The sequence below is a fragment of the Myroides guanonis genome (assembly GCF_900114085.1).
GTDB classification, from domain to species: domain Bacteria; phylum Bacteroidota; class Bacteroidia; order Flavobacteriales; family Flavobacteriaceae; genus Flavobacterium; species Flavobacterium guanonis.
On record NZ_FORU01000014.1, the window covers coordinates 1 to 57,671 of the forward strand.

44 protein-coding genes and 2 tRNA genes are annotated in these 57,671 nt (G+C 34.0%); 22 read left to right on the forward strand and 24 right to left on the reverse strand.

The window, feature by feature from the left end; genetic code table 11:
- Positions 1-1,021: 1,021 nt before the first annotated feature.
- Positions 1,022-2,671 carry a DUF6029 family protein gene (locus BM024_RS11070; protein ID WP_090680196.1) on the reverse strand — a complete coding sequence of 550 codons (1,650 nt, stop codon included), beginning with the start codon at positions 2,669-2,671 and terminating at the stop codon, positions 1,022-1,024.
- A 1-nt stretch (position 2,672) separates the two neighbouring features.
- Positions 2,673-3,161 carry a TlpA family protein disulfide reductase gene (locus BM024_RS11075; RefSeq protein ID WP_090680197.1) on the reverse strand — a complete coding sequence of 163 codons (489 nt, stop codon included), beginning with the start codon at positions 3,159-3,161 and terminating at the stop codon, positions 2,673-2,675.
- A 115-nt stretch (positions 3,162-3,276) separates the two neighbouring features.
- Between BM024_RS11075 and BM024_RS11080 the strand changes: the two genes are divergently transcribed.
- Complete coding sequence (locus BM024_RS11080) at positions 3,277-4,392, forward strand: Omp28-related outer membrane protein (protein WP_090680198.1); 1,116 nt, start codon at positions 3,277-3,279, stop codon at positions 4,390-4,392.
- Positions 4,393-5,046: 654 nt separating this feature from the next.
- Here BM024_RS11080 and BM024_RS11085 read toward each other — a convergent pair.
- Positions 5,047-5,120: transfer RNA gene (locus tag BM024_RS11085), tRNA-Asn, on the reverse strand.
- Positions 5,121-5,202: 82 nt separating this feature from the next.
- The gene (rseP, locus tag BM024_RS11090; protein ID WP_090680200.1) at positions 5,203-6,552 is read right to left on the reverse strand and encodes an RIP metalloprotease RseP; all 1,350 of its coding nucleotides are present in this window, start codon (positions 6,550-6,552) and stop codon (positions 5,203-5,205) included.
- A gap of 308 nt (positions 6,553-6,860) precedes the next feature.
- On the opposite strand from rseP, the gene serS reads away from it, so the two are divergent.
- The 6 genes from serS (at position 6,861) to BM024_RS11120 (ending at position 11,964) form a co-directional block, all read left to right on the forward strand.
- On the forward strand, positions 6,861-8,132 hold the full coding sequence (gene serS, locus BM024_RS11095) for a serine--tRNA ligase (RefSeq protein WP_090680202.1): 1,272 nt from the start codon (positions 6,861-6,863) through the stop codon (positions 8,130-8,132).
- 126 nt (positions 8,133-8,258) lie between these two features.
- The gene (locus BM024_RS11100) at positions 8,259-8,573 is read left to right on the forward strand and encodes a DUF4286 family protein (protein WP_090680203.1); all 315 of its coding nucleotides are present in this window, start codon (positions 8,259-8,261) and stop codon (positions 8,571-8,573) included.
- A gap of 7 nt (positions 8,574-8,580) precedes the next feature.
- On the forward strand, positions 8,581-9,360 hold the full coding sequence (gene rsmA, locus BM024_RS11105) for a 16S rRNA (adenine(1518)-N(6)/adenine(1519)-N(6))-dimethyltransferase RsmA (protein WP_090680205.1): 780 nt from the start codon (positions 8,581-8,583) through the stop codon (positions 9,358-9,360).
- Positions 9,350-10,702, forward strand: a complete 1,353-nt coding sequence (gene mgtE, locus BM024_RS11110) for a magnesium transporter (RefSeq protein WP_090680207.1) — start codon at positions 9,350-9,352, stop codon at positions 10,700-10,702. Before rsmA ends, mgtE begins: the two co-directional genes overlap by 11 nt.
- Before the next feature lie 11 nt (positions 10,703-10,713).
- A complete protein-coding gene (locus BM024_RS11115; protein ID WP_090680208.1) occupies positions 10,714-11,655 on the forward strand; it encodes a 2-hydroxyacid dehydrogenase in 942 nt (313 codons plus the stop codon).
- Between the two features lie 45 nt (positions 11,656-11,700).
- Complete coding sequence (locus tag BM024_RS11120) at positions 11,701-11,964, forward strand: TM2 domain-containing protein (RefSeq protein WP_090680210.1); 264 nt, start codon at positions 11,701-11,703, stop codon at positions 11,962-11,964.
- Positions 11,965-12,023: 59 nt separating this feature from the next.
- Here BM024_RS11120 and BM024_RS11125 read toward each other — a convergent pair whose 3' ends face one another.
- The gene (locus tag BM024_RS11125; RefSeq protein WP_090680212.1) at positions 12,024-13,820 is read right to left on the reverse strand and encodes a GNAT family N-acyltransferase; all 1,797 of its coding nucleotides are present in this window, start codon (positions 13,818-13,820) and stop codon (positions 12,024-12,026) included.
- Between the two features lie 193 nt (positions 13,821-14,013).
- Here BM024_RS11125 and BM024_RS11130 point away from each other — a divergent pair, with 193 nt between their 5' ends.
- The 3 genes from BM024_RS11130 to BM024_RS11140 all read left to right on the forward strand — a co-directional run bounded on the left by BM024_RS11130 (position 14,014) and on the right by BM024_RS11140 (position 17,083).
- Complete coding sequence (locus BM024_RS11130) at positions 14,014-14,778, forward strand: exodeoxyribonuclease III (RefSeq protein ID WP_090680214.1); 765 nt, start codon at positions 14,014-14,016, stop codon at positions 14,776-14,778.
- 13 nt (positions 14,779-14,791) lie between these two features.
- Positions 14,792-15,694, forward strand: coding sequence for an OmpA/MotB family protein (locus tag BM024_RS11135; protein ID WP_090680216.1), 903 nt, complete (start codon positions 14,792-14,794; stop codon positions 15,692-15,694).
- Between the two features lie 93 nt (positions 15,695-15,787).
- Complete coding sequence (locus tag BM024_RS11140; RefSeq protein ID WP_090680218.1) at positions 15,788-17,083, forward strand: mechanosensitive ion channel family protein; 1,296 nt, start codon at positions 15,788-15,790, stop codon at positions 17,081-17,083.
- Here the strand turns inward: BM024_RS11140 and BM024_RS11145 are convergent.
- The 6 genes from BM024_RS11145 to panC all read right to left on the reverse strand — a co-directional run bounded on the left by BM024_RS11145 (position 17,077) and on the right by panC (position 23,838).
- Positions 17,077-17,589: a DUF421 domain-containing protein gene (locus BM024_RS11145; protein WP_090680220.1), complete on the reverse strand. Its 513-nt coding sequence runs from the start codon at positions 17,587-17,589 to the stop codon at positions 17,077-17,079. The two genes, BM024_RS11140 and BM024_RS11145, sit on opposite strands and share 7 nt — an antisense overlap.
- A gap of 81 nt (positions 17,590-17,670) precedes the next feature.
- Entirely contained in the window at positions 17,671-19,329 is a 1,659-nt protein-coding gene (locus BM024_RS11150) for a DUF4139 domain-containing protein (protein ID WP_090680221.1), read from the reverse strand.
- A gap of 49 nt (positions 19,330-19,378) precedes the next feature.
- Positions 19,379-20,743, reverse strand: a complete 1,365-nt coding sequence (gene radA / locus BM024_RS11155; protein WP_090680223.1) for a DNA repair protein RadA — start codon at positions 20,741-20,743, stop codon at positions 19,379-19,381.
- A gap of 918 nt (positions 20,744-21,661) precedes the next feature.
- Complete coding sequence (locus tag BM024_RS11160; protein WP_090680224.1) at positions 21,662-22,627, reverse strand: lysylphosphatidylglycerol synthase transmembrane domain-containing protein; 966 nt, start codon at positions 22,625-22,627, stop codon at positions 21,662-21,664.
- Between the two features lie 5 nt (positions 22,628-22,632).
- Entirely contained in the window at positions 22,633-22,983 is a 351-nt protein-coding gene (gene panD / locus BM024_RS11165) for an aspartate 1-decarboxylase (protein ID WP_090680226.1), read from the reverse strand.
- 6 nt (positions 22,984-22,989) lie between these two features.
- A complete protein-coding gene (panC, locus tag BM024_RS11170; protein WP_090680228.1) occupies positions 22,990-23,838 on the reverse strand; it encodes a pantoate--beta-alanine ligase in 849 nt (282 codons plus the stop codon).
- 109 nt (positions 23,839-23,947) lie between these two features.
- On the opposite strand from panC, the gene BM024_RS11175 reads away from it, so the two are divergent.
- From BM024_RS11175 to BM024_RS11195, 5 genes are all read left to right on the forward strand, one after another.
- On the forward strand, positions 23,948-24,751 hold the full coding sequence (locus tag BM024_RS11175) for a glycogen/starch synthase (RefSeq protein ID WP_090680230.1): 804 nt from the start codon (positions 23,948-23,950) through the stop codon (positions 24,749-24,751).
- Between the two features lie 21 nt (positions 24,752-24,772).
- Positions 24,773-26,425 (forward strand): BamH family beta-barrel-assembly machinery protein, encoded by a 1,653-nt coding sequence (locus tag BM024_RS11180; protein WP_090680231.1) that lies wholly within the window; start codon positions 24,773-24,775, stop codon positions 26,423-26,425.
- A 6-nt stretch (positions 26,426-26,431) separates the two neighbouring features.
- Positions 26,432-28,273: a glutamine--fructose-6-phosphate transaminase (isomerizing) gene (glmS, locus tag BM024_RS11185; RefSeq protein ID WP_090680233.1), complete on the forward strand. Its 1,842-nt coding sequence runs from the start codon at positions 26,432-26,434 to the stop codon at positions 28,271-28,273.
- A 152-nt stretch (positions 28,274-28,425) separates the two neighbouring features.
- Positions 28,426-29,937: a F0F1 ATP synthase subunit beta gene (atpD, locus tag BM024_RS11190; protein ID WP_090680235.1), complete on the forward strand. Its 1,512-nt coding sequence runs from the start codon at positions 28,426-28,428 to the stop codon at positions 29,935-29,937.
- Positions 29,938-29,956: 19 nt separating this feature from the next.
- On the forward strand, positions 29,957-30,238 hold the full coding sequence (locus BM024_RS11195) for a F0F1 ATP synthase subunit delta/epsilon (RefSeq protein WP_090680237.1): 282 nt from the start codon (positions 29,957-29,959) through the stop codon (positions 30,236-30,238).
- A gap of 87 nt (positions 30,239-30,325) precedes the next feature.
- Here the strand turns inward: BM024_RS11195 and rpiB are convergent, their stop codons facing one another.
- The gene (gene rpiB, locus BM024_RS11200) at positions 30,326-30,754 is read right to left on the reverse strand and encodes a ribose 5-phosphate isomerase B (protein WP_090680239.1); all 429 of its coding nucleotides are present in this window, start codon (positions 30,752-30,754) and stop codon (positions 30,326-30,328) included.
- 324 nt (positions 30,755-31,078) lie between these two features.
- Between rpiB and rnr the strand changes: the two genes are divergently transcribed.
- From rnr to BM024_RS11215, 3 genes are all read left to right on the forward strand, one after another.
- The gene (gene rnr, locus BM024_RS11205; RefSeq protein WP_090680242.1) at positions 31,079-33,250 is read left to right on the forward strand and encodes a ribonuclease R; all 2,172 of its coding nucleotides are present in this window, start codon (positions 31,079-31,081) and stop codon (positions 33,248-33,250) included.
- Positions 33,251-33,254: 4 nt separating this feature from the next.
- Entirely contained in the window at positions 33,255-33,923 is a 669-nt protein-coding gene (locus tag BM024_RS11210; protein ID WP_090680245.1) for a head GIN domain-containing protein, read from the forward strand.
- Between the two features lie 95 nt (positions 33,924-34,018).
- Positions 34,019-34,747, forward strand: coding sequence for a LysE family translocator (locus BM024_RS11215; protein ID WP_090680248.1), 729 nt, complete (start codon positions 34,019-34,021; stop codon positions 34,745-34,747).
- Between the two features lie 241 nt (positions 34,748-34,988).
- Here the strand turns inward: BM024_RS11215 and BM024_RS11220 are convergent.
- The 3 genes from BM024_RS11220 to BM024_RS11230 form a co-directional block, all read right to left on the reverse strand.
- Positions 34,989-35,062, reverse strand: a tRNA-Asn gene (locus tag BM024_RS11220).
- Positions 35,063-35,133: 71 nt separating this feature from the next.
- The gene (locus BM024_RS11225; protein ID WP_090680251.1) at positions 35,134-35,772 is read right to left on the reverse strand and encodes a trimeric intracellular cation channel family protein; all 639 of its coding nucleotides are present in this window, start codon (positions 35,770-35,772) and stop codon (positions 35,134-35,136) included.
- Positions 35,773-35,814: 42 nt separating this feature from the next.
- Positions 35,815-37,107 (reverse strand): NAD-dependent succinate-semialdehyde dehydrogenase, encoded by a 1,293-nt coding sequence (locus tag BM024_RS11230; protein WP_090680253.1) that lies wholly within the window; start codon positions 37,105-37,107, stop codon positions 35,815-35,817.
- 116 nt (positions 37,108-37,223) lie between these two features.
- On the opposite strand from BM024_RS11230, the gene BM024_RS13755 reads away from it, so the two are divergent.
- Positions 37,224-37,397: a hypothetical protein gene (locus tag BM024_RS13755; protein WP_177190205.1), complete on the forward strand. Its 174-nt coding sequence runs from the start codon at positions 37,224-37,226 to the stop codon at positions 37,395-37,397.
- 142 nt (positions 37,398-37,539) lie between these two features.
- Here BM024_RS13755 and BM024_RS11235 read toward each other — a convergent pair whose 3' ends face one another.
- Positions 37,540-38,493: an NAD-dependent epimerase/dehydratase family protein gene (locus tag BM024_RS11235; RefSeq protein ID WP_090680257.1), complete on the reverse strand. Its 954-nt coding sequence runs from the start codon at positions 38,491-38,493 to the stop codon at positions 37,540-37,542.
- Positions 38,494-38,661: 168 nt separating this feature from the next.
- On the opposite strand from BM024_RS11235, the gene BM024_RS11240 reads away from it, so the two are divergent.
- Together BM024_RS11240 and mfd are read left to right on the forward strand one after the other, a co-directional pair.
- Positions 38,662-39,375 carry a hypothetical protein gene (locus BM024_RS11240; protein ID WP_143077766.1) on the forward strand — a complete coding sequence of 238 codons (714 nt, stop codon included), beginning with the start codon at positions 38,662-38,664 and terminating at the stop codon, positions 39,373-39,375.
- 8 nt (positions 39,376-39,383) lie between these two features.
- The gene (gene mfd / locus BM024_RS11245) at positions 39,384-42,728 is read left to right on the forward strand and encodes a transcription-repair coupling factor (protein WP_090680262.1); all 3,345 of its coding nucleotides are present in this window, start codon (positions 39,384-39,386) and stop codon (positions 42,726-42,728) included.
- A 79-nt stretch (positions 42,729-42,807) separates the two neighbouring features.
- Here the strand turns inward: mfd and BM024_RS11250 are convergent, their stop codons facing one another.
- Both BM024_RS11250 and pafA read right to left on the reverse strand, forming a co-directional pair.
- Positions 42,808-45,729 carry a M16 family metallopeptidase gene (locus BM024_RS11250; RefSeq protein ID WP_090680269.1) on the reverse strand — a complete coding sequence of 974 codons (2,922 nt, stop codon included), beginning with the start codon at positions 45,727-45,729 and terminating at the stop codon, positions 42,808-42,810.
- A gap of 165 nt (positions 45,730-45,894) precedes the next feature.
- A complete protein-coding gene (gene pafA, locus BM024_RS11255; protein ID WP_090680411.1) occupies positions 45,895-47,544 on the reverse strand; it encodes an alkaline phosphatase PafA in 1,650 nt (549 codons plus the stop codon).
- A 199-nt stretch (positions 47,545-47,743) separates the two neighbouring features.
- Here pafA and BM024_RS11260 point away from each other — a divergent pair, with 199 nt between their 5' ends.
- Positions 47,744-48,436, forward strand: a complete 693-nt coding sequence (locus BM024_RS11260; RefSeq protein ID WP_090680272.1) for an HAD family hydrolase — start codon at positions 47,744-47,746, stop codon at positions 48,434-48,436.
- 8 nt (positions 48,437-48,444) lie between these two features.
- Here BM024_RS11260 and BM024_RS11265 read toward each other — a convergent pair whose 3' ends face one another.
- The 6 genes from BM024_RS11265 to BM024_RS11290 form a co-directional block, all read right to left on the reverse strand.
- Positions 48,445-49,728 (reverse strand): TolC family protein, encoded by a 1,284-nt coding sequence (locus BM024_RS11265; RefSeq protein ID WP_090680275.1) that lies wholly within the window; start codon positions 49,726-49,728, stop codon positions 48,445-48,447.
- Between the two features lie 59 nt (positions 49,729-49,787).
- Complete coding sequence (locus BM024_RS11270; protein WP_090680278.1) at positions 49,788-52,877, reverse strand: efflux RND transporter permease subunit; 3,090 nt, start codon at positions 52,875-52,877, stop codon at positions 49,788-49,790.
- An 11-nt stretch (positions 52,878-52,888) separates the two neighbouring features.
- Complete coding sequence (locus tag BM024_RS11275) at positions 52,889-53,998, reverse strand: efflux RND transporter periplasmic adaptor subunit (protein ID WP_090680281.1); 1,110 nt, start codon at positions 53,996-53,998, stop codon at positions 52,889-52,891.
- A gap of 244 nt (positions 53,999-54,242) precedes the next feature.
- Positions 54,243-55,613 carry a sensor histidine kinase gene (locus BM024_RS11280; protein ID WP_090680286.1) on the reverse strand — a complete coding sequence of 457 codons (1,371 nt, stop codon included), beginning with the start codon at positions 55,611-55,613 and terminating at the stop codon, positions 54,243-54,245.
- Positions 55,603-56,292, reverse strand: coding sequence for a response regulator transcription factor (locus BM024_RS11285; protein WP_090680288.1), 690 nt, complete (start codon positions 56,290-56,292; stop codon positions 55,603-55,605). Before BM024_RS11285 ends, BM024_RS11280 begins: the two co-directional genes overlap by 11 nt.
- Positions 56,293-56,363: 71 nt before the next feature.
- Complete coding sequence (locus BM024_RS11290) at positions 56,364-57,611, reverse strand: TCR/Tet family MFS transporter (protein WP_090680291.1); 1,248 nt, start codon at positions 57,609-57,611, stop codon at positions 56,364-56,366.
- Between the last annotated feature and the right edge of the window lie 60 nt (positions 57,612-57,671).

Consider the following 57,671-nt stretch of genomic DNA (forward strand, 5'->3'; position numbering starts at 1 on the left):
CATGTGTTAGGCCTGCCGCTAGCGTTCATCCTGAGCCAGGATCAAACTCTTCATCGTATATTTTTAATGTTATAAGATTTTGCGGACTTAATTCAAGTCTTACGACTTACCTTACTCTCTCTTTATTTTTGCTGTCAATCCAATATGTCTATGAACGTGTCTTTCGTTTCTAATGTCGCTTGTTTCTCAAAGCGGTTGCAAAAGTACAACTCTTTTTTAATCTGACAAGCTTTTTTGAAAAAATATTTTCTTTCTTTTTTCTTGTCATTTTTATAAGAACGTTGCCCTTTTAGCGGATGGCAAAGATAACACCTTTTGTTTTTCACTTCCTAATTATTCAGGAGGTTTATTTTAAAAGTTTTTCTCTGCTTGTATTAGAACGTGTGCAGTACTTTTTGTCTTGCGACTTCTTCCGTATTGCGAGTGCAAAAGTAGCTTCTTTTTCCACACTCGCAAACTTTATCTCGCTTTATTTCTAATCTTTTTCAACAGTATTTCGTAACTCGCACGTTAACTTATCGTTACCGACTCATTTATTTTTTGTTTCTTTTTTTGTGTTCGGCGTTTTAACGGGGTTTCTCTTGGCTTTTCTTGTGCAAGGGCGCATAGGGATTGGTTTTCACGCTTTGTTTTTTTAGAAAATTTTAGCTGTAAACCGGTAAATCGGGTGTTTTCATAGCTAAATAGGGTTTTGTGTTGGATGAAAAATATTGTTTTAGCTTCAAAAGAACCTTTGGGGTGCTTCTTCGGTAGTAAATTTAAGAAAATCGCTCCTTATATAAGGTAGAGATTTTATGTAAACTTGACAACCTACAGAACAAGCCTGACTATTAAACAAAGGGTTGTCGCGGTTTTAAACATGAATACAAATACACCTAAAGAAAACCCTTTCAACAAAGCGCTTCTTCCGATCATGGATTACAAGATTAAAACTCATCAACAAATTCAGCAATTCAAGACCATAACAAAAAAAGAGGACTATGAAAGTCCTCTTTTATAAAACAAGGTATCGTATTACAATTTAAAACGAAGTAGTAATTCCAATTGTTAACCCAGCTGCCTCAGACACCATTCTACAAACACCTCCCACACAAAGTAATCCACCACGTTGACGTCCATAACTAGCAGAAACACGAGTAGTGCCTTTTGTAAAACTTGCTCCGACATTGTAATAGTGAATACGTTCCTCTTCAATATCATTACCATAATTATACATATCACTCACATAAAATGACCAATTAGCATTAGCCGCAAATTCGACAGTACCTCCAGCCCAATTCTTTTTATCAGCATCAGCCCATAAGTGTTGCAATTCTAATCTCACTGATTTATTATCTAAAAATTGATACGTCGATTCAGCCGAAACAATATTAGTCTTTACAACCTCGAATTCTCCATTTAGGAATGGACTATTATAATACTGATTTAAGAACATAAAAATTGAAGACCAATCTTTGCTCCACTTTTTGCGAACTTCCATTCCAAAATCGTGATAGTACTTTTCTCCAAAGTCTAAAAAATCAGATGTAACACCTGTCTTATTTTTCTTTACTTCAGATTTAATACCAGCCCAATATGAACCATTTAAAACCAAATTAGTTCCATGCTTACCTCCTAGGGCACTACCCTTCTCAAATTCGTAGAAAAAATCAAACTGCCCACCAATTTCTCCCAATTTTCTCTGCATATTCATATCAAAATTTGGTTGCGCTTGATAAACATAAATATTCTGCAAAGAATAATCATACTGCTTAGTTAGAGCTGGAATATAATTAATTACACCCCTCATATAAATATCCCCATTAAGATCACGCTGAGAATAAAAAGCCATATTTTCCATACGACGTAAATTCAAATTCAAAGCCACCCCCTTTTGAGAATACCCTCCATTTATCAACAAAGCATTTCCTGCTTGTTTTACTTTTGGATATAATCTACCCAATTCCACTAAAGCGTCTTCTTGCTTATAAACATATTCGACATCTCCATAAAAACCTCCTCCACTTGCATTCAACCGAAAAGACATCGCATTAGTTAATTCATCAAGACCTTTATTATAATCATTCTTTTCTTCTAATCTACCCAAATAACTAACTCCAGCTCCAAAATCAATTTCTTCAAACTTAAACATTGAACCTAAATCAAAATTTAAATCTCCTCCAAACAAATATGAATCAGACAAATCAAATCCCATTCCTATTCGTTGTTTTCCACCTAATGCCGTAATTTTAATATTTTCCGTAATATCATACTTAGCATTCAAACCGAAAACAGCGTTATTTATACCAATTTGTCTATCCTCCCAAGATCTAAAAAGCAATCCACTACCAAACTGATCGTAGAAATGTCCTGCTGTAATATCCAATCCATTTTCATAATCATTATACCTCGCGTAAATAGTTCCAATATCTACACCCTCAAAATCGGGTGAGTAATTCAATAATGCCTTAGGTTCATAAGCTTCTATTTGAGTTCCGAATGACCATTTTTTATAATCATAATCAACCTTCAAATATGAGTTAGTTCTTAATCTATCCTCAGCCTCTTGAGGATCGATCTTGACTTTCTTATCATCTACATACCACTGAGAATTATTTTCAAATCCAACTCTGATTTGTGAGTAACCTGAATACGCAGTTAATAAAATACCTGCTAATAAAATTCTTTTCATACTATTTCCCTGTCAATGCTTTCACCTTTCTAAACAACTCTTTCTCAACTCCAGGAGTGTAACTAGTGTGTTTATAAACAATCTCTCCTTTATAAACAATCACTGTAAATGGCACATTTACCACGTTCATTGCTCTTTTTAATTCATGATTATCATCTAATAAAACTTTATATTCCCATCCTTTCCCATTCACTAAAGGTTTAACCCTTTTTACAGATTTTGCATCATCAATCGAAACCGCAATCAACTCAACTCCTGTTTCTTCCTGCCAATCACTGTACACTTCCTTTATTGCATTCAATTCTTTTAAACAAGGTCCACACCATGTAGCCCAAAAACTGATAATAATAGGTTTATCAGATTTATTATAATCAGCAATGTTCACTATTTTTCCATCCAAATCTTTTAATTGTACACTTGGCAAATCCTTCTTTTGAGCCATACCTACTGAAACAATCAATAACACAAATAGCGTAAGTAAATTTTTCATTCTATATTTTTTTTTAGTTCGTTTGGTGACAAATATATTCAAAAAAACTCAAATTAACTTTTTGTTATACTTAATTTATCTATACATTTACATTGTTAACTTAATTTTAAATACAATGAAAACTAAATCTTTTAGAAATTTTTTTGCCCCAATGTTGTGCTTGTTTTTAACTCTAGCATCTTGTAGTAGTGATGATGGAGGTGGAGACGTAAATGACGACACACTAGTATTAACCACCGAGAGCAACACTGTACTTCTATATGATGAAGTTCACTTTGTAGTTAATGCTAACGGTGAAGCAGTAAATGATGCAACTATTTACATTAACAATGAACCAATATCAGGTTCTGCTTACAGCTTCCAAACTGAAGGAGAATTCACAATTAGTGCAAAAAAAGAAGGTCTTTTTGACAGTAATATTATTACACTAACAGTTATTGAAAATGAAGAAGTGATTAAAAACGCTACAAAATTCAAGCACAAAACATTGGTTGAGGATATGACAGGTGTATGGTGTCAATATTGTCCTTTAGTAGCTTACGATATCGAATTATTCGAAACTTCTGATCCAGAAAAATTTCAAGCTATAGCAATTCACAATAACTATGACCCTAACAACACAGACCCTAACTATGGAGGATATGATCCATTCGATTTCAATCCTACTGCTAGAAGAAAATTCGAAAAGGAATTAGGCCTAAAAGGTTATCCATTTGCTATTACTAACCGAGTAGAAGATTTCAGAAAAAACCCTAACTCAGTTGTAGAAAGATACAAATCTCATTCAACTATTGGTGTTAAAATTAATTCTACCCTAACAAATTCAACAGGAACAATTAATGCGACAATTAAATTTACAGAAGACTATTCTGACAAATTAAACTATGCAGTTTTTGTTTTAGAAGATGGTTTAGAATTTAGACAATCTAACTCAACTCAATATTACAAAACGGCACCGTATATTTGGAAAAATAACTGGACTGAAAACTTCATTCATAACAACACATTAATCGGAATGTCATCTGGAAACTTTAGAGGAACAGAAATTCCAGCAGCACAAACTGCAAAAGGAAGTGAGTTTGAAATAAAAGACATGGTAATCAACTACACTGCTAAAGAAGTAGAAAATTTAAAAGTAGTTATTATCGTTACTAACTCAACAACTGGAGAAGTTCTAAACACAGTTGTTGCTAAAGGAAATAAAAACCAAAATTATCAGATTGTATTGTAAATCAATCCAATTCTAAACCTAAAAAGGCTATCTATAAAACTAGATAGCCTTTTTTTATAAATATACATATTGGATTTTTTTAGAACAAAAAACTCTTTTTTTCAAATACCCTCATAGGCATCTTGAAAACATTTAGAATTATAAAAAGCATCTAGTAGTTAACTCGGATGTTTCTCAAACACAACACCTGTTCGTTAACACAGAACACACATTGTGTTTAACCTGAAATAGATAAAACAAAAAAATCACCTACATTTCTATAAGTGCTTTTCGCTCCCCTCCTGATAGCTACCGGGTCAAGGCCCTCTGATTAACTATATTTTTCAAGCAATCTATCTGTTATTTAAGGATATCGCCTAAGATTCTTAAGATGTTTTCGGCTCTTCATCAATTTAATATGCCTTTCTGTTTTTCATGCTTGAAATATTGTAGAACATGAAAGACTCCAAAAACACTCCCCAATCATCTGCTATACCAGTATAAGCATTTTCAGAATGTTTAGAATTTATGCCAAGCGATACCAGTAGAAAGCCCAGATGTTTCTCCAATATAAAACTTGTACGCAGACAAAGAATACAGAACATATACGTAAAGCATAATCTCAATATTTGATAAAATAAAAAAAGCACCTACATTTCTGTAAGTGCTTTTTTGCTCCCCCTCTTGGGCTCGAACCAAGGACCCTCTGATTAACAGTCAGATGCTCTAACCAACTGAGCTAAGGAGGAAGGTGTGTTACCTTTATTGCGATGCAAATATAGCCCAATTTTCTATGTCTGCAAACATTTTTACAAAAAAATGCAAGCTTTTTTATTTACCCAGTATAGCTTTGTAAATATCATTTCCATTTGCGAATAACAACAATCCTATAAGTATAAAGAAACCAACCATTTGGGCATTCTCCATAAACTTATCACTCGGTTTTCTACCAGAAATCATTTCATATAATAAAAACATTACATGCCCTCCATCAAGTGCAGGAATAGGCAATAAATTCATTACCCCTAACATAATTGATAGAATCGCTGTGATACTCCAAAACAATTCCCAGCTCCAGAACTGTGGAAAAATATCAAAGATTGCTTTAAAACCTCCTACACCCTTATAAGCACCTGTTTCAGGTGAAACCATTAATTTTAATTGTTTCCAATACCCAACAACCTTATCCTTTCCTTTCTCCAAGCCTACTGGAATAGACTCTAAGAAGCTGTACTTATCATGACTAAGTGTATAATACCCCATACGCTCCATATCCTGCATTCCTACTAATCCATTAAACACTCCCAATTTACCATCTTTATCTACAGTAACATCAACCACCGTTTTCTTTTCGTCTCTCAAGACTTCCATTGGAACTGTTTGACCTTTATATTTGGACATAGCAACCTCAACTTGGTCATAGTAACGTAAAGGCTCTCCGTTAACAGACAAAACAACATCTTTTGGTTGTAGCTTACCTTCATTAGCACTTCCTTCAGCAAAACCGGCAATAACAAACGGAATTCTCAAAGAAACTAATGACTTAGAATTTTCATCAACAACCTGACCAATTAAATCAGCAGGTAAGGTAATTGTTTGCTGAACACCATTACGTTCTAAGACAACGTCCTTCCCTACACCAACTAATAATGCCTCGGGTAAGTCGTTAAATCGTTCGATAATGTGACCATCAACACTAACTATTTTATCACCAGTCTGAAGTCCCGCTTTCTGTAAAACAGGATTAGTTACACTAATACCATCCTTAAGATCATCATTTTTTAAATAAGAATCTCCATATACATAAGCCATCCCTATATATATTACAAAAGCAAGTACGAAATTCACGGTTACCCCTCCCAACATAATAATCAAGCGTTGCCAAGCCGGCTTCGAACGAAATTCCCAAGGTTGTGGTTCTTGTTTCATTTGATCTGTATCCATACTTTCATCAATCATCCCAGCTATTTTCACATAACCACCTAATGGTAACCAACCAATTCCATATACAGTATCCCCAATTTTCTTTTTGAACAAAGAGAACTTAACGTCGAAAAACAAATAGAATTTCTCAACTCTAGTTTTAAAAAGCTTTGCAGGGATAAAATGCCCTAATTCATGCAAGATGATTAACAAAGACAAACTCAGCAAAAACTGAGAAAGTTTAATAATTATTTCCATTTTTATGATTTACAAAATATGATTACTGGACAAAAATAAAGTTTTACTTTAACTATTCCGTATTTTTTTTGAAACTCTACCCTTTTTAATAAATTCCATCCCATATTACTAATATTCATAATTCCAAAACACACAAAGACGCTACTAATAAATGATTTACGGCATGACTTAAAGGCAAAATCATCAATAAACTAAGCTTATAGCAAACCTTATATCCTTTAATAAGTAAAAATCAAAGAAGTTCAAGAAGAATCACTGTTCATTATAAAAGTATTTTCTAACTTTGCTATATAATTAATTTTTTAAATATGTTACAGATAGCATTTATTAGAGAGAATCAAGAGTTCGTAGTCCAAGCATTGGCAAAACGTAACCTTGATGTTGCCGACGTGGTGAAAGAAGTGATAGCACTTGATGAAAAACGAAGAAGCACACAAGCTGAGTTAGACACCGTATTAGCAGAATCCAACAAGTTATCCAAAAGCATAGGAGAATTAATGAAAAATGGTGAGAAAGCAAAAGCGGAAATCATCAAAGAAAAAACGACACATTTAAGAGACCAAAGTAAAGCGCTAACAGAAACTATAAATGAAGTTGCTGAAGCCCTTACTGAAAAACTTTATACACTTCCAAACTTACCTAACGAGATAGTACCAGAAGGAAAAGCAGCCGAAGATAATTTAAATGTATTTGAAGCAGGAGAAGTACCCGTTTTACACGAAGGTGCTTTACCACATTGGGAGTTAGTGAAAAAATACGACATCATTGATTTCGAATTAGGAAATAAGATTACAGGAGCAGGATTTCCAGTATACAAAGGAAAAGGAGCTAGATTACAGCGCGCCCTAATCTCATACTTTCTAGATAAGAATACAGAAGCTGGTTATAAAGAATACCAAGTCCCACATTTAATCAATGAGGCTTCTGGATATGGAACAGGTCAATTACCTGATAAAGAAGGACAGATGTATCATGCAGGAGTAGATGATTTGTATTTAATTCCAACTGCTGAAGTACCTGTAACAAACATGTTCAGAGACGTTATCTTACAAGAAGAAGAGCTTCCTATACTATGCACTGCTTACACACCTTGTTTCCGTAGAGAAGCAGGTTCTTATGGTGCACACGTTAGAGGCTTGAACCGTTTACATCAATTTGACAAAGTAGAAATCGTTCGCATCGAACATCCTGATAACTCTTACAAAGCGTTAGACGGAATGGTTGAGCATGTAAAGGGAATTTTAGATGAATTAAAATTACCGTACCGTATATTGAGATTATGTGGTGGAGACATGGGCTTTACCTCTGCTTTAACTTATGACTTTGAAGTATATTCAACCGCTCAAGAACGTTGGTTAGAAATCAGTTCTGTATCAAATTTTGAAACATTTCAAGCAAATCGCTTAAAATTGCGTTTCAAAGATGAAGAAGGTAAAAATCAGTTAGCACACACTCTGAACGGTAGTTCATTGGCATTGCCACGTGTATTAGCAGGAATATTAGAAAATTATCAAACTCCTGAAGGAATTCGAATACCAGAAGTACTTCGACCATACACGGGCTTTGACATTATTGACTAGTTTTAATAATACAATATAAAACCATATAAAAAGCACCAAAAAACGATTCAAGATATTTGGTGCTTTTTTTGTATTAAAGCACATAAAACTCAACCGTTTTATATAACTTATATAAATAAAAAATCTATGATTCTCTACAATGTAACTATAAACATACATGAAAGTGTACACGACCAATGGATGAATTGGATTAACGAGCACTATATACCAGGACTTTTAAAAACCGGTAAGTTCCAAAAAGCCCGTATGGTTAAAGTATTGATAGAAGAAGAAATGGGAGGTACAACGTACTCCATACAATTTGAAACTCCCAACAAGGAAACACTCAATCAATTTTACAAGGAAGACTTTGACCAGTTTGAGTCAGAAGCTAAGCGCCTTTTTGGTGAGCTTATGCTTACTTTCAAAACAGAATTAGAGTTAATTAGCGAACACAAATAGGAAAAACATGGAAAAGGTAAGAGCAAAAAAACACTTAGGGCAACACTTTTTGATTGACGAAAATATCGCCAAGAGGATTGCCGACACGCTCACAATGGAAAAATATACTAAAGTATTAGAGATTGGTCCAGGAATGGGAGTATTAACCAAATACCTTTTAGACAAACCTATCGAAACCTTCGTGATTGAGATAGATAAAGAATCTGTTGAATACTTAGGTAAACATTACCCTAAACTACATCACCATATTTTCAGTGAAGATTTTTTGAGATATGATATAGTAGAAGCTTTTAATAAAGAACAGTTTGCCATCATTGGTAATTTTCCCTATAATATTTCAACCCAAATCGTTTTCAAGGTATTAGAATTCAGAGACTATATTCCAGAGTTTTCAGGAATGTTTCAAAAGGAAGTTGCCGAGCGAATTTGTGAAAGAAAAGGAACAAAAGCATATGGTATCCTGTCAGTACTAACACAAGCGTTTTACGAGCCAGAGTACCTATTTACAGTATCAGAGCACGTTTTCAACCCTCCTCCGAAAGTAAAATCAGGAGTAATGAGAATGATTAGAAAGGAAAACTATCAACTACCTTGTAGTGAGAAGAAATTCTTTACCGTAGTAAAAACAGCATTCAATCAACGAAGAAAAACATTGAGAAATAGTTTAAAGTCACTCAATCTGCCTGAAGAAATGAAAGATGATGAGATCTTAAACTTAAGACCTGAACAATTAGATGTAAATGACTTTATATACATAACTCAAAAACTAGAAGCCAATGGAGTTTAAAATCAGTAGAGAATCTATACAACAGTTCGAGGATTTAATTGCTGAAAAGAATGAAAAAGAGCTTTTAGAGATACTAAAAGATATTCACTTTGCCGATATAGCAGAAATTATGAATGAGCTTTCCGAAGAAGGAGCTATTTATATTTTTAACATACTAGACAGTGAAGTAACAGCAGAAATATTATTAGAACTAGATGAAAACGTTCGTGAGAATATCTTAAAAAACCTTTCATCTAAAGAAATTGCAGAAGAGCTAGACGAATTAAATACCGATGATGCGGTAGATATTATCTCAGAACTACCTCAAGAACGAAAAGGAGAAGTAATCTCGGAATTAGAAGATCTTGAACACGCGAAAGACATTGTAGACTTAATGCGCTATAATGAGAATACAGCAGGGGGATTAATGGGTACAGAGTTAGTATCCGTAAATGAAAACTGGACTGTATTAACATGTGTGAAAGAAATGCGGAAACAGGCCGAACACGTTTCTAGAGTTCATTCCATATATGTCGTAGACGACAATCAGCGCTTAAAAGGACGTCTCTCACTTAAAGACTTACTTACAACCTCAACAACCACACATATCAGCGATGTATATATTCGAAATGTAGATTACGTACGTGTAGACACCAAAGATGTTGAAGTAGCTCGTATCATGCAAAAATATGACTTAGAAGCTATACCAGTAGTAGATGAAATGGGTAGACTGTTAGGAAGAATTACTATTGATGATATCGTAGACGTAATTAAAGACGAAGCTGATAAAGATTACCAACTAGCAGCAGGTATCTCCCAAGACGTTGAAGCCAATGACAGTATACTAACTCTTACAAGAGCTCGAATCCCTTGGCTAATACTTGCGATGATTGGTGGATTTGTAGCAGTAAATGTAACCCGAAGCTTTGAAGGAGCTATGGAGAAATTCAGAATCCTTTTCTTCTTCACCCCGTTAATTGCCGCTATGGCAGGAAATGTCGGCGTTCAATCTTCTGCTATTATTGTTCAAGGTTTGGCGAACAATACCATTTCTGGTTCAATATGGAAGAGACTTTTGAAAGAAGTGACACTTAGTCTCTTCAATGGATTTATATTATCTATCATCTTACTATTGGGAAGTCATTTTCTACTACAAGTAGACTATATGATTGGAATAACAGTAGCCATCGCATTGGTAAGTGTTATTGTTATTGCGAGCTTAATTGGAACGTTTATACCTATTTTTTTAAATAAATATGGTATTGACCCAGCCTTAGCAACCGGTCCTTTTATAACCACCAGCAATGACATCTTCGGTATCCTTATTTATTTCTCTATTGCAAAAATTATTTTAGGCTTCTAATATACACCAACATGAAAAAAGTATTACATATTGACAGCAATCATCCTATTATGCTATCAGGATTAGAAGCTTTAGGTTATACAAACGTTGAAAACTATATTTCTACAAAAGAAGAAATTGAAAAATCGATATCGGACTATGAAGGAATTGTAATACGTAGTCGTTTTAAAATAGACCAAGAGTTTATTAAAAAAGCTACAAACTTGAAATTCATTGCACGAGTAGGAGCAGGTCTAGAGAATATAGATTGCGAGTATGCAATGAGTAAAGGCATTGCCTTAATAGCAGCACCAGAAGGAAATCGAACTGCGGTGGGAGAACACGCCCTAGGTATGTTACTCTGTCTAATGAATCGTTTAAATCTAGTCGATCAAGAGGTTCGAAATGGAGTTTGGTTACGTGAAGAAAACCGAGGATTTGAAATAGAAGGTAAAACAGTAGGAATAATAGGCTATGGCAATATGGGGAAAGCTTTTGCGAAGCGACTACAAGGTTTTGATTGCGAAGTACTGTTTTATGATATAAAACCCAATGTAGAAGATGATTTTGCAAAACAAGTATCCTTAAGAGAACTACAGCGCCGTACTGATATACTAAGTCTACATACCCCACAAACACCTGAAACACTATACCTCATCAACAAAGATATTATTGAAGGTTTTCAAAAACCAATTTGGTTCATTAATACTGCAAGAGGTAAATCAGTCAATACAGCAGATTTAGTAGAAGCATTAAAATCAGAAAAAGTTAGAGGAGCAGCTTTAGACGTACTAGAATATGAAAAAAACTCTTTTGAAGATATGTTCACTGAAGGCACACTACCAGAACCCATGAACTACCTAATCAACGCACCAAATGTACTGTTATCTCCGCATATAGCAGGTTGGACATGGGAAAGTAAAGAAAAACTAGCTCAGACCATTTTAGACAAACTAAAAAGGATTACTTTATAATAAAGTTCCAAAAAATTTGCATTATTTTTGAAAAAAAAAATCATTATGCACGAAGTACAAAACAACCAATCACACCCACAAGACAACAAAAAAGTCTTAGCAGGAATAATGGGAATTTTATTCGGTTATTTAGGAATCCACAAATTCGTTTTAGGGTATACTAAAGAAGGAATTATTCAGATTATCGCTTCTATTGTAACATGTGGAGCAGCAGGACTTATTGGATTTATTGAAGGAATTATCTATTTAACCAAATCAGATGAAGAATTCTACCAAACTTACCAAGCAAACAAAAAGCCTTGGTTCTAAAAATATAAAAGGGCTACTTTAAAAGTAGCCCTTTTTTTATTTCAAAATCAACAACAAAATTATTGATATCCCCTCTTCTCTAAATCAGCTTGAATCTCCTCCATAACGGGTTTAACCGTTTCTTCTGGTAAATCCGCAATTCGAATATACATCAAACCATCTACCGCATTATTGAATAAAGGGTCTACGTTAAAAGCAATTACCTTCGCATTCTGTTTTATATATTTTTTAATCAACACTGGTAATCTTAAATTACCCGGTTCGATTTCATCAATTATCTTATCAAACTTGTTTAAATCGGCTTCAGTTTCACTAAACACAAAATCCTTATCCGTATCTTCTAACTGTACTTTATATTCCATTTTAGGAGATACATACTGAGCAATATAAGGATCATAATAATGGGATTTCATAAACTCAATCATCAACGATTTAGAAAATTCCGAGAACTGATTGCTAATACTTACGCCACCAATCAAGAATTTATGCTCAGGATAACGCATGGTTGTATGAACAATACCTTTCCAAAGCAAAAATAATGGCATTGGTTTTTGTTGATAATCTTTAATTATGAATGCCCTTCCCATTTCAATAGAATTAGACATCATTTCATAAAGTTCAGATTCGAAGCGAAACAATTCTTGCAGATAGAATCCAGAGATTCCGTGCTTTTTGAAAATTTCTTTTCCTAATCCCATACGATAGGCCCCTACAATCACATTCGCCTCATTATCCCACAAGAACATATGATGATAATACTTATCATATTTATCAAGATCTAAAGAATTGTTTGTTCCTTCACCGACTTGCCTAAAAGTAATTTCACGCAAACGCCCTAACTCGTGTAAGATACTAGGGATTTTGTCTGCTTTGGTCAAAAACACTTCATAGTTCTTACTTTGAAGTAATCTATGATCATCCTTGCGCAAAGACTCAATTTCTGAAAGAATCTCCTGTCTATCGCACGCCTTCGCAATCTCTTTTGGAATTTTAGGAATTTTAAAAGACGGTACTTTTATGAATTTTGTCTTGTCGTTCTTATAAGCATTCGCCAACATATAAGTTTTGAATCTCAAAAAGTTTCCATATTCCGTAATATCCTGATGATCGTGTTGTTCTGCAACAGAAATCGGTCTTCCAATGCGTACTTTAATAACTCTATCCTTTTGGGTCAACAACTCAGAAGGAAGTTTGGCTGTACGCATTGTCGGATTTATCTTAGATAGAAAATAAAACAACTTACTATTTTGAGCATGAAAATAAATAGGAACTACAGGAACATTGGCTTTCTTAATTAGCTTAATGGCTCCCTCCTCCCATGGTTTATCAACAATAACGGCACCATTTTTATAGGTAGACACCTCTCCCGCAGGAAAGATCCCCAAAGACTTTCCTTCATTCAAATGCTTTAGTGTCTCCTTCAAACCAATAACACTAGATTTCACATCCTTGTTATTCTCAAATGGATTTACAGGAAGTATATAAGGTTTTAAAGGTTCTATACGATGTAATAAAAAATTTGCAATAATTTTAAAATCAGGATCGCGTTCCAACATCAATTTAAGCAACAAAATGCCGTCAATTCCACCCAAAGGATGATTTGAAATAGTGATATAAGGTCCCGATTTCGGTAATCTTTTTAATTCTTCAGGATTTATCTCAAACTCAATTTGAAATTCCTCCAAAATAGAGTTCAAAAACTCCACATCCTCTAAATGTTTATTGCGATCATAAATATCATTTAGCGCAGAAATTTTTAGGGCTTTCATCAAGAGCCACCCCGAAAAAGTACCTAAAAAACCATATTTATCAACGTTGATTGCTTTCGCAACTTCTTTCGCAGTAACTAGCCCCATTCATTATAATTATTAAACCAACACAAATATACTAATTCTTTAGTTACTCTTTTTTAATTTTAAATTACCAAGGGTCCATTTTCACTTTTAAACATACTCATAAAACTAGACATCAATCACTTGTATTTGCACAATTATAACTTTTCGCTTCATGATTTTTTAAGTATTTTTGAAAATCTTAAAAACATGCGAAATGAAAATTATCTCTTATAATGTAAATGGAATACGTGCAGCCATTACTAAAGGTTTTCTAGAATGGTTAAAAGCTGCTAATCCAGACATTATTTGCCTTCAAGAAATAAAAGCAATGGAATCACAAATTCCAACCGAAGAAATAACAGCAGCAGGTTATCCATACCAATATTATTTCTCTGCTCAAAAAAAAGGATACAGTGGAGTTGCTATTTTCTGCAAAGAAAAACCAAACAACGTTGTTTATGGTACAGGAATTGAACATATGGATTTTGAAGGGCGAAATTTAAGAGTAGACTTTGACACGTTTTCTGTTATGTCTTTGTATCTTCCATCAGGAACTAACATAGACCGACTTGGGTACAAATTTCAATATATGGACGAATTTCAAGCGTATATAAATAATCTTATAAAAGAAGTTCCAAACCTTATTATAGGTGGTGATTTTAATATCTGTCACCAGGCAATAGACATTCACGATCCAGTTAGAAATGCAAAAGTTTCAGGCTTTTTACCAGAAGAACGCAATTGGCTAGACCTTTTTATGAAAAGTGGTTTTATTGATAGTTTTAGAATGTTTAATCAAGAACCTCATAACTATAGTTGGTGGAGCTATCGTGCGAATGCTAGAAACAACAACAAAGGATGGAGAATAGATTATCACTTAGCCTCAGAACCGATGAGAGAACGTATCAATAGAGCGTTGATCCTTCCAGAAGCTAAGCATTCAGACCATTGCCCAATAGTTATAGAAATACAACCTTAAAACAAAGTAAACCATGTTAAAGAAAATCACCTTAGGACTTTTAAGTATAACACTCTTGTCTTCTTGCGTAACTAGACGTTTATACAATGAACTGAACGGACAATACGAAACAGCTCTTAATGAAAATGAATTATTGAGAAACAATTTTGACAATGTTAGTGCCGATTTAAATAGCTTAAAAAATGAACGAGAAAAAACACAGCAACAGCTTGCAGAACTTGAAGAGGAACGCAACCGTCTAAATGCTGATATAGCGGAAAAAACAGGTAATTTAGACAAACTTCAAAACTCTTATACAAATTTAGAAAAATACAGTGAAGCAGCTTTAAAAATTGAAGCAGACCGTTTAGCGAAAATTAAATCAGAACTAGAAGAACGTTCGAAAAGAGTAGCTGAACTAGAAGGAAAAATAGCTGCACAAGAACAGCAAATGTCAACACTTAGAAACACTTTATCTAAGGCACTAAACAACTTTGAAGGAAAGGGTCTTACTATCGAGCATAAAAACGGAAAAGTATATGTTTCTATGGAGAATAAACTACTTTTCAATTCTGGAAGTTGGAGTATAAGTCCAGAGGGTAAAAAGGCAGTTGTAGAGTTAGGGAAAGTTTTAGGTGAAAATCCTGATATTTCCGTATTAATCGAAGGACATACAGATAATGATAAAGTACTAGGAAACTTAGGTGGAGGAGTTGAAAATAACTGGGATTTATCTACCAAGAGAGCCACAACAATTGTTGGCGTACTTTCAGAAAACCCGAGTATCAACAAGCAAAATCTAACAGCAGCTGGTCGTAGCGAATACGCACCATTAATGAGCAATTCAACTGCAGAAGGAAAAGCTAAGAACAGAAGAATTGAGGTGATTTTAGCTCCAAAATTAGATGAAATATCAAAAATGTTAAACGATTTATAAAAATCTGACAATCTCTTGAATAATCTCTTATTCAAGAGGTGTCTTTTTTTATCTATCTTTACCCTATTCCTAATCACATCCTATAAAAGTTTCATGCAAGATTCTGTACAATTTGTCGATGATAAAGCACTTCACTTTATGTATTCTTGGTGCTACCAAAAACTAGCATTATTACAACTATCAGACTATTATACACATTTCATTACCTCAGCTGTATTGCTTATACTAATTGGGTGTAGCTTACTTATTATAGATTTTGTTATTAGAAGAATTATTCTACGCCTTTTAAAGTCGTATATACTGAAAAGCAAAACAAAACTAGACGACATTATTGTAGCAAATAAAGTATTTGACTATGGAGTTCATCTAATACCGTTAACTATAGCCATTAACTTTTTTCCTTTTGTATTTATAGGGTTCCCAAACCTAATAAAAAGCATCGAAAAATTAATATCATTAGTATTAATAATAACGGTTTTACTTTTTATTAGATCTATTTTAAAAAGTTTAAAAGACTTTGCCAAAACCAGGCCTTCCCTAGCTGACAAACCTCTAGACAGCTACTTTCAAGTAATAAGTATTATCATGTACTTTTTTGCTGGAATCTCCATTTTTGTACTATTCACTGGTAAATCACCTGTTGACTTTTTACTATCATTAGGAGCTGCATCAGCAATTCTTATGTTGGTATTTAAAGATACTATTATGGGATTTGTAGCGAGCATACAAGTATCTTCCAACGATATGATTCGCGTAGGAGATTGGATTGAGATGAGCAAGTTTGGAGCTGATGGAACTGTTTTAGAAATCAATCTAAACACTGTAAAAGTTCAAAACTTTGACAAGACCATCACTACTATACCAACGCACCTACTAATTAGCGACTCTTTTAAAAACTATAGAGGAATGCAAAATTCTGGCGGACGAAGAATCAAAAGAGCTATCAACATTAAGATATCTTCCATTCGCTTTCTTGATCCTGAAGAGATAGAAGAGCTGAAAAAAATCAGAATACTTGCTCCATACATAGAAGAGCGTAGTCTTGAAATAGAAAACTACAATAGAGAAACCCAAGCAGATCCTGCAATGCCCGTAAATGGCAGAAGAATGACCAACGTAGGCTTATTTCGTGCATATGTATTGCGATATGCACAGCAAAACCCAAACATCCATAAAGAACACGCTTTAATGGTACGTCAATTACAACCTACAGAACACGGTCTTCCGATAGAGTTGTATATGTTCACAAATGACATTCGTTGGGTATTTTATGAAACTATATTATCCGATTTGTTCGATCATTTATTTGCTTCGACAAAATATTTCAAATTAGAGGTATTTGAATCACCTGCGTCTGATGATTTGCGAAACATCAAACTCCCTCAATGATCCGTTAAATCTTTTCGAGTGTGTTTTCTTTTATAATGTGTTTGTCTTAAATGTTCATCACCCGTTATAATACTGATGGTGCCATCTATTTCTAACATAGCTAATTTTACATTTTTAAAATATTCTACCCCATGTTCACGCATAGCCTCAGACAGTTCTTCAGAGGAAATCCCTAATCTTGTAGCCATCGCAAAATCCACAATTCCGTTATGGATTAATATTTCTGGCTTTTGTTGCAATACTCCTCGTAACCATTTGCTTTTTCGCATTGACCACTTTAATAAGTGGTTAATAATAAAAAGAGCCAAAGCAGCAACTAATCCTCCAAACAAAGAAGTATTTGGACCTACCATGGCATTTTGAACCGAATTACTGATCAATAATATAAGTATAATGTCAGCTGTATTCAATTGTGACAATTCCTTCTTGCCAAAAATTCGAAGAGCAATCACCATAAACAAGTAAACCGATAAACTCCTGACAACAATATCCGCGTATTCGTACATAGAAAACCTATTGATTAAAATAAAGATACAAAAAAACCAGACTAATAAATCAGACTGGTTTCTTATCATATGTAATGCTAATTATATCCCCATCATAGTACGATCCTTATTATATCGTATTTGATAGCTAAAACGAATTTTCTTACTCTCATTAGGTTTCATGTTTATATTCCACTTCAACAACCCTTTCTCATTATCTACTTCCGCTCCAGAAGTTTCGTTCAACGTTACCTCAATACTTGTATCTGTACTCAATGGAAACTGATCTTCTACTTGAATATCAACCGCCTCATTCTTGTTATTCTTCACTGTAATCTCATACGTGAAAGATTGTTCTTTTTTAGAAGAGAGTGTTTTAGTACCTGATTTATCCGACACTAAAATACGTTCCAATGAAACCTTTGGATCTTTACCCAAATTCAAACGTAGTGTTTCATCAGTGTTCTCCGTATTTAAAAAGGTTTTACCAACATTCATTCCATCAAAAATCACATTCGCATCTCCTGGTAATAGATTGTGCTTAGAATAATCAGCTACTTTAGCCACCAAATAAGCCGTAGCATCTAGTTTTGGAACACTGTAATACTGATAATCTCCTTTCATTTCAAAGGTATTCAAATCTACACTGTGTTTTTTTCCATTGCTAACTATAGAATACGGAATAGAAATATCAAAGGTCACATTCAATTGACTCTCAACAACGTTGGTATATTCTGCCATCGTTTGGCGTTCTGAATAAGAAACTTGCTCTGCCACCGTCGGCGCAGCATTTACCATCATATCATTAGAACTAATTCTAGATACAGCACCAGCATGCTTTCTACTTGGTGAATTTTGGTAGCCCGTACTTACAACAATCTCATTTTCAACGATGGGTTCATAACCAATAAACCAATTACTCCATCTCGGAATGGATGTATTCTGATTTACCATGCCCGAAGTTAAGCTCAACTTTACATTTCTCCAATCAATACCCGAAGTTTGAACCACCTGGGCTTTGTACATCATTTTTATAGGAGCCCCTACTTTATCAATTCGTAAATCATAGGAAGGAACCCATTGTGCCCTATTAGTTAAATAATTAACCCTAAAAGGAACTTCTCCCTCTTTCGCATTCATCACCTGCACGATTAACTTTCCTTGACTGGTTTTACCAGTACTACTAGCACCCAAAGCTAATTTAGACTTTAAATCATTCCACTTAAATTCGATTTTTTCCTTTTCCTTCTTCTTTAAATAAATTCCATTTTGAAGATCTTGTCTTTTACTTTTATAATAATCAACCCATTTAGTCATATCGGCAAAGCTATATTCTTTATCCCCATTAGAAGAGGATCTATTATCCAACAATTGCACCGTTTGCAAATCAGCATTAATCTCATTAGTCATTTTGTCTAGTGCCAACTCCACCATAGCAATACTATCACGTAAGGGTTTGGCTAAAGGTGAGTTTTGAGCATTATCATATTCCTCAATATATGAATTTGAAAACTGAACAGACATTACCGTAACATCTGCAATAGACCCCACTTGAATGGTATTTTCATTCAACTGGTCAGAAACATTCGTAATCACCACTTCCGACATACCTTTTGGAAGTTTTAACTGCGCTTTCTGCGTTAACTCTGCACCGTTGTAATATACACGTGCTGATTCTAATTGCGCTTGTGTATAAAGCGGTTTTTGTGCCCAACCAACCATACTCATCAATAAGGCAACCAATACTATACTATATCTCATAAACTATCTTTTATAAGAGCCACACTAAAAGCGAGCCAAAAATGATAAACTAACCAAATAAAAATTCCACCACATCCTCAATCTTAGAAACCAAGACCACTTTAATACCCGATCCCTTATGAGCTATCTTATTGTATTTAGAAACAAACATCGTAGAGAACCCTAGTTTTTCAGCCTCTTGAATACGCTGATCTACGCGATTTATAGGACGTATTTCTCCAGACAATCCAACTTCACCTGCAAAACAAAAATCTTTAGGTACAGAAATGTCTTCATTAGAAGAAAGAATCGCCGCAACTACCGCTAAGTCAATTGCAGGATCATCTACTGAAATTCCACCTGTAATATTTAAAAAAACGTCTTTCGACCCTAAATGAAACCCTACTCTCTTTTCAAGTACAGCTAATATCATGTTTAATCTTTTCAGATTATAACCCGTGGCACTGCGTTGGGGTGTACCATAAACAGCAGTACTAACCAATGCCTGAATCTCAACCATCAATGGTCTCATCCCTTCCAAAGTAGCCGAAATAGCTGTTCCAGATAATTCCTCTTCACGATGAGAAATCAAAATCTCTGATGGATTAGAAACCTCTCTCAATCCACTACCTTGCATTTCATAAATACCCAATTCTGCTGTTGAGCCGAAACGATTTTTTAAAGAACGAAGAATTCGATACACATGGTTTCGATCACCTTCAAATTGCAAAACCGTATCTACCATATGCTCTAACATCTTCGGTCCAGCAATACTTCCATCCTTTGTGATATGTCCAATAAGAATTACAGGAGTACCTGTCTCTTTGGCAAACTTTATCAATTCAGCTGTAGTTTCTTTAATCTGAGAAATCGTGCCAGCCGACGATTCAATATAATCAGTATGCAGTGTTTGTATAGAGTCGATTATTAAAACATCAGGCTCTATCTCTTCAATCTGCTTAAAAATATTCTGTGTATTCGTCTCTGTTAGAATATAACAGTTTTGACTCTGTGCGTTGATACGTTCAGCGCGCATTTTAATTTGCTTTTGACTTTCCTCTCCAGAAACATAAAGTGTTTTATAAGGCAACTTTAAGGATATTTGTAAAAGAAGTGTACTCTTTCCAATTCCTGGCTCTCCACCCAAAAGAATCATAGAACCCGGCACAATCCCACCACCTAAAACTCGATTAAGCTCTCCATCAAGCGTGTTCATTCTAATTTCTTCGGTACTGTCAATTTCTTCAACTTTTAAAGGTTTAGCAACACGCGCACTGCCCGTAGTTGTTATTGATTTCCAAGGTTTTTTCTCCTCTTTCTGTAAGACTTCCTCCACCAAAGTATTCCACTCTCTACAAGAAGGACATTGTCCCATCCATTTAGGTTGTTGAGCCCCACAACTTTGACAGAAAAATGCTGTTTTAACCTTTGCCATTACTTATTTTTTAAACAACAACAATTCGCTATTGCATTATTATTAATTAATTCAATGGTAAAAATACGAAAATTAGCTCCATTATTCCACTTACTAAAAACGGTGTTTTTACACCTACCAATAGCAAAAATCATAGACATTCCATTCACACTTTTATTTCCTATTCTAGTTACGATACAGATCTTACTGTTTTAAACATTAAACATAACCCTTTCAATGAATGTAATACAGAACTAATAATCAAAAATCATCATTGTTTGAAAAAAACACAAATCCCTACATTAATAGTTTTCAACACTCTATATACTCCTACAATAAAGTATCAAACCTCCTTTAAAACTATACTTAAAGTCCATTCATCCTCTATTTATTTTGTAGACTTTGAGTAAACCTTAAATGGATTTTAAGTGGACCTTGACTAAACATTACACACTTTATCCACATCTAATCCTAGCTTTTGATAGAAACTAAAAAAGGGCTGAAATCTAAACGAATAGACATCGACCCTTTCTTACAAATGCTTAATACTTTTTGGCATGTTTTAGGTTAATTTCAGGATTCAAACATCCATATTGTTCGAGTTTCCTTCGGGTCTTATTCGGGTCTTGTTCGGAAAACGGGCCTCTAACCCAAGTAAACACTGGAAATCCCCGAAGAGATCCCGAACAAAGCACTTTTATAAATAAATAAAATATTGATTTTAAGCGTTCTACAAATAAAAATAAATCAAATGAGATCAAACGATATCATTATAATCATCTTTAAAATCTAATTTTAAATTTGATGATAGTTCAAGCTAAGTAATTTTAATTTAAAAATTGGTGATTAACTTAACTGTTCAAGGAGATTATTAATAACAAACAAAACCAACATGAATATACATGAAGTAATAAAAAGAAAAACAGAAAAATAAAACGCTTAGTTCTTATTTCGGTAAAATAAAGGTAAAATAAGAAAGGATAAAGCTCCCATTAAAACAACCAATCCGGTTTGGGAAGACCACAAAATCCAACCAAAAGCAGTACCAGCCTCTTGAGAAATTCCGTAAAACAACAATAGTTCAGAGATAATTAGTGGAAAAGCTCCAAAACCACCATTAGTAAAACTAACAGCAAAACTACCTGCGACAAAAGCTGCCATTACTACTCCAAAACTCTGCGCACTAGTTTCTTCTAAAGCGCACATTCCAAAATAGAAAGTTAGAATATAAGTACCCCAAATGATAAGTGTATGAAGTAAAAAAGCACCCTTTTTAGGCATTTTATAAATACTAACTACGCCTTCAATTAAACCAGCCACTTTTCTTTTTATGAATAGAATTGGCTTCCATTGAGAATACAAAAACAATAGAACACCTACAACTAGACCACAGAGCAAAAAACTACCTAGCAACAGTAATTTCTGAATAGGAATACGTTCCATCAGAAAATCCTTTAGCACGTTATATTGAAACACAAAAACAGTAAAAACACAAAGAAGCAAACAAATCAAATCAACTATTCGCTCTGAAACAATGGTACCAAACCCCTTGTCAAACGGTATTTTTTCATATTTCTGTAATATAAGTGCTCTCGAAAACTCTCCAGATCTAGGAAGTGTAAGATTCATTATATAGCCAATAGAAATGGCCATTAAGTTTGTTGATGTCTTCGATTTATACCCCATATATTCAAGGGCAAAATTCCAGCGATATGCGCGAGACCAAAGACTAACAATAGAAAATATAGTTGCTATAACTATATAATTATAATTGGCATTTTTAAAATGCCCTTTCATTATTTCTAACTGATCCGCAGTAAATGAACTGTAAGCGTAATAAACTAAAAACACTCCCAACAATAGTGGGAGTGTTATATTTAAAAATTTGCTTACTTTACTTTTCAACGAGTCTAAGTTAAAGTATTATCATTCTCATTTGGGAAGATAATAGCAGGTTTAAAAGTCTTTGCTTCCTCATAATCTAAAAGCCCGTAAGCAATTATAATCACAACATCTCCTTTGTGAACTTTTCTCGCTGCTGGACCATTCAACGTGATTTCACCACTATTTCTCGGACCTGGTATTGCGTAGGTTTCGAAACGCTCACCGTTATTGATGTTAACTATAGACACCTTTTCACCCTCTAAAATATTAGAAGCTTCCAATAGCACTTCGTCTATCGTTATACTTCCAATATAGTGCAAATCTGCTCCAGTAACGGTTACACGATGAATTTTTGATTTTACTACTTCAACTTGCATAATGCTTTAATTAAATGACATATTATCTATTAGACGAACACCCTCAATATGTGCCACCAAAAAACCTCTATATTTTCTACCTTCCTGTTTTTCAGTAACGGTTTTTAAGGTTTCTTCGTCAGCTATTGTAAAATATTCGAGGTCAAAGTTAGAATTATTTTTAAATTCAGACTCGACAAAGTCCTGAACTTTTTTAATACTGTCAGTTTTAAAGCGTTTTTTAGCCTCTAAAAGTACTTTAAAAATGAAGGTAGATTCTAACAATCCATTCTTAGAAAGTCTTTCATTTCTAGAACTCATTGCTAAACCGTCACTAGCTCTATGGATAGGACAACCCACAACTTCAATATTCATATTTTCCTTTTCAACCAATTTTCTAATAATCTGCAATTGTTGAAAATCTTTTTCACCAAAATACGCTTTTGTAGGCTCCACTAAATCAAACAACTTTTTCACAATAGTTCCTACTCCATCAAAATGTCCTGGACGCTGGGCCCCTTCCATTTGATCTTCAAGACCTTCATATTCAAAAGATTCAGCAACTGCATTTTCTGGATACATTTCAGAAACAGTTGGGGCAAAGACAATAATTTCTCCCTCTATAGAAGAGATAACTTTCAAGTCCTTTTCTAGATCTCTAGGATATTTTTCTAGATCTTTAGCATTGTTAAACTGTGTTGGATTCACAAAAACACTAACGACCGTACATGTATTTTCTTTGTTGGATTGAGCAATCAAAGAAAGATGACCTTCATGAATTGCCCCCATAGTAGGTACCAAACCAATGGATTGTCCAGCACCTCTAAAAGATTCCAAATAGTGCTCCAATTCCCCTTTTGTATTAAAAACAAACATCTATATCTAGTTTAAAATATTTGCAAAATTAGTATTTTACCGAATAACTGCATAAAATTTCGTAAATTTGCACTGTTTATTTATAACGAACAAATAAATCAAATTTAAGATGAAAGATAAGAGGATATTGTATGTATCATCAGAAGTGGTTCCTTACTTAGCAGAAAATGAAGTTTCAAATATGTCTTACGACGCTCCAAAAATGATCAATGATCAAGGCGGACAGATAAGAATTTTCATGCCTAGATATGGTAGCATCAATGAGCGAAGACATCAATTACATGAGGTTATCAGATTATCGGGTATGAACTTGGTAGTTAATGATATGGATATGCCGTTGATTATCAAAGTCGCATCTATTCCTAAAGAGCGCATCCAAGTTTATTTTATAGACAATGATGAGTATTTCAAAAGAAAATCAACCTTCACCGATGAAGATGATACAATGTTCACTGACAACGACGAAAGAGCTATTTTCTTCACAAAAGGGGTTATTGAAACTGTAAAAAAACTAAACTGGGTTCCAGATATCATACACGTACAAGGTTGGATGGCTTCTTTATTGCCTTTATACATGAAGAAATACTACCAAGACGAAGCTATTTTTTCTGACACTAAAATAATCACTTCCATATTTAGTCAATCCTTCGATGGTCCTCTAGGTATTGAAATGAAAAGCAAAGTAGCTTTTGACGAATTACCAGAAGACTCATTAAAATATTTCGAAGATTCTACTTTTGAAAATATTATGAAGAATGCTATCGATAACTCCGACGGAGTAATTATAGCTTCCGAAAATGTTTTACCAAGTTTAACAAAATATATAGAATCTTCAGAAAAACCTTTTTTACCTTTCACTCCAAAAGAAACTTTTGCAGAAGCGTATACCGAATTCTACAAAAAACATTTGTAAACCAATTTTGGAATAGCATACATGAACAGAAAAAACATATTAAAAGGATTGATTCTTAGTCTAGGAATCTTGACTTTACAGTCGTGTGATAAAGACTTTAACAATTTAGGAAACGGCGTTATTGGTGAACCTAATTTCGATATAGAAACCTACACGGTTTCTGACCTAATTACATATAACCAATCAACGGGTGAAAATGCACCTAATGGCGTTGAATCAAGTAATTTATCAGAAATTAATCTAGGAGTTTACAACAATCCTGTTTTTGGAACTACGTCAACAAGCTTTGTTACTGCTCTTAAATTCGTGGACCTTCCGACTGAGTTTGGAAAAAACATCAAGTTAGACTCTGTTTATATATACATTCCTTATTTTAGTGAAATAGAGAAATATGACGACGATTCTAAACCCGTATATAAGCTAAAAAATAGTTACGGAAACGGTACCTTCGACTTAAAAATTCATCAAAATGGTTATTACCTTTATGAACCAAATGTCGGAGGAAGCAATGACTCAAAACATTTCTACTCTAACGACAAACAACTAATTGAGAATGTGAAAAACAGTTTTGTTTTAAACAATTCTCAAAATAAAACTCAGAATTCAAACTTTACAGTTAGCAATAATGAAATTGTTATTTACAAAAGAGACAAGGACGGAAACATCATACAAGAAGGCGATGGCGACAATAAAAAAGACGCTGTTTTAGAACGATTGACCCCAGGATTGTTTACTGAATTAGACAAAGATTATTTTCAACGATTAATTTTTGACAATATAAATCAAATCGACGAAGTAAATTCATTTAGAAATTACTTTCGAGGCCTGTACTTTAGTGTTACACCGAATGGGAATCAGGGCACCCAAGTCAAACTAGATATGTCTAAGGCAAAACTTGTGATTCGTTATTCTCAAGACAAAACTGACAAAGAAGGAAAAACAAGCAGAGAACACAAAGTAATAGAATACGGTATGGACGCTAGCGTTCCAAAAATCAGTTTCTTTGACGATAATTTCAACGCTTCTTATGTTCAAGCCCTAAGCGCTGCGGATAAAACAAATGGTGATGAAAAGTTGTTTTTAAAAGGTGGTAATGGTTCATTTGGAGTAATAAATTTATTTAACCAAAACAACCAAGAAGAGCTTAAGAAATTGAAGGAAGAAGAGCTGATGATAAACGAAGCTATTCTAACTATTTATATCGATGCTGCTACAATGAATTCTAACGAATATGAGCCAGAACGCTTATATCTTTACAATTTAGACGAACAAAAAGTACTTATAGATTACGCCTCAGACTCTCAATCATCTAATAATGCTTCCATTTTCAAATCCACATTCGGTGGTTTCATTGAAAAAGGAAAAGATGAGAACAACAAAAAAGGTATTCGCTACCGCTTTAAAGTAACTGAACATATCCGTCGTCTTATTAAACAAGATGGAAATTATAGCCCTAAACTAGCCTTGATCTCAGCAAAAGATTATGATAATGATGGAATAGTCACAACCTATAAAAAACTAAAAACTGAAATAAGCAATCAGCCAACAGCTGTAAAAGCAATTCCAGCTCTAGAGGTTGAATCCCCATTAGGAACTGTTATTTATGGAAGTAATACATCTGATGAGAAAAAGAAGATGAGATTAGATATTTTTTACACTAAATCCAAAAACTAAATTACTATGTGTGGAATCGTTGGATATATTGGTCATAGACAGGCTTACCCAGTAATCATTAAAGGTCTAACTAGATTAGAATACAGAGGCTATGACAGTGCCGGACTTGCAATCTTTGACGGTGAAAAAATAAATCTATGCAAAACAAAAGGCAAGGTTTCTGATCTGGAAAAAAAATGTGATAATACATTAAAAGGGACTATAGGAATAGGTCATACTCGTTGGGCAACACATGGTGTTCCAAACGATGTTAACTCTCATCCTCACTACTCTAATTCTGGAGAATTAGTTATTATTCATAATGGAATTATTGAAAACTACGATTCTTTAAAGCAGGAATTGATTTCTAGAGGCTACACTTTTCATTCAGACACTGACACTGAAGTCTTGGTAAATCTTATAGAGGAAATACAAAAAACTCAAGAATTAAAATTAGGTAAAGCAGTTCAAGTTGCATTAAACCAAGTTGTAGGTGCATATGCTATAGCTGTTATGGATATTAAGAAACCTAACGAAATTATTGCAGCTCGTTTAGGTAGCCCTTTAGCTATAGGCATTGGTGAAAACGAATATTTTATCACTTCAGACGCATCCCCTTTTATTGAGTATACAAATAATGCAATCTATTTAGAGGATGAAGAAATGGCAATTATTCGCCTTCATAAACCTTTAAAGATAAGAAAAATAAAAGATGACTCTCTAGTCACTCCAGACATACAACAACTTCAGCTTAATCTTGAACAAATAGAGAAAGGTGGCTATGATCACTTTATGCTCAAAGAAATTCACGAACAACCTGATGTAATAACAGATACTTTTAGAGGAAGATTACTTCCTGAACAAGGCATCATCCGAATGGCTGGTATTGAAGACAATCTTGAGAAATTTCTTAAAGCTGACAAAATTACTATTGCCGCTTGTGGAACCTCTTGGCACGCAGCTTTAGTTGCGGAATACATAATTGAAGAATTTGCAAGAATTCCAGTCGAAGTTGAATATGCTTCTGAATTCAGATATCGCAATCCAATTATAAGCGAAAATGATATTTTAATTGCAATTTCCCAATCTGGAGAAACCGCCGACACATTAGCTGCTATTAAGTTAGCTAAAGAAAGAGGTGCATTCGTATTCGGAGTATGTAACGTGGTTGGTTCATCAATTGCTAGAGAAACACATGCAGGAGCATATACACATGCAGGTCCTGAAATAGGAGTTGCTTCCACCAAGGCATTCACTACACAAATCACAGTACTTACTCTAATTGCACTTAGACTTGCAAAAGCCAAAGGTACTTTAAGTAATTCTGATTACCAGATGTATCTGAATGAAATGGGAACCATTCCTGCTAAAGTAGAAGAAGCATTAAAACAAAATGAGGAAGTTCTGAAAATAGCTCAAGTTTATAAAGATGCACCAAACTGCCTGTATCTAGGTAGAGGATATAACTATCCCGTTGCATTAGAAGGAGCATTAAAACTTAAAGAGATTTCATATATTCATGCAGAAGGTTATCCAGCTGCAGAGATGAAACACGGTCCTATCGCATTAATCGATGAACATATGCCAGTAGTGGTTGTAGCTCAGAACCAAAATCATTACGACAAAATTGTTAGTAACGTACAAGAGATTAAAGCTCGTAATGGGAAAATAATCGCAGTTGTTACTAAAGGTGATACACAAGTAAGAGATTTGGCAGACCACGTAATTGAGGTACCTTCAATTTCCGAGGCGCTTTCTCCAATCATAACTACTATTCCATTACAATTACTTTCATACCATATTGCAGTATTGAGAAATTGTAATGTTGACCAACCAAGAAACTTGGCGAAATCAGTGACAGTGGAATAAAATAAAAAGCGATATTTTTTTAAGTATCGCTTTTCTTATATAAAAATAAAATTTGAAAGATTTTAATTTTCAGATAAAAAAACTATCTTTGCACTCTGAAAAATTAGCTTTTTTCATTAAACGTAAATAGCTGTTAAATAAATACATAAGCAATGTCTAAAGTTACAGGAAAAGTTGCACAAGTTATCGGTCCGGTAGTTGACGTAGTTTTCAACACCGAAAACACCGACCTTCCAAAGATTTATGATTCATTAGAAATCACTAAAAAAGATGGTACTAAATTAGTATTAGAAGTCCAATCTCACGTTGGAGAAGATACTGTACGTACTATTTCAATGGACTCAACCGATGGTTTGAGCAGAGGATTTGAAGTAGTTGCTACTGGATCACCAATCCAAATGCCAATCGGAAAAGAAGTATTCGGACGTTTGTTTAATGTTATTGGAGACGCTATTGACGGTCTTGGAAACCTTCCTAAAGATGGTGCTAATGGCCTACCGATCCACAGAGATGCTCCAAAATTTGAAGACCTATCAACTTCTTCTGAAGTTTTGTTTACAGGTATCAAAGTTATCGACTTAATTGAGCCTTATGCAAAAGGAGGAAAAATTGGTTTATTTGGAGGTGCTGGAGTTGGAAAAACAGTATTGATTCAAGAATTAATTAATAATATCGCAAAAGGACACGGTGGACTTTCAGTTTTCGCAGGTGTTGGAGAGCGTACACGTGAAGGAAATGACTTATTACGTGAGATGTTAGAGTCTGGAATTATCCGTTACGGTGATGACTTTATGCATTCTATGGAAAATGGTGGATGGGATTTATCTAAGGTTGACAAACCAGGAATGATGGATTCAAAAGCTACTTTCGTATTTGGACAAATGAACGAACCTCCAGGAGCACGTGCACGTGTTGCTTTATCTGGTCTTTCAATTGCTGAATATTTCCGTGATGGTGCTGGTGATGACCAAGGTAAAGACGTTCTTTTCTTCGTTGACAACATTTTCCGTTTCACACAAGCAGGTTCTGAAGTATCAGCCCTTTTAGGTCGTATGCCTTCTGCAGTGGGTTACCAACCTACTCTAGCAACTGAAATGGGAGCTATGCAAGAACGTATTACTTCTACTAAAAAAGGTTCTATTACATCTGTACAGGCGGTTTACGTTCCTGCGGATGACTTAACTGACCCTGCACCAGCTACAACTTTTGCTCACTTAGATGCTACAACGGTACTTTCTCGTAAAATTGCTGAGTTAGGTATTTATCCTGCAGTTGATCCATTGGACTCGACTTCAAGAATCCTTACTCCAGATATTTTAGGAGACGAACATTATGCTTGTGCTCAAAGAGTAAAAGAAATTTTACAGAAATACAAAGAATTACAAGATATTATCGCGATTCTAGGTATGGAAGAACTTTCTGAAGAAGATAAATTATCTGTATCAAGAGCTCGTCGCGTACAACGTTTCTTATCTCAACCTTTCCACGTTGCTGAACAGTTTACTGGTCTAAAAGGTGTATTAGTTGATATTAAAGATACTATCAAAGGATTTAACATGATTATGGATGGTGAATTAGACCATTTACCAGAAGCTGCATTTAACTTGAAAGGTACAATCGAAGAAGCGATTGCTGCTGGAGAGAAAATGCTTGCAGAAGTTTAATCATTAAAAGTCTCTATATATGAAACTAGAAATTGTATCACCAGAAGCTACATTATTCTCAGGAGAAGTTACCATGGTAACAGTTCCTGGTATTGATGGAGAGTTTCAAATTCTAAACAATCACGCTTCTATTGTTTCAATTTTGACAAAAGGAAGCATTAAAGTTGTTGCAGATAATATCCATATTGCAAAAGAAAGTTTATCTAAATTTGAAAAGATAAATGATACTACTTATCATTTACCAATTCAAACAGGTACTCTAGAAATGAACGATAACAAGATTATCATTTTAGCAAACTAAACGTTTCTAATCTAAATACAAAAAAGGCTATTTCTTCATTGAAATAGCCTTTTCTTATTAATCTTAAATACTAAAAATGTAAAAAAACTAGCAAGAGATTTTATCCACGCGAGTAGCATGACGTCCTCCTTCAAATACCGTTTCTAAAAAAACCTCTACCATAGATACAGCTTGTTCTATAGATGTGAAACGAGCAGGAATACTAATAATATTAGCATTATTATGAAGGCGTGATAATTCCGCAATCTCTTTTGTCCAACATAAAGCACAACGAACACCTTGATGTTTATTGGCTGACATGGCAATACCATTCCCACTTCCACAAATCACTATTCCATATTCTGAAATCTTGTTCTCTATGTCCAACGCCACCTTGTGACCAAAATCTGGATAATCTACTGAATCAAATGAATCAGTACCATAATTGACTACTTGGTGCCCTTTTGATTCTAAATACGCTACTATCGCCTTTTTATAAGCTGGACCAGCATGGTCATTTCCGATTGAAATTTTCATATATGTTGTGTTGTAAAATAGTTTTCAAAGTTATAACAAACCCAGAAACATTAAAAATATTTATTTTAAGTTTCGGCATACAATTCACGACACGATATCTCAAAAAACTAAAAATATTAAAATTGGCAATATATTTGTAATGAATAGCACACCTACTCTATTACAACTCTTAATTTACAAAAGATAATTCGTAACCTAATCTTAAAATTAAATTCAAATTAAATTTAGCTTAGAATACAGATTGGAAAGAAACGATGTCGTACTTTTATATAAGATTCAGAATTCTTACTTCAAGAATCTACAAACAACAATAAAATTAGCAAAATGCGCAGAAAAATAAAGAAAAATAAAGACCAAGACTATAGAGCAAAAATCCTCAAAGTCTTGACGAAGTCACCAAACAAAACATTCAACTATAAACAGATAGCTGCACAGCTAGAAGTTACTGATACACAAGGGCGCAACGAAATAATCAAAGAGCTCAAAATGCTTCATTCACAAAACAAAATTGTAGAAATTGAAGTAGGCAAGTTTCAGATAATACCTCAAATAGATTATTACCAGGGCTACATAGATATGACAAGTCGAAAAACGGCATATTTCGTATGTCCTGAGCTTGAAGAAGACGCCTTTATACCAACCAATAACCTTAACAAAGCGTTAGATGGCGATACAGTGAAAGTATATTTATACAACAGAAGAAAAGGCAAGAAACCAGAAGGAGAAGTCGTAGAAATAATTGAGAGAAAAAGAACAGAATTTGTTGGTGTAATAGAAATACAAAAGAATTTTGCATTTGTTACCACTGCTAACCCGAAAATGTACACAGATATTTTCATACCAAAAAACAAAGTTGGAGATGCTGTTGATGGTGATGTTGTATTGGCAAAAATTGAAGATTGGCCAGAAAAAGCAGACAGTCCATTTGGTTCTATAATAAAAATTCTTGGAAAACAAGGTGAACACAATACTGAAATGCACGCAATCTTAGCGGAATATGGCTTACCAACCGAATTCCCAATAGAAGTTGAAGCTTATGCACAAAAACTAAATACCGATATTCAAGAAGATGAAGTGGCAAAGCGTAGAGATTTACGTGATGTACTAACATTCACTATCGATCCTAGAGACGCAAAAGATTTTGATGATGCATTATCTTATAGAAAACTAGAAAATGGCAACCACGAAATTGGTGTTCACATCGCTGATGTATCTCATTATGTTCAGGAAGGAACCATACTTGACTCTGAAGCATACCAGAGAGCAACTTCTATTTATTTAGTAGACAGAGTTGTTCCTATGCTCCCAGAAGTTCTTTCTAATTTTGCTTGTTCTTTAAGACCAAACGAAGACAAATATACATTCTCTGCAATATTTGAAATTAACCCTAAAGCCGAAATTGTAAACAATTGGTTCGGTAGAACTGTTACCCACTCCAACCTCAGAATGGCATATGAAGAGGCTCAATACATCATAGAGACTCAAGAAAAAATAATTCCAGAAACCATCTCTATAGACGATACCCTTAGAACAATTCCAGACGAAGTTGCAAATGCCGTTTTAGAAATGAATTCTTTAGCAAAAACACTTCGTCAAAAACGAATGAATAACGGGGCAATTTCATTCGACAAGGTAGAAGTGAAGTTTCATTTAGACGAAAATGACGAACCAACAGGTGTCTACTTTAAACAATCTAAAGAAGCTAATCATCTTATAGAAGAATTCATGTTACTTGCCAACAGAAAAGTATCGGAATTTATCGGTAAACAGAAAAAAACATTTTTATACAGAGTTCACGATGAACCAGATGAAGACAAATTAATAAACCTACAAGGAATTATTTCAAAATTTGGATACTCAATTAATTTTAAGTCTAAAAATGACCTTTCTCAATCATTGAATCAATTATTGAATGATGTAAATGGTAAAAAAGAACAAAATTTAGTAGACACTCTAACCATACGAAGTATGAGTAAAGCCAGTTATTCTACAGAAAACATAGGACACTACGGTTTAGCATTTGATTATTACTCACATTTCACATCACCTATACGTCGATATCCAGACATAATGGCTCATAGACTTCTTCAACATTATTTAGATCATGGAAAATCTGTAAATGAAGAAGAATTAGAAGTAAAATGTCTTCACTGTTCTCAAATGGAAGTATTAGCAACTAGCGCAGAACGCGATAGTATTAAATACATGCAAGTGAAATTTATGCAAGACCACAAAGGACAAGAATTTGCTGGTGTAATTTCAGGCGTAACTGAATGGGGAATATTTGTTGAAATTATAGAGAACAAATGCGAAGGATTAGTCCGTATTAGAGACATAAAAGAAGACTATTATCTTTTTGATGAAAAGCAATACGCTTTAGTTGGAGAAGTTACCAAAAACGTCCTACAACTTGGAGACGAAGTAATCGTAACGGTAAAAAATGCCGACTTAGTTAAGAAACAATTAGATTTTAATTTCATTAAACAAAATAAATAACAGTATGAAAAAATTATTTTTACTTTTCGGTTTTCTAATACTTCAAACTAGCTATTCACAAACAACCAAGGATGTTGGTACATTTACATCTATAGCCGTATTCGATAAGATAACCGCTACCCTGATTCCTTCTTCCGAACATAAAGTAGAATTGTCAGGAAAAGGAAGTGATGATGTGGAACTTATTAATAAGAACGGCTTTTTAAAAATTAAAATGAACCTAAAAAACACTCTTCAGGGAGATGATGTAAAAGCAATAGTATACTATACAACTTTAGACGAAATCATTGCCGATGAAGGGTCCTTCGTAAAGGCAGAAAAAACAATAAAAAACACAGCTCTAAAAATAAATGTCAAAAAAGGAGGTCGTCTTTCAGCAAACATTGAATCAGATAGAGTTTCTGTAAAAGGCAATACAGGCGGTATTAGCACCCTAAAAGGAAAGGCTATCTTCCAAGATATTGTTTCGAATTCAGGGGCTGAAATCAACCACAAAGACCTACAGACAAAGCAAACAGATGTAACTGTTAACGCAGGTGGTTTTGCCGAAGTAAAAGCAAGCGATCTTGTAGATGCAAAAACTAGAGCTGGTGGAGCTATTAAAGTTTTTGGAGAACCTAAAGAATTAAGAGAAAAAAACATTGCAGGAGGTACGGTAACAATTGTAAAATAGTAAAAAAGAACTATTTTTAGCAGAATAATAGTTAACTTGCAACACCTTAAACTAGAATGCCAATAATTATTGGCATTCTTTTTAATTAACAACCCATGATGGATGATTTAATTACAGGTATTTCTTTAGGCTTTTTCTTAAGCTTCATGATAGGTCCTGTGTTTTTTATTCTTATCGAAACTAGTATTACCAAAGGAATAAGAGCCGCCATATCGTTCGATCTAGGTGTTGTTATCGCAGATGCGGTTTTCTTCGCAGTAGCCTTTTTTAGTAGTTTTCGTCTTATTAATGGTATTAAGGATGAACCAGCTTTATTTATTTTTGGGGGCATATTAATGATTACTTATGGAGTAATATCTTTTATTAAACTTAAAAAAGTTGAGATTCACACACTTCAACTAAACGCTCCAAACCTAAAAAGAGAATATTTAAATTTATTTGCGAAAGGATTTCTTCTAAATTTTATAAATGTTGGGGTATTAGGATTCTGGCTTGCCATTATAATCACCCTAGGACCACAGATGGACATGGATCCAAAAAGAATGTTTCTATTCTTTGGTTTCACAATCACCGCTTACTTTATTACTGACATATTCAAAATACTTCTTGCTAAGCAATTAAGAAGGAAACTTACTTCAAAAAACATTCTTAAAGTCAAAAAAGTGAGTAGTATACTCCTAATTATATTTGGGCTGGTTATTATGCTAAGAGGGGTTTTTCCTTCAAATGAAAATGGAATAGAAAATCGTTTTTTTCAGAAAAATGATAGTTCATTAAATCACAATGCAGGTCCATCCAACGAAGAGCATTCATTAAACCCGTAAGATTGCCTTAAGTCCGTATCCACCTGCTTTTTTTACCCTTTTATATCCTAATTTTTTCAAGGCTACACATAGCTCTATAACTCACCTCATAGTACCCTACCATATTAAACTATTTCGTTCTAATAAAACGAGTTAAGTTTTTCTCTTGTTTTATAACAGTACTTATTCCTATCACTATTGTTTATTCACATGAGATAAGTACAAAAAAAAAGCACCTACATTTCTGTAAGTGCTTCTATTGCTCCCCCTCTTGGGCTCGAACCAAGGACCCTCTGATTAACAGTCAGATGCTCTAACCAACTGAGCTAAGGAGGAAGGTTTAGTACCTTTATTGCGGTGGCAAATATATAACTATATTTCTACTTCACAAATAAAAATGAAAAAAATCACTCTTCTCCTTTTAAAAAAGGTAACCCTAATTTATAACGTGTTGCTATTAAGCGCAAAAGAAAAACAAATACAGCCGTAATAATTTGAACTATTGACTCTGCAACTCCTAGATAATATAAACTACAATACAAAAGACTACCAAGCATACAAGCTACAGCATACCATTCCTGCTTAAATATAGCAGGAATCTCATTAATCATAATATCCCTTATAATTCCTCCAACAACCCCTGTAATGGTCCCCATTATGGCTACAACCCATACTGGATACCCAAAAGCCAATGCTTTCTCTGACCCAACGACCACAAACAGCCCAAGGCCTATACTATCGAACCAAAAGAAAGTACTATTTAGCTTTACCAAAGCTTTTCTAAAAATCACTACAAAACCTAAAGCAAGTATAGTACACCAAGCATAAACACTATTCAGCATCCAAAATGGTGTAACATTCAGTAATAAATCCCTCAACGTCCCACCTCCAGTAGCCGTGACAAATCCAACTACAAATGCCCCAAACCAATCCAGCTTTTTTGCAGAAGCTAATCGAATACCACTAATAGCGAATGCAAAGGTTCCTAAAAATTCTATTATGTCTACAAATTTAATTGTACCCCAAAAATTTAGTATCAACCCCATCTCAAAGAGGCTTTAATATTTTTCAACAAGTATTTCATGCTTTTATTTTATGACAACTGTTTTTTTATTTACAAATGCTAACAATCCTTCATCTGACATTTCTCTTCCGTAACCTGAATTCTTTATACCCCCAAAAGGAACACTAGGATCTGAGACGACCATTTCATTTATAAATAAAGCTCCTTCGTCAAAAGATGCTATTTTAGATTTAATAAAATTTACATCCTTACTAAAAATAGACACTCCTAATCCAAAGTTAGATCCATTACTCAAAGCAACCGCTTTATCAAAATCGTCAAATCCCATTATTACAGCTAAAGGTCCAAACGTCTCTTCCTTAAAAACCGGCATATCAACATTAATATTAGTTAATACAGTTGGCTCAAAGAAAGCACCATCCCGTTTTCCCCCATGAACCAGTGTAGCACCCATATTTATAGAATCTCTCATTTGTTTCTCAAGCCCCTCTGCTAAGTCTTCTCGAGCCATAGACCCGAAGCTCGTCGACTCGTTCATTGCATCACCAAACTTAAATGTTTTCAATTCTTTTACAAACTTTTTAATAAATTGATCCTTTAGCTTATTATGTATTATAAAACGTTTAGCTGCTATACAACTTTGACCTGCATTTTGCATACGCGCACGCACTGCCACCGGGACTACCTCATCTAAAATCGCATCTTCACAAACTATAAAAGCATTACTTCCCCCCAATTCCAACAATACAGGCTTTAACCATTTTCCGGCTATACTCGCTACAGATTTTCCAGCGGCTTCACTCCCCGTTAACGAAACTCCTTTTACCACAGGATTTGCTATAACATTTTCTACTTGCTCACTTCCTATAGGTAAATTGAAATAGACTTGTTGATTTCCTACTATTCTAAAAAGCTCTTCCAATGCTACAGCCGCATTAGGTACATTTGATGCATGTTTCACCAAAACCGTATTCCCTGCAAGCAATGTAGGAATAGCAAAACGAAAAACCTGCCAGAACGGATAATTCCAAGGCATTACACCCAATATCACTCCTAAAGGTTCATTAGTTAAATATACCTCAGACCATCCTGTTTTAATAGTACGTCCCTTCAATATTCGTTTAGACTCTTCAATATAGTAATTACAGAGTTTCGCACATTTCTCTACTTCTGCCAAGGATTGACTAATAGGTTTATGCATATCTTTTGTAATAGAAGTAGCATATTTAAACTTCTGCTCTATAAGTTGATTTCTTATTAATTTCACAACAGCTATGCGAGAATCGAGATCTGTATTTTTCCATATTTCATAATCTCTTGCCGCTACCTCAAGGGTATTGTCTAAGTCAAAGTGCATATCAAACTATTTTTAATAAAGTTACAAAAATAGAATACCTCTTCTAAGAATTAACAATTTAAAATTACTTTTCCATAAAAAACAACGTAACTTAGTACTATTAAATCTTAGAAATCATGGGAAAAAATGTCATTTTTTTTATTGTCGGAATGGCTTTATTCATACTCGCTTTGGCATTAAAGGCAGAGGGTATTTTAAAGACAGGTATAGCAGAGATATTGATGTTCATAGGTCTCGCTATTGTAATTGTTCCTCTATTTAAACTTGTATACGGAAGCTTGAAAAAATAAAAGTCGAAAAAATAATTTTCCAATTATCTTTTCGACTTTTCATGTTATTCTTGTAAATCACTATTCTCTAACTCACATAAGAGCAACTCTTAAGGTTTTCATATTTCATAATGCAAACCAAAAGAACTTAAGAAATAATTTTTTATTTTACTAAAACCTTACTTAAGTTTTCTAACATCACATTAGTCATCTCAGACAAATCGTATTTGTGATTCCACCCCCAATCTTCTTGAGCTCTTGAATCATCAATACTTGCTGGCCAGCTATCTGCAATCGCTTGACGGAAATCTGGTTCGTAATCAATAGTAAAATCAGGTATATGTTTTTGAATTTCAGCTGCAACATCTTCAGGGGTGAAAGAAATTCCACCAAGATTATAAGACGAGCGTATTTTAATATTCTCTTTTGGAGCTTGCATAATTGCAATAGTAGCATCTAGTGCATCTTCCATATACATCATAGGCAAAGCAGATTTTTCAGAAAGGAAACATGTATACTTCTTATCTTCTATTGCTTTGTAAAAAATATCCACCGCATAGTCAGTTGTTCCACCCCCCGGAGGAGTTGTCCAAGATATCAAACCTGGGTAACGAATACTTCTAACATCTACCCCAAACTTATTGAAATAATACTCACACCAACGTTCACCGGTCTGTTTAGAGATACCATAAACCGTAGAAGGTTCCATCACAGTATATTGAGGTGTATTAAATCTAGGTGTAGTCGGTCCAAAAACAGCTATACTAGATGGCCAAAAGATTTTCTTTATCTTTCCTTCTTTTGCCAAGTTTAATACGTGAAACAAAGAATCCATATTCAAACTCCATGCAAATGCAGGATTTTTTTCTGCGGTAGCTGAAAGTAAAGCTGCCATTAAATAAACCTCATCTATCTGATGTTTATCAATCGCTCCGGCTATCTCATCATAATTCATTGCGTTTATAATTTCGAACGGACCTGAACTCATTAAATCTTCCTTTCCTTCTCTAATATCAGAAGCTACAACATTATCATTTCCATATACTTTTCGAAGCTTTAGTGTTAATTCTGAACCGATTTGACCACAAGCTCCTAGTATTAAAATTTTTGTTCCCATTTGTGTATATTTTACCTGCACAAATATAGTAGTTAGATTTCAATATATCAATCATTCTCAATGGGATTACTATGTTTGTATTCATGAACAATCCGACTTTAAACATCCATAGAATCTTACAGATATATTCAATAACATTCGTAAATTTGAGGACTTAAAATATGACTCATGAGAATTTACATAGGCCTACTTATAAGTCTTTTACTAATTATGAATTCTTGCAAAGACAATACTAAGGAGCTACAAGAGAATCAAATTAGGTTACAAGAACATAACGACAGCGTTTTTAAAGTTTTAAATGAAAAATGGAATTTTAGAATGCCTGCAGTTTCTAGTGCCGTTTCAGAAGAGATTAAAGATTGGAAACAATGGTCTGAATTTAGTGATGAACTAAAATTTAAACCTGTATCCTCTATTGTTGCTTTTCAAAAGAAAACAGAAAAGCTAAATTCAATTCTATCTGCATTGCCCGGTTCGTTACCAACAGAATTTGAGCAACCTGAAATTAGAGCAAGATTTACAGTGTTGATAAATACATTCAACTTTATAGATATGTACTTAAGAATTGATCCTGTCCCAATCAAAGAAATAGATGTCTTATTACCACAGGTTAATAAACAAATTACATCTATCTCACAGAAAATGGATGAGATAATGACCAAAAAATCAATTCCGAAAGAAATGGGAGAAGAAGAGATGCTTCGTGCGTTAGATACAATTCGCCACGCCAATCCAATGCTTCAAACTAGTCAATTATCTCAAACCCATCCTTCTTTACGAATGAAGCCAGTCCCTTTAGCTGACCCTGCCATACAAAAAAGACTTCAACAACAATCAAAAGCTATATTAAAATCTGATTCGTCATCATCAGATACTAAATAATTTTTTTCATGGAGATTCAAAAGCGATATCATAACTCACCCAAAGTGCAATCTATCTCTAATGAACTAGTTCAAAGAGGAAATAAAATCCAACTTCAAGGCCTCATAGGCTCCTCTATCTCTTTCGTAATCGAAAGTCTTTTTACAAAAGCTGATTTACCCTTTCTATTGGTATTTCAAGACAAGGAAGAAGCAGCCTATTACTTAAATGATTTAGAGAATCTAATCAACAAAGATGACGTACTTTTCTACCCAGGTTCATATAGACGTCCGTATCAGATAGAAGAGACCGATAATGCCAACATACTCTTAAGAGCAGAAGTTTTAAATAGAATTAATTCTAGGAAAAAACCAGCTATAATTGTTTCTTATACTGATGCTCTATTTGAAAAAGTAGTTACGAAAAGCACTCTGGATAAGAATACTCTAAAAATACAAGTCGAAGACAAAATATCTATTGATTTCGTTAATGAAGTACTTTTTGAATATCATTTTAAAAGAGTCGATTTTGTTTCAGAACCTGGCGAATTCTCTGTCCGAGGAGGGATTATAGATGTATTCTCTTTCTCTAACGACAATCCATATAGAATTGAATTTTTTGGAGATGAGGTAGATACTATCCGAACTTTTGATGTAGAGACACAACTTTCTATAGAAAAGAAAAAGAAAATCAGCATCATCCCAAATGTAGAAAATAAATTCACTCAAGAAAACAGACAAAGTTTTCTTGAATATATTTCTGAAAAAACGGTAATATTTGCCAAAAACTCATCCCTTATCTCCGACAAACTAGAACTACTTTTTACAAAAGCAAGTGAGGTTTTTGAAAAATTGTCTAAGGACATTAAACATCAGAATCCAGAGCTTATGTTCTTAAGTAAGGAAGAATATTTTGACAATATTGAAAAATTCACCTATGTTGAGCTATACCCAACAACACTAATAAACCCTAAAAAAGCTTTTGAATTCCACATAAAACCACAACCTTCTTTCAACAAACAGTTTGACTTACTTGCCAGAAACCTAAATGACAATGCGGATAATGGTTTTGAGAACTTTTTGTTGTGCAGCAATCAAGGACAGGCCAAACGCTTCAAAGAAATATTTGCATCTTTAAAAGATGACCACCAAAATGTAGTAGAGCAATATAAAACAAAAGTTTTTCCTCTATACGAAGGTTTCATCGATGAAGAACTTCAAATAGCTTGTTATACAGATCATCAAATATTTGAACGCTATCACAAGTTTTCTGTAAAAAACGGCTACACTAAAAAACAAACTATCACACTAAAAGAACTCAATTCATTAACAGTAGGGGACTATGTTACCCATATCGATCATGGAATTGGTAAATTTGGTGGTTTACAAAAAATCGAAGTAGATGGTAAAATTCAAGAGGCTATTAAACTAGTCTATGCGGACAATGATATTGTATACGTTAGCATTCATTCTTTACACAAAATATCCAAATTCAATGGAAAGGAGGGGACTCCTCCAAAAGTTCATAAACTTGGATCAAGTGCATGGAAAACATTAAAGCAAAAGACAAAAGCAAGGGTTAAACATATTGCTTTTAACCTTATTCAACTCTACGCCAAAAGGCGCTTGGAGAAAGGTTTTCAATACGCTCCTGATAGCTACCTACAAGCTGAGCTGGAAAGTTCTTTTATTTACGAAGATACCCCAGACCAAATTACCGCTACTCAAGACGTAAAAGCAGATATGGAAAGCGAACGTCCTATGGATAGGCTTGTATGTGGTGACGTAGGTTTTGGAAAAACAGAAGTTGCTATTAGAGCTGCATTTAAAGCCGTTGACAACGGTAAACAAGTTGCCGTATTAGTTCCTACTACAATCTTAGCATTTCAGCATTATAAGACTTTTAGAGACCGTTTAAAAGATATGCCGGTACGTGTTGATTATATCAACCGTTTTAGATCTACGAAACAAAAAAATGAAATCATCAAGGATTTAGCCGAAGGACAAATAGATATTCTAATCGGAACTCATCAGTTGGCAAATAAAAGCATTCAGTTTAAAGACTTAGGTTTGTTAATTATTGATGAAGAGCAAAAATTTGGTGTTGCTGTAAAAGACAAACTAAAAACAATATCAGAAAACGTTGATACCCTAACTCTAACTGCAACTCCAATTCCACGTACCTTACAATTTTCTTTAATGGCTGCGCGCGATTTATCGGTTATAACAACCCCTCCACCTAATCGCTATCCAATAGAAACTCAAGTGGTTTCTTTCAATGAAGAAATCATTAGAGATGCCGTATCATACGAGATTGAAAGAGGTGGACAGGTCTTTATTATCAATAATCGAATTGAAAATATCAAAGAGGTTGCTGGAATGGTTCAAAGACTAGTTCCTGATGCAAAAATTGGAGTAGGTCATGGTCAAATGGAAGGTAAAAAACTTGAAGAGTTAATGCTTGCTTTTATGGATGGCGAATTTGATGTTCTTGTTGCTACTACTATCATTGAAAGCGGATTGGATGTTCCTAATGCAAACACTATCATCATAAATAATGCTAATAATTTTGGCCTTTCTGATTTACATCAAATGAGAGGGCGTGTTGGAAGAAGTAATAAGAAAGCATTCTGTTATTTTATTTGCCCTCCCTACTCTGCTATGACAGAAGATGCACGAAAGCGAATTCAAGCATTGGAACAATTCAGTGATCTTGGAAGCGGTTTTAATATCGCCATGAAAGACCTTGAAATCAGAGGTGCTGGTGATATATTAGGCGGTGAACAGAGTGGATTCATAAATGAAATAGGTTTTGAAACCTACCAAAAAATCATGAACGAAGCTATTGAAGAACTGAAAGAAAACGAATTCAAAGATTTATACGAAGAAGAAAACAAGGAAGAAAACAAGGTGTTTGTAAAAGACACACAAATTGACACTGATTTTGAAATACTTTTTCCTGATGACTATATCAACAATATTACGGAAAGACTAAATCTATACAATGAGCTTAGTAACATTTCTAAAGAAGAGGATTTAAAAGCATACGAGCAAAAACTTATTGACCGCTTTGGTAAACTTCCTAAGGAAGCTATTGCTCTCTTAGACAGTCTTAGAATTAAATGGTTTGCAGCAAATGCAGGTGTAGAAAAACTAGTTATAAAGCAAGGTAAGATGATTTGTTATTTTGTTGGTGATCAAAACTCACCATACTATCAGTCTTCTAAATTCAAAAAAGTACTTCTCTTCGTTCAACAACATTCAAATCTATGTAAGATGAAAGAAAAACAAACGAAAAATGGACTTCGATTGTTATTAACTTTTGAGAATGTAAAGAGTGTAAAACAAGCATTAGAACTTATTCAATTAATATAATACCTATCAAGTATATACAAGAAAGGGTGTCGATAAACGACACCCTTTTTCATTTTCATAGATTCATTGAATCACGCTCTTAGTAACCAAATAAATCCTCCAAGCTCAACTCTTGTATTTTTCCAAATTTCTTCACAGCTTCCCAATCTAAGTTTTCTTTCTTACCTAATAAACCTACATTAAAACTCTTTCCTTTAATATGAGCATTAAAGAAATTAGTCAAGTCATCCATTGTCATCGTTTTTGTTTGAGCGTAAATATCTTTATTGATATCATAATCAATTCCCTTTTCTCTCAAACTTAACCAATAATAAAATATAGCTGTTTTTGTATAACGCTCCGTTGCCATACTCTTTAAAGCCGACTCCTTAGCATTTGCAAACTGACTTTCTGCTTTTGGCATATCATTCATCAATTCCATCATAGCATCTACCGCCTGAGGTAATTTGTTTGCTTGTGTGCCAACATAGGCAACAACATAGTTATATCTGTCTTTTTTAGATGCACTCGAATAGTATGCATAAGCTGAATACGCCAACGATTTCGATTCTCTAATTTCTTGAAAAACTACAGATGCCATTCCTCCTCCAAAATAAGAGTTGAACACAGATGCAGTTCCCAAAAAGTCTTTATTGAATTTAGAATCTCTTCCTCTATATGTAATTTCAGCTTGAACCATATCATAAGGTGCAAAGTAAACAGTTCCATCTGTAGCTGGCTCTGGATATACTTTTGCAGTAGGTATCTTTTTACCTTTACCCAAATTATGATTTGCAACTATTGCTGCTTTTGTACCTTCCAAATCATTTCCATAATAGAATACCTCTTGGTTATAATCAAAAACAGAATGTAATAATGTAACTAATTCTTCTGGATTGATTGCTTTTAACTCACTCTCAGATAACACATCTCTTAATCTACTTTCTTTTCCAGAAACTACATAACTGTTTAATGCTCTTTGAATTCCGTTTTTACTTGATTTAGCATCAAATCTTGACTTTAAAATTTGCTCTACGTAATTTGAATAAGCAACATTATCTGCCTTCGCATCTTTTAACAAATGCTCTAACAATTTGATTCCTTCTTCTATGTTTTCCTGTAATCCACTTATATAAATATAACTTTTATCTGAACCTGCATTTACACCAAAGTCTATTCCTAATTTATAAAACTCTTTACTCAAGTCTTCTGCTGAATACTTCGTTGTTCCAATGTAGCTTAAATAATCAACTGCTAAAGACAATTTCTTACTGTGATCCGAACCAACTGGAATTATATAGTTTACGGTTGAAATATCATTAGTAGTGTTCTTTATAAATGCTAAATCAGCACTTTGTTTTCCTATTTTCTCTCTCTTAATTGCTGTTTTGAAATCTATAAACACAGGAGCTATTTCAGCTACTTTCACTTGCTGTAAACGTTTATAAAATTCTGACTCACTATCACGATTCAAATCAATTGGTGTAATTCCAGGATTCTCTACTCGAACTAAATCTTTATTTTCTCCTTGTCTTTTATAGATTACTACATAATTATTCGTGTAATTCTTCTTAGCGAACTCCATTACATCTTGCTTGGATATTTTTGAAATCTCGTCGATTTCTTCAACTACTTCTTTCCAAGATTTCCCTTGAATAAAAGCATTATACATCTGTGCTCCTAAAGCTTCATTACTCTCCAAAGCTTTCATTGCTTGCTTTTTAAAGTCATTTACAACCGCATCAATCATCCAATCATCAAACTCTCCCTTTTTGATTTTTTCCAACTCACTCATTAGTAAATCTTTCAATTCATCTAAAGTTTGACCTTCATTTGGCATCCCCATTAAACTATGCACAGAATAATCCTTCATAATCATTGGAGAACTTTGAGCATATAACGCTTTTTGCTTTTGATTAATATCTAAATCAATCAAACCTGCTTTGCTATTACTCAAAATCATATCTATCAATGAAACATATAAAGCATCTTTTGTTTTAGCTCCCTCTAAACGGAATCCAATTTCAACTCTTTCACTTTGTGGACTAAAAACTTCATAAGAAGTTGGCTTTGTTATAGGTTTTTCTACCGCTACATACTCCTTAGGTTGAGCTCCTTTCTTCATTGAACCAAAATACGCATTCACCAACTGAATAGTAGGTTCAAACTCAATATCTCCAACTAAAACTACTGCCATATTATTAGGAACATAATACTGCTCGAAATAATTATGAATAGCCACCATTGAAGGATTCTTTAAATGATCTGAAGTACCAATAGTTGTTTGAGTACCATAATGAGAATCTGGAAATAATAAACGCATCATTGCTTCGTGCGTTGCTCTATAATCATTATCCTGGCCTCTATTAAACTCCTCATATACTGCTTCTAACTCAGTATGAAATAGTCTCAATACTAATTCTGAAAAACGCTCTTGTTCAATCATTAAGAATTTCTCTAACTCATTTGATGGAATGTCGTTTTGATAGACTGTTTCATCAAACCAAGTATGGGCATTGGTACCTGACGCTCCTATTGACGCAACAGATTTATCATATTCATTAGCGATTGCATATTGAGATGCTTCCTTAGATATTTGATCTATTTTCTTATAAATTTCAACCTTCTTTACTGGATCGCTTTCTTTTTTATGAACTTCATACAAATCAGAAATTTGCTTAATTAGCACTTGTTCTTTAGACCAATTTGATGTTCCTAATTTCGAAGTTCCTTTAAATAACATATGCTCTAAGTAGTGAGCCAAACCTGTATTGTCTTCTGGATCATTATTAGAACCCGTTCTAACTGGTATGAATGTTTGGATCCTTGGTGCATCATGATTTTGAGCCAAATACACTTTTAATCCATTATTTAAAGTGTAAATTCTCGTCTTAGAAGGATCATTTTCAACGTATTCATAAGCGAATCCATTGCCATCTTTCGCAGTCAAGGTTTTGTATTGCGCCTGTATAAAGCCGCTTAAAGAAAATACAAAACCTAAAATGAGGTGTTTCTTTCTCATAGATAATTTGTTGTTTTTTGATTAACACCCAAATCTATGAATAATAATTATTGTTCAATTATTATAATCACAATTTATTAATAAAAAAAAAACGCTTTACTAAATACAGCAAAGCGTTTTTAATCAACCATATAGGTTAATGTTATTTATTAATAATCGAAACAACTATTTTATATCAATCGCTTCGAATATAGGGGTCCCAATATTTCCATTTGGTTCTTCGATTTTTAATATTGAAGAAATCGTGGGAGCTATATCTGTCATATGAATTTCACGAACAGATTTTCCTTGCTTAATACCCCATCCCATAAATATCGCAGGTATGTGTGCATCGTACGACGCCCAAGTTCCATGTGTTGTTCCCTTAGCATCTTGTTTTCCACTATACCATTGAGGCTCCAATATGATTTGTATTACTCCACTTCTTTTAAAATTATAACCATTGATTATTCGCTCTCTAATACGTTCTGGAATTGCAGAAGTTCCCGCTTTATCCATATCTGTTACAAATGCTACACCTTCCTCTTTCCTCAATTCTTTAACTATCACATTTCTAATATCTTCTTCGTTTAACTTTGAGTCCTCAATAACCTTGTAATTCAGATGAACTTGATAGTTTGTCAAACTTTTTACTAAATCAGTTTGTCCAAATACTTGCTGTAACCTATCATTCAGACGTTTTCTCACTTCCTTAGTGTCAAAATATCCTGAATTTCCCTTTTGATCCTTAAAGAATTTAGGATTGTGAGCAGCTCCATGATCAGCGGTTAAGAACAGTGTATAGTTACCCTCACCTATCTCTTTGTCTAAATAATTCAAAAAATCAGCAATTTCTAAATCTAAACGTAAATAGGTGTCTTCAATTTCAATAGAATTTATTCCAAACTGATGTCCTATATAATCTGTTGAAGATAAACTCAGTGCTAAAAAATCCGTTACATTATGTGGATTATGTCCTAATTTTTCATTTGATATAATCGCTTTGGCCATATCTAAAGTCAATGTATTTCCCTGCGGTACTGCTTTAATCAAATCATATCCATTATCTTTTTTCAATTTCACTAAATCTCTTGGAAAAACAGACGCTTTTTCTCCCTTATACAATTCTTCATAAGGGGTATCATCCGCTGTACTTAAAACATAACTATCTATAGGATAAAGCGTATTCCATCCTTGTTTGAAATAAGTGTCGGCCAATTTTTTCTTATTAAAATCCTGCACCCATTTCGGAAGTTTATCCATATAATAAGTACTCGTTATCCAATCACCTGTTGATCCATCCAACCAATAAGCTGCATCAGCAAAATGACCTGCTGGTAATATTCCTCCACGATCCTTAATAGCAACTCCTATTACTTTTGATTGAAAGTTGGTAGCTAATTTTAATTGGTCAGTAACTGTTGAAACCAATAAGTTTTTTGGAGATTGTTGCCCTACTTTTCCACTTCCACCAACTGCTGCTACAGCATCATCTTGTGTACAATACATAGACTCTCCTGTTGCTTGAATAATAAAATCATTTCCCGCAATTCCATGTATAGCTGGTACACTTCCCGTATAAACCGTACTATGCCCAATTGCAGTATAAGTTGGAACGTATGGTATATAGGCATTCTCACAAGAAAACCCTTCTTGTAATAAGCGATTAAAACCATTTTGTGAATAACGGTCCGCGTACTTATATAAGTAATCCCAACGCATTTGATCTACTACTAAACCAACTACTAATTTAGGTTTTGATATGCTCTCATTTGCATGTAGTGAAAACAAACAAAAACAACTAAAAGTTGTTAATAAGGCTTTTTTTAATCTCATTTTATTTATGATTTTGAAATGATCTATCCATTCTTTAGAAACGAAAAACAAAGCTATTAAAACTATTCCGCTAACTGCATACATACCAAAAATTTCAAGATTATTTAACATGGCGAGGTAGATAGTCATTTATACATATTCACTAATACTTCTTTATCCCTTCAAAAATGTATCTTTGTATTTCTTCAATAATAACACTATGAATTCTATTAAAGTCATTGCTTTCGATGCAGATGATACACTTTGGATAAACGAAACATATTTTAACGATGCAGAAAAGCAATTCTGTATATTAATGGAAAACTATCTTTCACATCAAAGTACCTCTGCTATATTATTTGAAAAACAAATCAACAACCTTCCTCTATATGGATATGGTATTAAAGGTTTTATTCTTTCAATGATTGAAGCTGCAAGCCAAATCACCAACGGTACTATAAATATTAAAGCTACAGATCATATTATTCGAATTGGTAAAGATCTTCTTACGAAACCAGTAGAACTTATAGATGATGTTGAAAGCATTTTAGAGAAGCTTCAAGGAAAATATAAGCTTGTAGTCGCTACTAAAGGTGATTTAAAAGATCAGCACCGAAAGCTACACAAATCAGGCTTAGGCCCTTATTTCCATCACATTGAAGTAATGTCTGACAAGAAAGAACTAGACTATCAAAAGCTTCTCAAACGACTTGATGTACAACCAGAAGAATTTATTATGATAGGTAATTCGTTAAAATCAGATGTGCTACCTGTCCTTGATATTGGTGGACATGCAATTCATATACCTTTCCATACCACTTGGGCTCATGAACGAATTGATTTTGAGGTTATCCACCCTAAATTCACTACTTTAAAAAAGCTGTCAGAAATAGAAAAGTTATTTAATATTTAAACCTTGGCTTATAATTCTATATCCCAAATACCTACAGTACGTTCTAATTGAACTAGTGCGGTGATGCTTTCAAACAAGGTTTCAACATAATTTTGTTGGGTTTCATTATATACTCTTTGAGCTTCCAAGAGTTCTAAAAGACTACTTGACCCCCGTTTATAACTATACAATCGGCCATCTAAAACCTCTTTAGCTTGTTCAAGCATCTCTTTTTCAAATAATTCCTTTTGCTCTAACCTATTATTATAATTCCTAAATGCCTGAACAATTTCCTTGTTCATTTCTTGCAAAGCGAGCTGATTTTCTAACTTTGCTTGCTCCTCATTAATCTTAGCAATTTTGAATTCAGAATTCTTTGCATTCGAAAACTTTAATGGAATGGTAAGACCAAAAGTCACTAAAGTACCCTCTGGTCTTGGTACTATAACATCATTAAAAAACGTATCACTTTCAATACCCATACTAAGTCCTAAGTCTATCGCTCGTTCTGCTTTAGCTCTTTTTATATCTGCCTCTGCTACTAACTGTTGTTGTTTTACAGCTAAGTAATCAGATCTCAAATAGGGAGCTTGTTCTAAAAGACTCTCGATTTCAAACATCCTTGTAGCATTTTCTAAATTCCCCTTTGGTAAATAAATTGAATGTTTCTCTGAATCACCCAAAAATACTTTCAACTCTTCTAGACTATTAAACCATTCAGTACTTGCGTTTTTCCACTCAAGTCTCATTGACTTTGCTTCTAAATTTGACTGAATAGATTCGACCTTACTTATTTGCCCCAATTGAAATCTTAAACTATCGGATTTCGCCAAATCAACCATCGCCTTATAAGAATTACTTTGAATTTCTTCTATCATTTTATTTTTAATTGCTTCTGCATACTGAATAGTAGCCTGTGCTCTCAATTCCTCGAAAAATGCTCTGACCTCAAATTCTGTTCGAGCCAATTCATTTTTAGCCAAATTAGTTCTCGCTTTCCTCTTACCGCTCAACGCAATTTCCCATCCTACCTCAGCTTCAAATCCATACCCTGACTTTAGCTGTTTATCTCCATTGTCAACCCATTTTACATTAAGTTCCGGATCAGCTACTATTCTTGACGCATAAAGCTCTGCATCTGCAATAGGAAGCTTATACTTTTCAACCGCATAAGACAAATTGTTTTGTATCATCTGTTCTAAAAACTGTGAATAACTTATGTCTTTATATATTTTATCACCCTTTGACTGTGCTAATGAATGTAGGCTTATTGTAAACAATACTATCATCAATATCACTTTTTCATTTTTCATTTATACTCGTTTTAGGATGTTAATAATTATATTCTATTTTTAAGGTTTTACCTCATCGTCTACTCAACTTCTTTAGTCTCTTTTAGAAACCTCTTTTCTAACATATAATACAATGCTGGAAGCACAAAGAGTGTTAGCAAAGTCGAAAAGAGTAAACCATATACAATTACAGTTGCCAAAGGCCTCTGAACGTCAGAACCTATACCGGTTGCCATAGATGCAGGAAACAGTCCTAATATAGCAACAGTGGCGGTCATTAAAACAGGTCTAAAACGTTGTTCTGCTCCTAACATTACACTCTCTTTTAACGCTTTTCCCTCCTTACGAAGTTGATTAATATGAGAAATCATTATAACACCGTTTTGTATGGCCACTCCAAATAAAGCTATAAAACCAACGGCTGATGAAACATTTAATGTCATTCCTCTTACCACTAATGCAAGCATCCCCCCAAATAAAGCTAATGGCACTATAGTCATTAATAATCCCGCCTGTCTAAATTGTCCAAAAGCTCCATATAGCAATACAAACATCAAACATAATGTTAGAGGTATAATCACCGCCAAGCGACCGTATGCTCTTTCTTGATTTTCGAATTGACCTCCCCATTCAATTTTATAGGAATCTGTATCATAAACCAATTGTTTATCAATTTTTGATTGAGCTTCTTTCAATAAAGACGCTAAATCTCGATTTCTAACATTGAGCTTTACTGTTAGATGGCGCTTATTCATCTCTCTCGTAATAACGCTTTCTCCAGTAGTAGTCTTAATAGTCGCCACTTGTGACAATGGTATTTTAGCACCGTAAGAAGTTGTTAGCATTAGATTAGCTATTTTCTCTGGTGTATCTCTACTATGCTCTGTATATCGAGCTGTAATATCATACACCTTGTTATCTATAAAAACCTGAGAGATTGCTTTCCCTCCAATGGCTACCTCAATCAACTCTGTCACATCTACTATATTCAACCCATATTGCGCAATTTTATCACGATCTGGATGAATTTGTAGTTGTGGTAAAGGAGGCTCTTGGTCTATGGCCAAGTCAACAGCTCCTTCAACTGTTTCTAAAACACCTAAAACCTCAGCAGCAATACGACGAGTTTCATGAAAATCTGACCCATATACTTTAACCACAAGTTCACTGTGGGCTCCTGATATTTTATCCATTACACCGTCTATCATTGGCTGTGCAAAACCAACTGTAAAACCAGGTAATGTTTCATATTCAGTAGCTAATTCATGAATAAGGTCTTCTTTTACTTTTCCTTTAGGCCATTCCTTATAAGGTTTCAACCCAATTGAACATTCGAAATGAGAGGGAGTAAACGGATCTGTACCATCATCATTACGCCCTGCTTGAACCATAATATAAGTCACCTCGTTATATTTCATTGTTCTTGCACGCAAAGTATCACTCAACTCCTTTGATTTCTCTAATGATATACCTGGTGGCAATGACACTTGCAACCAAATGGATCCTTCATCCAAAGGAGGTAAAAAATCCTTACCTACTTTAATACTCAAGCCCATTGTTACTATCAAAACAAGTATGATAGGTAAGAAAACTTTTTTAGGTTTAATTATAATCCTCGTGATAGCATTATGATAATAAAGAGTTAGTTTTTCTAACCATTTATTGTGGTAAATTTTTCTCGGTTTCTTATAAACCACATAAGCCAAACCTGGTATTAAGAACAAGGCAACTAGTAATGCTCCGAGTAAAGCATAGCCAACAGTAAATGCCATAGGCGTGAAAAGCTTCTTCTCTACACGTTCAAAAGCAAACAAAGGTAAATAAGCTGTGATTATAATTAACGTTGCAAATAGAATAGGCTTAGCAACTTCCTTTACTCTTTTACTAACAGATTTCTCTTCTAACTCCTTATCTGGATTGTCCTCTCTCTTTCTCAAGATACTCTCCATCATTACGATGGCCCCATCTACAATAATCCCGAAATCAATTGCTCCTAATGATAATAAATTAGCCGGTATATCTGTGAAACGCATCAATACAAATGCAAACAGTAAAGATATTGGTATCGTAATTGCTACTAATAATGCTCCCCTCCAACTTCCTAAAAAAATAATCAGGACAATAATAACTAAACCTATTCCCTCCATTAAAGTTTTCGACACCGTGCTCAATGTCATATCCACAAGATCAGTTCTGTCCAAAAATGTATGAATTCTAACCCCCTCAGGTAATCCTCCATCATTAAGCTTATTGACAATCTGATGAATTTGCTCCAATACTTTTGAAGGATTTTCATGTTTTAGCAACAGAACAATACCTTCAATACTATCAGAGTAATCTCGCTCTCTATCTGTATAACCTAACGCTCCCTTTCGCTCAAGAGCTCCGTATTTCAATACACCCAAATCATTCAAAAGGACAGGGCTCCCTCCTTCTGATTTTACTACAATTTTCCCTAAGTCTGATAAATCTTTTACCAACCCAATCCCTCTTACTACATACCCCAAATCCCCTTTGGTAAGTACACTTCCTCCTGCATTTTTATTATTCTCTTCGATGGTTTCAACCACTTCACTCAAAGACAAACCATATGATTCTAACTTAATAGGATCTAATTCAACTTGAAACTGCGTGGTAATTCCTCCGAAATTAGTTACCTCTGCCACTCCTTGCACCTGATTCAGCATAGGAATAATTGTGAAGTTCTGTAAGTCGGTCAGCTCCCGTAGACTATATCCTTCTCCCTCTATTATATAGCGATACACTTCTCCAATAGGTGATGTTAAAGGATCTAATTCAGGCACTGCTTCGTAAGGTAATTCTATACTTTGCAAACGTTCTTGAATACGTTGTCTCGCAAAGTAGTCATCTACTCCATCTTCAAAAACCATAGTAATCATAGACAATCCAAAAGTGCTATTACTACGCATCACATGCATTCCTGGCATTCCATTTAATGCCCTTTCAATGGGAATGGTAATCTGTAATTCCATTTCCTCTGCAGCTAGTCCAGGTACTTGAGTAACTACTTGTGAAGTTACATCCGCAATATCCGGATAAGCCTCTACCGACAGTTGTTTCCAAGAATAGTATCCAAAAACACATATCATAGTGAACAAGGCTACTATCAACCATCTCTTTTGAATTGCTCTTTCTATTATATTTTTCATAAAATTTTCTTTTACAATGCCTTGAGCAAATAAACCCCACCTTCACTAACAACCACTTCCGATGCTTTAAGTCCTTCTATCACAATCGCTTTACCTTTCTCAATTCCTGACGTTTTAATATTTCTTTTTTGATATCTGTTCTCACCAACTTTTACGAATACGAATTCTGAATCCTCAGATTGCAATACGGCTTTTTCAGGTACGCTGATAACCTCTACTGACTTATCTATAAACCGTATATTAGTAAACATACCTGGCTTCCAATAGCGATTTCTATTATCAACTTCAACAAACACTTCTACACTTCTACTTTCTTCATCAACCACCTCGTTTATATGAATCAAAGTACCAAATGTTGGTAAACTCAAATCTGTATGATTCAATACTTCCACTTTTTCGTAATTCACTAAATTATGTGCATCTTTCTCTTTTACACGAGCAACTATCCATACTTTATCTAGATTCGCAATTTTCACTAAAGCTTCTGCTTCTTCTCCTAAGTACTGCCCTATCACAATATTATTTTCAATAATCTCTCCTGATATAGGAGCACGAACAATTAAAGGAGTCCCCAATCGAACTTTTCCAGGTGACATATCGAATATTTTTAATGCTTCTTCCGCATTTCTAAATGCAAACTTGGCCATTTCAAAATTTGTTTGAGCTGCTTCCATTTCTTGTCGAACACCTACCCCATGATTATAGAGATCTTGCTCTCTTTGAAATTGACTTTCAGACAAATGAAATTCTTGTTTCGCATTTAAGTATTCTTTTTGAGTTTCAAAATAATCTGAAGAAGTAACCTCATAGATAGGTGCATTTAAGGATACTTTCTGCCCGAGAGTTACATAAGACTTCACTACTCGTCCTGAAAATGGCGAAGCAATTTCTGCATACTGTGTTGGAATTGTCTTCACAACTGCGGTAGCCATGTGATCAAAATTATGATCTTCCTCTAAAACTTCTATTACTTTTATATGGTTACGCCAAACGGAGTTATCGGGTAAAAAGATTGTTCCTTGTTCCTTAACATAGGCTATTGAATTGGTTTCAATAGAACCATGCTTATTGCAAAAAGCAAATAAACTCGATAATCCAATAATTATTAATGCTCTCATCATCTCTTTTAAATTTTTAAGAATAATCCGATGATTGACTTTGATAATAATGTATCTATTTCAAACTCTTTTGCAGTCAACCTCAGCCTTCATTTTTGTAGTGCAAAACTAAAGCTCTGTTTTATAGATGATGGTTAGAGAAGTTTTAGAAAATTATTAGAATCTCATTAGAATTAAAAAAGCACGTACATTATTCAAATAATAACATACGTGCCATTCTATTTTAAACTCCAGTATAATTGATTTCCTATTTCACAAGAGGCAGTTTTACAATAAACGTAGTACCTTCTTCTAACTTAGACTGTACTTCAATAGTACCTTTATGTAATTCAATAATTCTCTTCGTCAATGATAAACCAATACCATTACCTTCTATAAAATGTTTGCCTTTTCCTCTATAAAAAGGAATGAATATACTATCTAAATCATTGGTCAAAATACCAATACCTTTATCTACAAACTTCAAAACAAGATTTGATTGCTCCTTATTCAAATAAACATGACATTGATTCTCTTTAGAAAATTTACACGCATTTTCTAAGAGATTCACAAAAGCAACTTGTAATAAATAAGGATTTCCTTCAATAGAGACTAGTGATTCTGAATCAAGTGATTCACCAATATTAATATTAAACTTATATGTTGGATTAGACTTTTGTAATTGTTGACAAGCATCTAACAAAACTTCATCCACACGTACAGTTTTGAATCTAATTTCAGAAGCATCATAACTAGCTTTAGCGAAATCTAATAAGCTATTGCTTAGTTTTACTATTCTCTTAGAATCAACTAAAGCATGTTGAATACTAGATTGATACTCTTCTTTTCTTCTTTCAGTATCTTTTGCCCATTCCAATTCTGTGATAATTGCAGCCAATGGGGTCCGCAACTCATGTGAAATATTAGAAACGAATTGCTTTTGAGAATCAAATGATTGTTCAAGACGATTTAACATCTCATTGAACGTAGTAGCCAAAGCATTTAACTCATCTTTATTTTTCTGAGAAGCAAGCCTCAAATCTAAACTTGTAGCTTTTATATTATTGACTTCATCAATCATTCTCTTTACAGGATTCAATGCTCTTCCTGCGAAAAATCTTCCAACAAAAAATAAGATTAATATAGATAAACTACAGAGTATTAATATCGTTTTTAATAAATCCGCTTGTTTATTATATCCATATTCATCATAGGCAGTTGCTGTAACAATATAATCGTCACCTTGATAATTATAGAGAATACCTATTACCTGCCAATTTCCTTGATAAAACTGAAGTGAGCCATTTTGATTGATTTTATCAATCATTTCTTTTGTTTCCTTTACCCTATCAATTTCAACGGCATCGTGATAAAGTAGATGAAAAGAAGTGTCATAAACCGCAACCTCTACTTCATTCAAAATTTGACTGTTATTCTGATATATTTTATGAAGGGTTTTAGGGTTTACTTGCGCTTCTAAAAATAAATTAGCTTTAGTAACAGCTTCTTTTTTAAGTTCTCCATAAAACTCTACTTCCCTACTTTTGCTTGATGTCAAGTATAGAATACCCATCAAAACTAACAATAACACTGCTAATAAAAAAGTAAACAAAAAAGTAAGTCTAGTTCTAATCTTCATTTAATTTCAATATAAAACCCATACCTGATTTCGTGTGGATTAATTTTTTTTCAGAGTCTTTATCAATCTTCTTTCTTAGATAATTTATATAAACATCAATAAAATTAGTTCCAGTATCAAAATGAGTATCCCAAACCTTCTCTGATATTTCAGATCTAGCCAAGACTCTTTCAGAGTTTTCCATCAAAAACTGTAAAAGATTGAATTCTTTAGGTGTTAAATGTATTTCAATTCCTGCTCTACTAAACTTTTTCTCGTTCAAGTCTAAACTTAAATCCGCATAGGTAAGTACCGATGATTGCTCTTTTGAAACAGTATCGAATCGCTTTAAAAGAACCCTAATCCGAGCATATAATTCACGTATTTCGAAGGGTTTTACCAAATAATCATCCGCACCTGCATCAAAACCATCTACCTTATCATCTGTTGTCCCTAACGCTGTCAACATAATAATTGGCGTATGAGGTAACTCTTTTTTCAGTTGCCTACATAAGTCAATTCCATTAATATTAGGTAGAATAACATCTGTAATAATAATGTGAAACTCCTTTTGTAAAGCAATTTTTTTGCCTAGATAACCATCATACGCAACAGTCACAATATAATGCTGCTCTTCTAAACTTCTCTTCAGAAGTTCCGCTACACGGATATCATCTTCTATAACTAATATATGGCTCATAAGTGTAAAGATAACGATTCCTCATTGAAAGGATTTTAAAATAAAAACAAACAAATCCTATATTAATTAAACTATATTTTCCTCACATATTTAGACTTATAAGAACTGCTGTATTTTTTCAAACCCAAATTTGCTAAATAAATCGACACTAGCATGAAAAGAAATGCTAAGAGAAATGGTGCTCCTGGAAATAGGAAAGGTGCATCATCATGCGTAAAATAATAAAAAATATTAGTCATCATTAAAGGTCCTACAATCGCTGTAGCGCTATTTAAACTAGCCAATGTTCCTTGAATAAGACCTTGTTCCGAAGAATCTACATGGCTTGTAATCTCAGATTGCAATGCTGGACCGGCAATTCCACCTAGACAATAAGGTAGTAAAAACAAAAACATCATCCATCCTTCCGTAGCCATGGAAAATAAAAACATTCCTATTGCATTTAATGATAAGCCGATTAAAATACTTTTTGCATTTCCCAATCTTGGATTCACCCAACGAATTAGTAATCCTTGTACTAATGCAACCAATAACCCAACTACACCTAATGAAATTCCCACCATCCGTTCATCCCAATCAAAACGATAAATAGTATAAAAACTCCAGTTTACATTGACAGCATGAGAAGCTAAGTACACGAAAAATACCGAAATTGCCAATAATGTTATTTGAGGAAATTGTTTCATCTTAACTAATGCTCCTACAGGATTGGCAGTTTTCCAATCAAAAGATCTTCGTTTTTCTTTGGGTAATGATTCTGGCAATATAAAATAACCGTAAAGGAAGTTCAAAAAGCATAAAATTGAAGCAGCATAGAATGGTACTCTTGAACCATACTGTCCAAGCAGACCTCCTAATACAGGTCCGATAATAAATCCAATTCCAAAAGCCGCACCTATTAGTCCGAAGTTTTTAGTCTTATTTTCTTCAGTACTAACATCAGCAATATAAGCTGCCGCTGTTGAAATACTAGCACCAGTAAATCCAGCTAAGATTCTACCAATAAAAATCCAGGTAAGAGTAGGAGCCACAGCCAATATTAAATAATCGACCCCAAAGGCAAAAAGTGATAGTAACAAGACAACCCTTCTTCCATATTTATCACTTAGATTCCCAATTAAAGGAGCAAATAAGAATTGTACAAAAGCATATGAAAAAGCTAACCATCCTCCTACTTTAGCAGCTTCACTTATATCAGCATGTATAAGCTCCTGTAGTAGTTTAGGTATAACAGGTAATATAATTCCAATCCCAATTACATCAATAAGTAATGTAATAAAGATAAAACCTACAGCGGCTGATTTTTTCGATGATTTCATAAATTTAGACTAGTATACAAATCTACACAATTTTATAAAATCACCTTTCTATAATATATT

Excerpts from the sequence above, each read along its gene's own strand:
- BM024_RS11070 (WP_090680196.1), bottom strand. The coding sequence starts at position 2,671 with ATGAAAAGAATTTTATTAGCAGGTATTTTATTAACTGCGTATTCAGGT.
- BM024_RS11075 (WP_090680197.1), bottom strand. The coding sequence starts at position 3,161 with ATGAAAAATTTACTTACGCTATTTGTGTTATTGATTGTTTCAGTAGGT.
- BM024_RS11080 (WP_090680198.1), top strand. The coding sequence starts at position 3,277 with ATGAAAACTAAATCTTTTAGAAATTTTTTTGCCCCAATGTTGTGCTTG.
- rseP (WP_090680200.1), bottom strand. The coding sequence starts at position 6,552 with ATGGAAATAATTATTAAACTTTCTCAGTTTTTGCTGAGTTTGTCTTTG.
- serS (WP_090680202.1), top strand. The coding sequence starts at position 6,861 with ATGTTACAGATAGCATTTATTAGAGAGAATCAAGAGTTCGTAGTCCAA.
- BM024_RS11100 (WP_090680203.1), top strand. The coding sequence starts at position 8,259 with ATGATTCTCTACAATGTAACTATAAACATACATGAAAGTGTACACGAC.
- rsmA (WP_090680205.1), top strand. The coding sequence starts at position 8,581 with ATGGAAAAGGTAAGAGCAAAAAAACACTTAGGGCAACACTTTTTGATT.
- mgtE (WP_090680207.1), top strand. The coding sequence starts at position 9,350 with ATGGAGTTTAAAATCAGTAGAGAATCTATACAACAGTTCGAGGATTTA.
- BM024_RS11115 (WP_090680208.1), top strand. The coding sequence starts at position 10,714 with ATGAAAAAAGTATTACATATTGACAGCAATCATCCTATTATGCTATCA.
- BM024_RS11120 (WP_090680210.1), top strand. The coding sequence starts at position 11,701 with ATGCACGAAGTACAAAACAACCAATCACACCCACAAGACAACAAAAAA.
- BM024_RS11125 (WP_090680212.1), bottom strand. The coding sequence starts at position 13,820 with ATGGGGCTAGTTACTGCGAAAGAAGTTGCGAAAGCAATCAACGTTGAT.
- BM024_RS11130 (WP_090680214.1), top strand. The coding sequence starts at position 14,014 with ATGAAAATTATCTCTTATAATGTAAATGGAATACGTGCAGCCATTACT.
- BM024_RS11135 (WP_090680216.1), top strand. The coding sequence starts at position 14,792 with ATGTTAAAGAAAATCACCTTAGGACTTTTAAGTATAACACTCTTGTCT.
- BM024_RS11140 (WP_090680218.1), top strand. The coding sequence starts at position 15,788 with ATGCAAGATTCTGTACAATTTGTCGATGATAAAGCACTTCACTTTATG.
- BM024_RS11145 (WP_090680220.1), bottom strand. The coding sequence starts at position 17,589 with ATGTACGAATACGCGGATATTGTTGTCAGGAGTTTATCGGTTTACTTG.
- BM024_RS11150 (WP_090680221.1), bottom strand. The coding sequence starts at position 19,329 with ATGAGATATAGTATAGTATTGGTTGCCTTATTGATGAGTATGGTTGGT.
- radA (WP_090680223.1), bottom strand. The coding sequence starts at position 20,743 with ATGGCAAAGGTTAAAACAGCATTTTTCTGTCAAAGTTGTGGGGCTCAA.
- panD (WP_090680226.1), bottom strand. The coding sequence starts at position 22,983 with ATGCAAGTTGAAGTAGTAAAATCAAAAATTCATCGTGTAACCGTTACT.
- panC (WP_090680228.1), bottom strand. The coding sequence starts at position 23,838 with ATGTTTGTTTTTAATACAAAAGGGGAATTGGAGCACTATTTGGAATCT.
- BM024_RS11175 (WP_090680230.1), top strand. The coding sequence starts at position 23,948 with ATGAAAGATAAGAGGATATTGTATGTATCATCAGAAGTGGTTCCTTAC.
- BM024_RS11180 (WP_090680231.1), top strand. The coding sequence starts at position 24,773 with ATGAACAGAAAAAACATATTAAAAGGATTGATTCTTAGTCTAGGAATC.
- glmS (WP_090680233.1), top strand. The coding sequence starts at position 26,432 with ATGTGTGGAATCGTTGGATATATTGGTCATAGACAGGCTTACCCAGTA.
- atpD (WP_090680235.1), top strand. The coding sequence starts at position 28,426 with ATGTCTAAAGTTACAGGAAAAGTTGCACAAGTTATCGGTCCGGTAGTT.
- BM024_RS11195 (WP_090680237.1), top strand. The coding sequence starts at position 29,957 with ATGAAACTAGAAATTGTATCACCAGAAGCTACATTATTCTCAGGAGAA.
- rpiB (WP_090680239.1), bottom strand. The coding sequence starts at position 30,754 with ATGAAAATTTCAATCGGAAATGACCATGCTGGTCCAGCTTATAAAAAG.
- rnr (WP_090680242.1), top strand. The coding sequence starts at position 31,079 with ATGCGCAGAAAAATAAAGAAAAATAAAGACCAAGACTATAGAGCAAAA.
- BM024_RS11210 (WP_090680245.1), top strand. The coding sequence starts at position 33,255 with ATGAAAAAATTATTTTTACTTTTCGGTTTTCTAATACTTCAAACTAGC.
- BM024_RS11215 (WP_090680248.1), top strand. The coding sequence starts at position 34,019 with ATGATGGATGATTTAATTACAGGTATTTCTTTAGGCTTTTTCTTAAGC.
- BM024_RS11225 (WP_090680251.1), bottom strand. The coding sequence starts at position 35,772 with ATGGGGTTGATACTAAATTTTTGGGGTACAATTAAATTTGTAGACATA.
- BM024_RS11230 (WP_090680253.1), bottom strand. The coding sequence starts at position 37,107 with ATGCACTTTGACTTAGACAATACCCTTGAGGTAGCGGCAAGAGATTAT.
- BM024_RS13755 (WP_177190205.1), top strand. The coding sequence starts at position 37,224 with ATGGGAAAAAATGTCATTTTTTTTATTGTCGGAATGGCTTTATTCATA.
- BM024_RS11235 (WP_090680257.1), bottom strand. The coding sequence starts at position 38,493 with ATGGGAACAAAAATTTTAATACTAGGAGCTTGTGGTCAAATCGGTTCA.
- BM024_RS11240 (WP_143077766.1), top strand. The coding sequence starts at position 38,662 with ATGAGAATTTACATAGGCCTACTTATAAGTCTTTTACTAATTATGAAT.
- mfd (WP_090680262.1), top strand. The coding sequence starts at position 39,384 with ATGGAGATTCAAAAGCGATATCATAACTCACCCAAAGTGCAATCTATC.
- BM024_RS11250 (WP_090680269.1), bottom strand. The coding sequence starts at position 45,729 with ATGAGAAAGAAACACCTCATTTTAGGTTTTGTATTTTCTTTAAGCGGC.
- pafA (WP_090680411.1), bottom strand. The coding sequence starts at position 47,544 with ATGAGATTAAAAAAAGCCTTATTAACAACTTTTAGTTGTTTTTGTTTG.
- BM024_RS11260 (WP_090680272.1), top strand. The coding sequence starts at position 47,744 with ATGAATTCTATTAAAGTCATTGCTTTCGATGCAGATGATACACTTTGG.
- BM024_RS11265 (WP_090680275.1), bottom strand. The coding sequence starts at position 49,728 with ATGAAAAATGAAAAAGTGATATTGATGATAGTATTGTTTACAATAAGC.
- BM024_RS11270 (WP_090680278.1), bottom strand. The coding sequence starts at position 52,877 with ATGAAAAATATAATAGAAAGAGCAATTCAAAAGAGATGGTTGATAGTA.
- BM024_RS11275 (WP_090680281.1), bottom strand. The coding sequence starts at position 53,998 with ATGATGAGAGCATTAATAATTATTGGATTATCGAGTTTATTTGCTTTT.
- BM024_RS11280 (WP_090680286.1), bottom strand. The coding sequence starts at position 55,613 with ATGAAGATTAGAACTAGACTTACTTTTTTGTTTACTTTTTTATTAGCA.
- BM024_RS11285 (WP_090680288.1), bottom strand. The coding sequence starts at position 56,292 with ATGAGCCATATATTAGTTATAGAAGATGATATCCGTGTAGCGGAACTT.
- BM024_RS11290 (WP_090680291.1), bottom strand. The coding sequence starts at position 57,611 with ATGAAATCATCGAAAAAATCAGCCGCTGTAGGTTTTATCTTTATTACA.